The organism is Micrococcus sp. 2A (assembly GCF_039519235.1).
Taxonomy (GTDB): Bacteria; Actinomycetota; Actinomycetes; order Actinomycetales; family Micrococcaceae; genus Micrococcus.
In genome coordinates this window covers 960,106-1,017,776 of sequence record NZ_CP154351.1, presented here as the reverse complement: position 1 = coordinate 1,017,776, position 57,671 = coordinate 960,106, and the positions used below count along the sequence as shown (strand labels likewise).

Here is a 57,671-nt window from a genome sequence, read left to right as displayed (position 1 = left end):
ATGCGCCCAACCTACCCCGGGGGCCCGGCGGGGGCGAGGACCGCTCTCCGCCCCCGCCCGCGAGCCGGCCGGCCGGCCGGAAAGTACAGTGGCCGCCATGGACACCCCGGCCCCCCACCCGACTCCCGCCGCCGTCCCCGGACCATGGCGCCGCGCCGCCGAGGCCACCGGGCTGCTGCGCGGGGGCGTCCCCGCGCCCACCGTCTTCGAGACGGTGACGGCCCTCGCGGCCGAGCACGGTGCCGTGAACCTGGGGCAGGGCTTCCCCGACGCCGACGGCCCCGCGGACCTGCTGCGCCTGGCCGCGGACGCCGTCCTCGCGGGCCCGAACCAGTACGCGCCCGGCGGCGGGGACGCGGCGCTGCGCCGCGCCGTCGTCGAGCACCGGCGGGCGCACTGGGGCGTGACGGAGGACCCGGACGCCGAGCTGCTGGTCACCGCCGGGGTGACGGAGGCGATCGCCGCCACCGTGCTGGCCCTCGTCGGCCCCGGCGACGAGGTGGTGACGGTGGAGCCGTTCTACGACTCCCACGCCGCGACCGTCGCCCTGGCCGGCGCCCGCCACGTGACCGTGCCCGTGGAGCCGCCCGCGTTCCTGCCCGACCCTGCCCGGATCGCGGCGGCGCTGACCGACCGCACCCGGCTGCTCATCCTCAACACCCCGCACAATCCGACCGGCGCGGTGTACCCGCGCGCCCTGCTCGAGGAGATCGTGCGGCTGTGCCGGGAGCGCGGCGTGCTGATCCTCTCCGACGAGGTGTACGAGCACCTCGTGTTCGAGGGCGAGCACGTCTCCCTGCGCTCGATCCCCGGGGCCCGGGAGATCGCCCTGACGGCGTCCGGGGCCGGGAAGGCGTTCGCCGTGACCGGGTGGAAGGTGGGCTGGCTGGCCGGGCCCGCCGAGCTCGTGGCCGCCGTGCGCGCCGTGAAGCAGTACCTCACCTTCTCCACGGGCCCGGCCTACCAGGCGGCCATGGCCGCCTACCTGCCGCGGGGTGAGGCGCACCTCGTGGGGCAGCGGGAGCGGTACCGCGCCACGCGGGACACCCTCGTGGCGGGGCTGCGCGCCGTGGGCCTGGAGCCCGTGGTGCCGGACGCCGGCTACTTCGTGGTGGTGGACCTGGCCCCCTGGGGCGTGACGGACGCCTCGGCGGCCGTGCAGGACTGGGTGCGCGAGGCCGGCGTCGCGGGCATCCCGGTGTGCGCGCTGTGCCGGCCGACGGACGATCCGGCCGACGCCCACCTCGCCTCCTGGCTGCGGCTGGCGTTCTGCAAGTCCGAGGACGTGGTGGCCGAGGGCATGCGGCGCCTCGCCGAGGCCGCGCCGCGCCTGCGCCGGGGCTGACGCTCCCCTCTCCCGCGCGGCCTCGTGCCGTCGGGCCCCCGCCCGCCGAGCGGGGGCACGGGGCTCAGCGCTCGTCCTGCCACAGGTAGAGGGCGGTCTCGCCGTACGCGCGCACGTCGACCTCCTCGAGCGTGGCCGGGCGCCGCGGGGCCAGGTCGCGCGCGGAGCGCTCCAGCACGAGCAGCCCGCCGGGGCTGAGCCGCGCGGCGGCGGCGGCGAGGACGGCGTGGAACGCCTCCCCCGCCTCGGGATAGGGCGGGTCGGCGAGGATGAGGTCCACGGGCTCGCCTCCGTCCTCGAGGCCCTGCGCCCCGCCGACGGCGAGCACCTGTTCGACGGAGGAGGCACGCACGCTCACCACTGTCCTCCCGAGCGCCTCGTTGACCATCGCCGCATTGGCGCGGCACACCTCGGCGGCGCGGCGGTGCCGTTCCACGAGCACGACGCTCGCCGCGCCCCGGCTCGCCGCCTCGCACCCCAGCGAGCCGGAGCCGGCGTAGAGGTCGAGCACGCGGGTGCCGTCCGTCCAGTCCCGCGCGGAGAGCCAGGAGAAGAGGGCCTCCTTGGTGCGGTCCGTCGTGGGGCGGGTGCCCGTGCCGGGCACGGAGCGCAGGGGGCGGCCGGCGGCGGCGCCGGCGATGATGCGGGACACGGGGTCAGCCCTTCTCGAGGTAGTCGGCGGCGGTGAGGTGCTCGCCCTCCCAGCGGGTCACCTCGGCGGCCAGCGCCGGGTGCGCGGAGAGCCCCTCGCCGGCCGCCATGATGCGCGCCACGGCGTCCGCGGCCAGGCCGATGAGCGGGGCGTCCGCGATGACGTCCACGTGGCGCAGCCCGGAGGCCAGGCCGGACTGCTGCGCCCCGAGGACGTCGCCGACGCCGCGGTGGGCCAGGTCCTCCTGCGCGATCCGCAGACCGTCCTGGGTCTGCTCGAGCACCTCGAGGCGGCGCAGGGAGGCGTGCCCGTCCGGCAGGCGCGTGGCCAGGAGGCACACGGACGCGCCGGGGCCGCGGCCCACGCGGCCCCGCAGCTGGTGGAGGGTGGAGAGGCCGAAGTCGTCCGCGTCCAGCACGGCCATGACGGTGGCGTTGGGCACGTCCACGCCCACCTCCACGACGGTGGTGGCCACGAGCACGTCCGTCTCCCCGCGCGCGAACGCCTGCATCGCGGCGTCCTGCTCGGCCTGGTCCATTCGGCCGTGCACCACCCCGATCCGCGCCCCGCCCGGGCGGGCGGCCGCGAGCGCGGGCAGCGCCTCGAGCCGCGGGGCCATCTCCGTCACGTTCGCGTGGCCCGGGTCCGCGTCGTCCGGGTCGATCCGCGGGCACACCACGAAGGCCTGGTGCCCCGCGGCGACGTGCTCCGCGATCAGCTCCCACACGCGCCCGATCACGCGCGGGCCGTGCGCCATCCGCGCGACGTGCGTGGTGACCGGCTGGCGGCCGGAGGGCAGGCCCTCGAGGACGGTGAGGTCGAGGTCGCCGAAGACGGTCATGGCCACCGAGCGCGGGATGGGCGTGGCGGACATGACGAGCAGGTGCGTGCCCGGGTTGGCGCGGCGCAGGGCCTCGCGCTGGTCCACGCCGAAGCGGTGCTGCTCGTCCACCACGGCGAGCGCGAGCTCCGCGAACCCCACCGTGTCCGAGAGCAGGGCGTGCGTCCCGACGGCGATCCCCGCCTCCCCCGAGGCGAGCGCGAGCAGCGCCTCGCGCCGGGCGGCGACCCGCTGGGACCCGGTCACGAGGACGACGCCCGTGTGGGGACCCTCCCGGCCGTCGTCGAGGCCGAGGGTGCCGACGCCGCCGAGCCCGCGGGCGCCGTCGTCGGCCAGCGGGCCCATGAGGCGCAGCAGGGCGCGGTGGTGCTGGGCGGCGAGGACCTCCGTGGGGGCCACGAGTGCGGCCTGGCCGCCGGCGTCCACCACCTGGAGCATCGCGCGCAGGGCCACGAGGGTCTTGCCCGCGCCCACGTCGCCCTGGAGCAGGCGGCTCATCGGCCTCTCGCGGGCGAGCTCGGCGGAGAGCTCCTCCCCCACGCGCCGCTGGCCCGCGGTCAGCGTGAAGGGCAGGCGCGCGTCGAGGGCCTCCCGCAGCCCGCCGGCGCGGGGCGGGCGCGGGACCGCGGGGACGGCCCGCTCTCGGCTGCGGCGCCACGCCAGCGCGGCCTGCACCACGAGGGCCTCGCGCAGGGCGAGGGCCGTGCGGGCGGGGCCGGTGTCGGCCACGTCGTCCGGCGCGTGGAGGTCCCGGTAGGCCTGGGCGGTGCCGGGCAGGGGTGCGTCCAGGTCGAGGTCGGCGGCGGTCATCGCGCGGATCTCGGGCGTCAGGAGCTCCGGGATCCGGTCCAGGTCCACGGTCTCGAGGACCCGTTGGAGCGCCGAGCGGACCGTCCAGCTCGGCAGCTTGCCCGTGGAGCGGTAGATCGGCACGGGGCGCACGTCCACCTCGCCGGGCGCGACGTCGTCGTCCAGGAGCGCGAAGTCCGGGTTGTTGAGCGTGATCCGCCCGCGGTACTCGGTGGTCTTCCCCTGGAACATGGCGGTGACGCCGGGGGCCAGGCGGCGGCGCGCGTCGTGGCCGTTGAAGAAGGCCATGGACAGGCTCGCCCCGGGCACGCCGGCCACGGAGGGGTCCGCCACGGTCACGTCCACGATGAACCCGCCGCGGCTGCGCATCTGGCGGGTGCTCACGGACTCGACGACGGCCACCACGGTGACCTCGGAGTCCCACGGGAGCGCCGCGATCGGCGTCAGCTCCCCGCGCTCGACCCAGCGGCGCGGCGTGTGGTCCAGCAGCTCTCCGACGGTGCGGAGCCCGAGCTCCTTCTCGAGGCGCCCGGGCAGCGTGCCGGAGAGCACCTCGGTGAGGGGCAGGTCCGTGACGGCGACGTCAGCGGCCATGGCGCCCGTCGGCCTCGTGACGGTGCGCGTGGGCCGGCGCGCTCAGGTCTGTGACGGACAGGCCCGCGGGCTCGCCCGCCGCGCGCAGCACGTCCACGGCGTCCTCGGCGCGGGGCACGTGCACGTGGACGCGCCACGGCACCCGCCCCTGCTCGTCCAGCTCCCTGGACACGGGGGCGAGGATCAGCGAGTCCCCCACCGCGTCCAGGCGGCGGCGCAGCTCCGCGGCGTCCAGGGGGGTCAGCGCGAGGGTGCCCATGACCTCGGCGCCGGCCGCGTGCCCCGCGGGTGCGGCCACGGCCTCGCGGGACTCGTCCGCGTACCCGTGCAGAGCGGCGGCGAGCCCGGCGTCCACCTCGGTGCCGGTCACGGCCGAGCGCAGGGCCTCGAGCACCCACAGCAGGCCCACGGCGCCGGCGTCCACCACGTGGGCGTCCGCGAGCATGGGCAGGAGCGCCTCCGTCCCCTCCACCGCTCGCAGGCTGCCCGCCACCATCGCGGTGACGGCGTCCGCCAGCCGGGAGTCCTCCCCGGTGCCCGACGGCGCCTCGGCCGCCGAGCGCTCCAGGCTCTCGGCCGCCGCGGTGAGCACGGTGAGGATGGTGCCCTCCTGGGGCTCGGAGAGCGCGGCGCGCGCCGCCTCGTCCGCCGCGCCGAAGGCCGCGGCCAGGTCCGCCACGCGCACCTCCCGGCGGCCGCGCAGCGGCCCGGACGCGCCGGCCAGGGCGACGGCGAGGAGCGTCCCCGAGTTGCCGTGCGCCGCGTCCAGGGCGGCCCGGCCCACCCGCGCCATGACCGCCCCGACGTCAGCGGTCTCCGCCGACTCCGCGGCCGCGCGGGCGGCTCGCAGGGTCGCGAGCATGTTCGACCCCGTGTCAGCGTCCGGCACCGGGAAGACGTTCAGGGCGTTGAGGCGGGGCGCGGCACGGCCGACCAGGTCCTCGGCGAGGACCAGCCAGCGCTCCACGGACGTCGGCCCGCTCGGGGTGCTCACTGCCCGACGACCTCGCCGAGGCCGCCCGTGCGGATGCCCTTGCCGATCGCGCGGATGCCGGCCCAGTCGGGCCACACGACGGACTGGTTGTCCCCCGCCGTGCCGACGCCCAGCGTGGGCACGGTGCTCGTGACGATCGGGGCGTCCCGCGCGTCGCGCAGGGACCACGCGAGGGAGGCGAGGGCGCCCGAGTCCAGGGAGTCGTCCAGGGTCAGGTAGGGGGCGAAGCGCTCCACGGACTGCTGCACGCGGCCCGGGTCCGAGAGGGTGTCCATGGAGAGGAACTCGGCCATGATCGCCTTGACGAGGCGCTGCTGGTTCTCCACGCGGTCGTAGTCGCCGCGCGGCAGGGTGTAGCGCTCACGGGCGTAGACCAGGGCCTTCGCCCCGTCCATCTGCACCGTCCCCGCCGGGAAGTCCACGCCGCCGGTGGAGGTGAACGCGGTGGGGTTCTGCACGGTCACGCCGCCGAGGGCGTCCACGAGGCCCTGGAAGCCGGCCAGGTCCACCGCCACCACATGGTCCACGCGCGCCTGGAACATGTTCTCCACGGTGCTCACGGTCAACGGGATCCCGCCGAGCGAGTAGGCGGCGTTGACCTTGCGGTCGCCCTGGCCGGGGATCGGCACCCAGAGGTCGCGCATGACGGACATGACGTCCACGCGGCTGCGGTCGCCGGGCACGTGGACCCACATCATCGTGTCGGAGCGGCCGGTCTCGCCGCGGCCCTCCGCGCCGGCGTCCTCGCCCACGAGGAGGAAGTCGACGGCGGCGCCGTCCGCCTTCTCGTCCGCAGAGGGGGCCTCGGGGCCCTGGGCGGCGGCCTCGGCCATCGTCGGGTCCACGCCGGGCGGCGGGGCGGTGGGGGTCCACACGCCGGGAGCGGCGTTGCCGGCGGCCGCGCCCTTGCCGTCGTTCCCGCCGCTCCCGTCGCCGTCCGATCCCGCGCCGTCCTTCCCGGGCTCAGCCGGACGCAGCGACTCCGCGGGGAACGCGCCGCCGTCGAAGCGCTGGGTGTCCTCGTCCACCGAGCGGGCCAGACCGGAGAGGTACACGGCGGCGGTGATGCCGAGGGCCAGCAGGGCGGCCAGGAGGACGGCCAGGACGATGAGCAGCACGGGCCGGCGGCGGCGCGGCGCGCGGTGCGGGGTCTCGTCCGGTGCGGAGGCGGGGGCGCTGTTCACGGCGTGTACTCCTGCTGGGCGGGGGCGCCGGACGCGGCGCGCGGGTCGGCGGGTCGATCCCGTCCATGCTAGGCCACCGGGGCGACGCGACAGGGCCCGCCCCCTATCCTGGGAGGATGCCGTCCCGCGTCCCCGCTCCGGTCCGCCTGTCCGCCCTGCTGGCCGCCGTCGCCCTGGCCACCACCGCGTGCTCCGGCCGCACGGCCACCGTGGAGGCCGCCCCCGACGCCGCGGACCCCGCGTGCGCCCCCGCCATGGTCGCCATGCCGGACGAGCTGGCCGACCTCCCGTTGCGCCCCACGGACAGCCAGGCCACCGCCGTGTGGGGTGACCCGGCGGCCGTCGTGCTGCGCTGCGGCGTGCCCTCCCCCGGCCCCACCACGGACCCGTGCCTGCGCGTGGACGAGGTGGACTGGGTGGTGCGGGACGAGGACGCGAACTGGCGCCTCACCACGTACGGCCGCACGCCCGCCGTCGAGGTGCTCTTCGCGAAGGACCGGGCGAGCTCGGACTCGGTGATGACCGGCCTGTCCTCCGCCGTGGCCCGCATCCCCGCCGAGCGCGCGTGCGTGAACCTGGAGGACGCGACGCCCGTGGGCTGAGGCCGCCCGCCGCGCGGCGCGGCCCGGCTCAGTGCAGGCCGGTGCCGCGCTCGAGCGCGAGGTCCAGCAGCTCCGAGATGAGCTCGGCGTAGGGCAGGCCCGTGCGCTCCCACATCGCGGGGTACATGCTGATCGGGGTGAAGCCGGGCATCGTGTTGATCTCGTTGACGACCCAGCGCCCGTCCGGGGTGTGGAAGAAGTCGCAGCGGCCCAGGCCGGAGCCGTCCACGGCCTCGAAGGCGGTGACGGCGAGCTCGCGCAGGCGCGCGATCTGCTCCTCGGGCAGCTCGGCCGGGCAGGAGAGCTGCGCGGCCTCGCGGTCCTGGTACTTCGCCTCGAAGTCGTAGAACTGGTGGCCGGCCTCGGAGCCCTTCACCACGATCTCCCCGGGCAGGGAGGCGCGCGGGGCCTCCGTGCCGTGGCCGTCCAGGACGGCGCACTCGATCTCCCGGCCCAGGATGCCGGCCTCCACCACGACCTTGGGGTCGTAGCGGCGCGCCTCCTCGATCGCGGCGCGCAGGTCCTCGCCCTCGGCCACGCGGGTGATGCCGAACGAGGAGCCGCCGCGGGCGGGCTTGACGAAGAGCGGGTGCGCGAGGCGGCCGGCGCGCTCGAGCGCGGCCTCGGGGTCCCGCGCCCACTGGCGGTCCGTGATGGTCTCCCACGGCCCCACCTCGAGGCCGGCGGCCTGGAAGGCCACCTTCATGAAGTGCTTGTCCATGCCGACGGCGGAGGCGAGCACGCCGCAGCCCACGTAGGGCAGGCCCAGGGACTCGAACATGCCCTGCAGCGTCCCGTCCTCGCCGAACGGGCCGTGCAGCAGGGGGAACACCACGTCCACCGGCCCGAGGGAGGCGCCGTCCTCGGCCACGAGCTCGACGGCGCCGTCCGCGCGCGTGCGCACGCTCACCGGGCCCTGCGGCTCGGGGACCTCCGGGAGCTCGCCCGCGTCGAGGCGGAACCCCGCGACGTCCACCTCGCCGTGGGACCACAGGCCCGAGCGCGCGACGCCCACGGGCACCACGTCCCAGCGCGCGGGGTCCGCCGCGTGCAGCACACCGGCGGCGGTGACGCAGCTGATGGGGTGCTCGCTCGAGCGGCCGCCGAACAGCAGGAGCACGCGCGGGCGGCGGCCGGCGGGCCCGCCCGCGGCGGAGGCATCGTGGACGGTGGCGGCCGGGACGGCCTCGGGGGTGGCGGTCATGCGGTGCGTCCTTCCGACTTCAGGTCCCGGCCGAGCAGGAGGCCGGCCAGGTGGTGCACGTCCACGGAGCCGGCGACGACCCGGTCCATGGCCTCGCTGATGGGCATCTCCACGCCGTGCGCGCGGGCCACGTGGACGATCGCGGACACGGACTTCAGGCCCTCCGCGGTCTGCTTCATGGCGGCCACGGCCTCGTCCACGCCCATGCCGGTGCCGAGTAGACGGCCGGCGCTGCGGTTGCGCGAGAGCGGAGAGGCACACGTGGCCACGAGGTCGCCCAGGCCCGCGAGTCCGGCGAGGGTGCCGGCGTCGCCGCCCAGGCGCACGGCCAGGCGGGTGGTCTCGGCCAGGCCGCGCGTGATGATCGAGGCCTTCGAGTTGTCCCCCAGGCCCTGGCCGTCGCAGATGCCCACGGCGAGGGCGATCACGTTCTTCACGATCCCGCCGATCTCCACGCCCACGACGTCCGTGTTGGTGTAGGGGCGGAAGGTGCGGCCCGCGGTGAGCGCGGCCACGCGCTCGGCGGTCGCCGCCGACGTCGAGGCGACCACGGTGGCGGTGGGCTCCCCGCGCGCGATCTCGAGGGCCAGGTTGGGCCCGGAGACCACGGCGAAGCGGTCGGCGGCCAGACCCAGGACGTCGGCGCACACCTGGGAGGGGCGCGCATCCGTGCCGCGTTCGAGGCCCTTCACGAGCGAGACGACGACGGCGTCCGGCGCGATCGCGTCCGCCACGGACTCGAGGGTGGCGCGCACGCTCTGTGCGGGCACCGCGACCACCACGACGCCGGCGCCGGAGACGGCCTCGCGGGCGTCGCTGACGGCGCGCACGCACGCGGGCAGCTCGATCCCCGGCAGGTACTCCGGGTTGGCGTGGTCGCGGTTGACGGCCTCGGCCACCTCGGCGCGGCGCGACCAGACCACCACCTCGCGGGCGCGGGCCCCCTCGGGGCTCGTGCTGGTGCCCAGCACGCGGGCGAAGGCGGTGCCCCAGCTGCCGGCGCCCAGCACGGCGACGACGGCGGGGTCCCCGGCGGGGCGCGGGCCCTGTGGACTCGCGTGCGTCACGCTCGGGCCTCCCGGCGTCCGGTCTTCGGGTTCCACCGGCCCTCCGGGGCGGGCTCGCCGCGCAGCTGCGCCACGAGGTCCGTGACGGCGTCCATCATCCGATCGGTGCCGGTGCGCAGGACGGTGGCCGTGAGGGGGACGTCCCGGAGGTCGTCCAGGTCCACGGGCTCGCCCACGACCATGCGCGCGGTCTTGCGCGGGAAGGGCTTCAGGGCGTGGGTTGGGTACGGCAGCAGCTCCTGGATGCCCCACTGGCCCACGGGGACGAGCGGCGCGCCGGTCTGCAGGGCCAGGCGGACGGCGCCGGCGCGGGCCGCCATGGGCCAGCCGTCGGGGTCGCGGGTCACCGTGCCCTCGGGGTACACCACGATCACGCGGCCGGCGGCGAGGGCGGCCCGGGCCGCCTCGAGCGAGCGGCCGCCGTCGCGGGAGCGGTCCACGGGGATCATGCGGGTGGACTGGAGCATCTGCTTCAGGCCCGGGACCTTCCACAGCTCGGCCTTCGCCATGATGGTGGGCAGCAGGCCCTGGTTGTAGACCATGTGGGCCACGGAGAGCGGGTCGATCTCCGAGATGTGGTTCACCGCGAGGATCGCTCCGGTGCGCGGGATCCGGTCCGTGTGCTCCCAGCGCTGGCGCACGAGGGAGCGCATGAGCGGCCGGACGAGCGCGGCCGGGACCACGTAGCCCCGTCGCTCCGCCCGGGTGGGGGCGGCCGTCCCAGGGGTCGCGTTCGCGGGGCCCACGGACGTCATCGATCGGTCTCGGCCAGCTCGACGTCGGCGCCGAGCCCCTGGAGCTTGTCCATGAAGTGCTCGTAGCCGCGGTTGATGATCTCCAGGCCCGTGGCGGTGGAGGTGCCCTCGGCCGCGAGCGCGGCGATGAGGTGGGAGAAGCCGCCGCGCAGGTCAGGGATGTCGAAGTCCACGCCGTGCAGGGGCGTGGGGCCGGAGATCACGGCGGAGTGCAGGAAGTTGCGCTGGCCGAAGCGGCACGGCACGGAGCCCAGGCACTCGCGGTGCAGCTGGATGGAGGCGCCCATGCGCACGAGCGCGTCGGTGAAGCCGAAGCGGTTCTCGTACACGGTCTCGTGGACGATCGAGACGCCCGTGGCCTGGGTCAGAGCCACCACGAGCGGCTGCTGCCAGTCGGTCATGAAGCCGGGGTGCACGTCCGTCTCCAGCACGAGCGGGTTGAGGTCGCCGCCGGCGTGCCAGAAGCGGATGCCGTCGTCGGTGACGTCGAACTCGCCGCCGATCTTGCGGTACGTGTTGAGGAACGCCGTGAGGTCGCTCTGCGCGGCGCCGCGCACGAAGATGTCGCCGCGCGTCGCCAGGGCGGCGGAGGCCCACGAGGCGGACTCGTTGCGGTCCGGCAGGGCGACGTGGTTGTACCCGCGCATCTCGGCGACGCCCTCGATGCGGATGGTGCGGTCCGTCTGCACCGTGATGATCGCGCCCATCTTCTGGAGGACGTCGATGAGGTTGTGGATCTCCGGCTCCACCGCGGCGCCCTTGAGCTCGGTGATGCCCTCCGCCTTCACGGCGGTGAGCAGCACCTGCTCCGTCGCGCCCACGGAGGGGTAGGGCAGCTCGAGCTTCGCTCCGTGCAGCCCCTTGGGGGCGGAGATGGAGATGCCGCCCGGGCGCTTGTCCACCACCGCACCGAAGTTGCGCAGCACCTCGAGGTGGTAGTCGATCGGGCGGTCGCCGATCTTGCAGCCGCCCAGGTCGGGGATGAAGGCCTCGCCGATCGCGTGCATCAGCGGACCGCAGAAGAGGATCGGGATGCGCGAGTCGCCCGCGTGGGCGTCGATCTCCGCGGTGAGGGCGGACTTCACGCCGGCCGGATCCATGGTGATGGAGCCCGACTCCTTGTCCCAGTCCACGGTGACGCCGTGGATCTCGAGGAGGGAGCTGACCACGTCCACGTCCTTGATCTCCGGGACGCTGCGCAGCGTGGAGGGCGTGGTGCCCAGCAGAGCGGCCACCATGGCCTTCGGGACGAGGTTCTTGGCGCCGCGCACCGTGACCTCGCCCGTGAGCGGCTTTCCGCCGTGGATCGTCAGCAGCTTCGCCATTCTCGTGTCCTTCCTCAACGTGACGCTCGGGCCACGGTCTCGGCGACGCCCCGGGGGAAGCGGAGGCGTGCGGGTTCGGGCACCGGCCGCGCTGCACGCGCTCGGCCCCGGAATCGCACCCAGCATAGGTGCTGGGGGGGCCGCGGCCGCAACGCCCCGCCGCGCGGCGGACAGCTGGGCGCCTGTGCCGTCGGCCACGCCGACGCCGCCCCGGCGCGCGCGTCAGTCGGCGGCGGTGCGCGCGGGCAGCGTGGTGGGCTTCCAGGCGGGGCGGGCCGCCTCGTAGGCGTCGATCGCCTCCCGGTGGCCGAGGGTGGCGCCGATGTCGTCGATCCCCGCGAGCAGGCGACGCCGGGCGTCGTCGTCGATCTGGAAGGTGGTGCTGAATCCGCCGCACTCCACCGTGCGGCGCTCGAGGTCCACGGTCACGGCCGCTCCCGGCTCGTTCTCGAGCTCCTTCCAGATCCGCTCGATGTCCGCCTGCTCCACCTGGGCGGCCACGAGGCCCTGCTTGGCGGAGTTGCCGCGGAAGATGTCCGCGAAGCGCGGGGAGAGCACGGCCTTGAAGCCGTAGTCCTTGAGCGCCCACACGGCGTGCTCACGGGAGGAGCCCGTGCCGAAGTCCGCGCCGGTCACGAGCACCGAGCCGGCGCTGTAGGGCTCCGTGTTGAGGATGAACTCCGGGTCCTGGCGCCAGCCGGCGAACAGGGCGTCCTCGAAGCCCGTGCGCGAGATCCGCTTGAGGTACACGGCGGGGATGATCTGGTCCGTGTCCACATTGGAGGCGCGCAGCGGGACGCCGATGCCGGTGTGGGTGGTGAACTTCTCCATGGCTCAGGCCTCCTGGACGGTGAGGGCGGGCAGGTCGGACGGGCTCGCGAGGCGCCCGAGGACGGCGGTGGCGGCGGCCACCACGGGCGAGACCAGGTGGGTGCGCCCGCCCTTGCCCTGGCGGCCCTCGAAGTTGCGGTTCGAGGTGGAGGCGCAGCGCTCCCCCGGCGCGAGCTGGTCCGGGTTCATGCCCAGGCACATCGAGCAGCCGGCGAAGCGCCACTCGGCGCCGAAGTCCTGGATCACGCGGTCCAGACCCTCCTCCATGGCCTGCAGGCGCACCCGCGCGGAGCCGGGGACCACCATGACGCGCAGCCCCTCGGGCTTGGTGCGGCCCTTCACGATCTCCGCGAAGGTGCGCAGGTCCTCGATGCGGGAGTTGGTGCACGAGCCCATGAATACCGTGTCCACCGCCACGTCCTTCATGGGGGTGCCGGGCGCGAGGTCCATGTAGCGCAGCGCCTTGCGGGCCGCCTCCTGGGCGGCGGGGTCCGCGAAGTCCTCCGGCGCGGGGACGGCGTCGTTGAGGCTGATCCCCTGGCCGGGGTTGGTGCCCCACGTGACGAACGGCTCGAGCGTGTCCGCGTCCAGGACCACCTCGGCGTCGAACCGTGCGCCCTCGTCCGTGGCCAGCGTGCGCCAGTGCGCGACGGCGGCGTCCCAGTCCTCGCCGACCGGCGCGTGCGGACGCCCCTTCAGGTACTCGAACGTGGTGTCGTCCGGGGCCACCATGCCGGCGCGGGCGCCGGCCTCGATGGACATGTTGCAGATGGTCATGCGGCCCTCCATGGAGAGAGCACGGATGGCCTCGCCGCGGTACTCCAGCACGTAGCCCTGGCCGCCGCCCGTGCCGATCTTCGCGATGACGGCGAGGACGATGTCCTTGGCCGTGACGCCCGGGCGCAGGGTGCCGTCCACCGTGATCGCCATCGTCTTGAAGGGCTTGAGCGGCAGGGTCTGCGTGGCGAGGACGTGCTCCACCTCGGAGGTGCCGATGCCGAACGCGAGGGCGCCGAACGCGCCGTGCGTGGAGGTGTGGGAGTCGCCGCACACCACGGTCAGGCCGGGCTGGCTGAGGCCGAGCTGCGGGCCCACCACGTGCACGATCCCCTGCTCCACGTCCCCGAGGGAGTGGAGGCGGATGCCGAACTCGGCGGCGTTGGAGCGCAGCGTCTCGATCTGGAGGCGGGAGACGGGGTCGGCGATGGGCCGGTCGATCTCGCGGGTGGGGGTGTTGTGGTCCTCGGTCGCGATCGTCAGGTCCGGGCGATGCACGGGCCGACCGGCCAGGCGCAGCCCCTCGAACGCCTGGGGGCTCGTCACCTCGTGCAGCAGGTGGAGGTCGATGTACAGCAGGTCTGGCGCACGGGAGGCCCCCTCGCCCTCGCCGCGGACCACCACGTGCTCGTCCCAGACCTTCTCGGCCAGCGTGCGCGGATGCGTCGTGGGACCCATGGGTCGTCCTCCTCGTCGTGCCGCGGTCGCCTCGTCCTCCGCGGGCCCCCGCGGTGCGGCCCGGCGTCGTCGTCCCACTGTGCCGCCCCGCCCCCGGGGATCTCGACCCGCGAACCGCAACGTCTCACATTGCAAGACGCTATGATCGCGACATGACCCTCCCCGACTCTCCTGACCCCCGGGGCAACGACGCCCTGGGACCCGCGCTGCACCGCCACCCGAGCGGCGTGGGCGTGGTGGACAAGTCCGTGGCCATCCTGGACGCGCTCGAGTCCGGCCCGGCCACCCTCGCCCAGCTCGTGGCCGCCACGGGCATCGCCCGTCCCACACTGCACCGCCTCGCGGCGGCGCTCGCTCACCACCGCCTCGTGGGCAAGGACCTGCAGGGCCGCTACGTGCTCGGCTCCCGCCTGGCCGAGCTGGCCTCCGCCGCGGGCGAGGACCGGCTGACCACGGCCTCCGGTCCCGTCCTGCTCTGGCTGCGGGACGCCACGGGCGAGTCCGCGCAGGTGTTCCGCCGCCAGGCCGACTCGCGCGTGTGCGTGGCCTCGGCCGAGCGACCGTGGGGCCTGCGGGACACCATCCCGGTGGGCGCCCGCATGTCCATGAAGGCCGGATCCGCGGCACAGGTGCTGCTCGCCTGGGAGGACCACGAGCGTCTCGTCGAGGGCCTCGCCGGGGCCGTCTTCACCCCCACCGTGCTCGCGGCCGTGCGCCGCCGCGGCTGGGCGCAGTCGCTCGCCGAGCGGGAGCCCGGCGTCGCCTCCGTGTCCGCGCCGGTGCGCGGGCCGAGTGGCCGCGTGATCGCCGCCGTCTCCATCTCCGGCCCCCTCGAGCGCCTCTCCCGGCAGCCGGGGCGCGTGCACGCCGAGGCCGTCGTCGCCGCCGCCACACGCCTCACCGAGCTGATCCGCTCCGGCGAGGCCTGAGTCCGCGCCGCCGCGGCCGGTTCGTCCCGCGACCACCGCGGGAACACCCCGCGTCCGCGCCGCGTTCGGCGCGTGTTCACGCGTCCGGCTTAGCCTTGGGGCGTCCGTCGCCCGCCCGCCCCCGCCCGCCCCACCCGCAAGGAGTCCGAAGTGACGCAGCCGAGCACCTCCCCCGCGAGCCCCGTCGAGACCGGACGGGAGGACGGGGTCGGCCGGCCGGCGAGCCCGCGTCTGTCCGTGATCGGCACCGGCTATCTCGGCGCCACGCACGCGGCGTGCATGGCCGAGCTCGGCTTCGAGGTCCTGGGCGTGGACGTGGACCCGGCCAAGATCGAGCGGCTGGCCCGCGGCGAGGTGCCGTTCCACGAGCCCGGCCTGCCGGAGCTGCTGCGCACGCACGTGGAGTCCGGCCGCCTGCGGTTCACCACGGACGTCGAGGAGGCCGCGCGCTGGGCGGACGTGCACTTCATCGGCGTCGGCACCCCGCAGCAGGCGGGCTCGTCCGCCGCCGACCTCACCTATGTGGACGCCGCGGTGACCTCGCTCGCCCAGGCGATCGACCGGGACGCCCTGATCGTGGGCAAGTCCACCGTGCCCGTGGGCACCGCGCGGCGCCTGACCGGCCTCGTCGCCGAGGTGCGCGCCGCGGCCGGCCTGCCGGGCGACGTCGAGCTCGCCTGGAACCCCGAGTTCCTGCGCGAGGGCTTCGCCGTGCAGGACACGCTCACCCCGGACCGCCTCGTGATCGGCACCTCCGGTCCGCGCGCCGAGCCGATCCTGCGCCGCGTCTACGCGCGGCAGCTGGCCGCGGAGACGCCGTGGGTCTCCACGGACCTGGAGACCGCGGAGCTCGTCAAGGTCGCCGCGAACGCGTTCCTGGCCACGAAGATCTCCTTCATCAACGCGTTCTCCGAGATCACGGAGACCGTGGGCGGGGACATCCGCACGCTGGCGGATGCGATCGGCCACGACGCCCGCATCGGCCGCCGATTCCTGAACGCCGGCGTGGGCTTCGGCGGCGGCTGCCTGCCCAAGGACATCCGCGCGCTGCAGGCCCGCGTCTCCGAGCTCGGCCTGGACCGCACCATGCGCTTCCTCGCCGAGGTGGACGACATCAACCTGCGCCGCCGGGAGCGCGTGGTGGACCTGGCGGTGGAGATGCTCTCCACGGCCCACGGCCACGAGGCGGCGGCGGCCGGCCCGTACGGCGGCACGACGACGGGCTCGGGCGAGGAGGTCCTGAACGGCGCCCGGATCGCGGTGCTCGGCGTGACCTTCAAGCCGGACTCCGACGACGTGCGCGACTCCCCCGCACTCGACGTCGCCGCGCGCCTCTACTCGGCCGGCGCGGACGTGCGGGTGTACGACCCCGAGGGCAGCGCCAACGCGGCCGCCCGCTTCCCGCGCCTGGACTACGTCGGCTCGCTGGACGAGGCCGTGGAGGGCGCCGAGCTGACGCTCCTGCTGACCGAGTGGCAGGAGTTCCGGGAGATGGACCCGGAGGCCGTGGGCGGCAAGGTCGCCGACCGGCTGCTGATCGACGGCCGCAACGTGCTGGACACCGCCGCGTGGGAGGCCGCCGGCTGGGCCGTCACGGGGCTGGGCCACCGGTTCGACCCCGCGTCGGTCACCGCGCGGCGCTGAGGCCGCCGGCCATCGGCCCCGGCGCGCGACAGCCCGAGGCGCGTCAGCCGCCGAAGTGGTCCCAGCCTCGCTCGGGCAGGGGCCGATGGCCGGCCGGTGGTTCGGCGCCGGCCGGGAGCATCCGCCCGATCCGGGTGAAGCCCGCCGGCAGCGCGGTCTCCGGCCAGGCCAGGCCCACCACCCCGTAGTCCTCGCCGCCTGCGAGAACCAGGGCCTCCGGCGCGACGCCGGCCAGCGCGGCCACGGGCCCCAGCGGACGGGCGACCTCGGCCACCCAGGTGTCGGCCACCCACGGGGTCAGGGTCCGTGCCCGGCCGTCCTCGACCCGACCGCCCGAGGCCCCCGTGCCGCAGGCCCGCGCCATGCGGTGCGCGTCCCGGCCGATCCCGTCGGAGACGTCCATGAGCGTGAGCACCCCGGCGGCCAGCGCGGCCGGTCCCGCGGCGAGGGGCGGCCGCGGGCGCAGCTGCCCCCGGACGGCGCGCGCGATCTCGCGGGCGCCCGGCCGCTGCTCCGCGGGCAGGGCGTCCCAGCGGCGCTCGAGCTCGGCCCGCTCGGTCAGCAGGAGGCGCAGCCCGGCGGCAGCCCAGCCCGGTCCGCCGCCGACGAGTCCCCCGAGCACCTGGCAGTGGACCAGGTCCGCGCCCTCGGCGAGCAGGCGGTCCCGGTCCTCCGCGCGCCGCGGTCGGCGCTCCAGCACCCCCGCACCCGGATCCCCGAGCACCGTCACGGCGGCCTGGATCCGCTCCCCCGTGCCGAGGTCGCCGCCCGCGGCGCGGCACCCGCCGGCGCCGAGCCGGGCGATGGCGCCCGCGATCCCCCGCGCGAACCCGCGGACCCACGCGACGTCCGTGCCCTCCGGGAGCGTCAGCGCCGTGACGAGCGCGGAGGAGCTCGCCCCCATCGCGTTGATGTCGGAGAGGTTCTGCGCGGCGGCCTTCCAGCCGGCGTCGTAGCCCCGCGTGCGCACCCCGGCAGGCCACATCAGCAGGAAGTCCGTGCCCTCGCCCATGGCGTCCGTGGAGACCACCACGGCGCCGCGCGGGGCGGGGACGACGGCGGCGTCGTCCCCGGGCGGAACGGAGTCGGCCGGCCACAGCGCGGGGGCACTGGCAGGGGCAAGGGCCCCCTGGATGATCTCCAGGAGGCCCTCTTCGGACAGCTCGCCGACCGTGAGGCCGGCACCACCGGGACCCGTCACCGGCGCGCCCGTCCCCGGCCGCGGGCGGACGTGCCCGCCGCCGTCCCGATCGCGGACTGGAAGCGGTGGTAGCGCTCGATCTCGGCGGTCACGGGGTCCACCACGAGGCGGCGGCCCACCGCCGTCGTCGACTCCTCGAGGCGACGGCGGGCGCGGCGGCCGCGCGCCGCCGCGGTCCAGCGCGTGAGCGGGACCGCCAGGAGCGCCAGCAGCAGGCCGAGCGCGAGGCCGCCGACCAGCAGCAGCGTCGGGATCGGGAAGCCCTCCACGCTCGGCGCCGGCGGGAGCGCGAACTGCAGGTACACGGCGAGGGCCAGCAGGCCGAGCCAGCCTGCGCCGACCACCGCGGTCAGCAGCGCGAGCCACTGCAGCACGTTCAGGACGGGCCACCACCAGCTGCCCTGGGCGGCACCCAGGTCGGTGGCGGAGATCGCCTGGTCCACGGCGTCCGGGACGGCGTCGAGCTCTGCGCGGCCGGCACGGCGGATGGACGCGGCCCACGGCTCCGGCGCGCCCACGGACGCCTCCGTGACCACGGTGCGCACAGCGCCCTCGACGACGGCCCGCTGGGTCCCCGTGCGCGTGGGCAGCGAGGTGCGGTGCACCGCGGGGTCGCGTTCGATCTCGTCCCGGTCGCGGCGGGCGGAGGCCCGCTCGGGCATGAGGTGGAGGCGGCGCAGCGGATCGGCCCGGAAGGAGTGCATCCAGCGCAGCACCGGCCAGCTGGTCTGCTTGGCCGAGCGGAGGCGGTAGGAGCCCTCCACCGCGCGCACCACGGCCGGCACGCCGCCGGCCACCGCGAGGTCCTTGCCGAGGCGGTGCTCGAGCCCGTCCGTGACGCCGGCGGGATCGCCCGTGCCGGAGGCCGCGGAGAGGTCATCGGCCCGGGCGGCCACGTCGGCGCCCAGGCGCTCGACGGCGGCGCCCCGGGCCGCGACGATCGACGCGAGCTGGCGGCCGACCTCATCGAGCCCCTCGCCCGTGCGGGCGGAGACCGGCAGGACGCGCACGTCCGCGAGGCCGTGGCCCGTGAGCATGTGGCGCAGCGAGGCGAGCACGGTGTCCCGGTCCGCCACGGTGAGGCGGTCCACCTGGTTCAGCAGCACGAGCGTGACGGCGGCGTGCGAGCCCATCGTGGCGAGGAAGTCGCGGTGGATCACGGCGTCCGCGTACTTCTCCGGGTCCACGACCCACACGAGCACGTCCACGTGGCCCGCCAGCTTGGACGTGATCTCCCGGTTGTTCAGCTCCACCGAGTCGATGTCCGGCAGGTCGAGCAGGATGAGGCCCGTGGCGTCCGCGCCGTCCTTGTGGCCGATGCCGAGGAACCCGCTCCGGCCGCCGTCGAGCACGGGGGCCTCGTCCAGCAGGTGGCGGCGCGTGACGCCGAGCCAGTCGAGCAGGGCCGCGGCGCCGCCGCCCTCCCCCGTGCCGTCCGCGTCCGGGCCGCCGCCGAGGCCCTGGCCGTGGCGCACGCCCCACACCGCCGCGAGCGGCTCGGACGTGGTCGGGCGGGTGGCGGCCACGCGGGCGAGGTCACGCCCGGTCAGCGCGTTGAACAGGGACGACTTGCCGGAGCCGGTGGCCCCGAAGAAGCCGACCACGGTGTGCTCGGCGGACAGGGAGCGGCGCTCGCCCGCGGCGCGCACGGCGGCCTCGGCGGTGTCCACGGGCCCGTCCGGCAGGCGGTTCCGCCCCAGGTCGGCGGCCTCGCCGAGTGCGCTCAGGCGCTCGTCCAGGGTGGCGACGGCGCGGCTCATCGGGCGTCCTCCTCCGACTCGGCGACGAGGCGGCCCTCGACGACGTCGGCGGGAGGGGTCCTCCGCTCGGCCGGTGCGGCCGCGGTGAGGTCGACGCCGGGAAGGGCGGGCGCATCGCCCTCCTCACCGGGGTGGCCGTCGGGGCCGGCCTCCACGCCGCGACGCAGGGTCGGGACGAGGGCGCGCAGCGCCGCGGTGTCCGAGGGGTCGCGGTCCAGGGCGAGCAGCGGCAGGAAGCGGCCCGCGAGGACCTCCTCGAGCAGCGTCCGCACCCGGACCTCGAGGAGGTCGTTGGCGCGCTTGGCCATGCGGCGCACGGCGTCCTCGCCGAAGATCGACTCGAGCAGCTTCTGGCCCACCACGGCGGCGCCGCCGGCGATCCCGACCTCGATGCCGGCCAGCCCCGCGGTGGAGGCGAACGAGAGGACCATGAGGGACACGGCGGCCGCGTTGACGCCGAAGGCGGCCAGGCGAGCCCTGGTGCGGCGGCCGGCGCCCTCCTCCTCGATGAGCGACAGCACGTCCTGCTGCCACGTGCGGACCACGGCGGCGGCGCGCTCGGACACGTCCGCGGGCAGCGCGCCGAGGTCACGGCCGGCCACGAGGGCACGGCCCGCGGGCTCGGCCGCCCAGCGGCGCTCCACCTGCTCCGCGGCCGTGGCGACGGCCTCCACCATGACGGCGTGCAGCCCGGTCTCGAGCGCCGACTCGACCTCCTCGACCGGGGCCGGGCGGCCGCGCACGAGGGCGGTCACGCGGTCGCGGATGCGGCCGATCGCGCTCTCGACTCCGCGGAAGAACTCGCCGGTGCCCACGAAGTCCTGCCAGCGGGCCAGCACCTCCCCGCGCAGGAGCGTCCCGTCCGAGGTGGCGTGCTGGACGGTCTCCACGGCCTGCTCGGTGGCGTCCGTGACGGAGCGGGCCAGGCCGGCTGCGGCCACCTGTTGGTCCTCCTCGGCGCGGGCGAGGTCCTCCACCCGGTCCGCGAGCTGCGCGAGGACGCCGTCCACGGTGCGGCGGGCCACGGCGGAGCGGGTCTGGGCGTCGTGCGCGAGCTCCTCGAGCCACGCGCGGAGGCTGGCCACATGCTCCTGCGGGAGCAGGCCCGTCTCGTCGAAGCGCGTCTCCGGGATCACGTGGATGCGGGCGTCGGGCAGGCCGTGCTCGGTGAGCATGCGCTGGAGGTCGGGGGTGATGGACTCGGCGTCGCCCTCAGGCACGCGGCCCAGCACGACGGCGACCGTGATGTCGCGGGCGGCCGCCTGGTCGAGGAGCTGCCACGGGACGGCGTCGGCGTAGCGGTGCGCCGTCGTCGTGAAGATCCACAGGTCCGCGGCCTCGAGGAGCTGGCGGGCCAGGGCGCGGTTCTGGTCGGCCACGGAGTCGATGTCCGGGGCGTCCACCAGCGCGATGCCGGCGGGCAGGGAGGGCTCCGCGACGAGCGCGACCGTGTCCATCGCGTTCGAGTCCGGCTCCACGGGGCCGCCGGCCTCCGTGCGGTGCACGGTCACGCGGGCCAGGTCCGGCAGCACGCGGGGGCCGGTGAACCACGCGGCGTCGGCCGGGTTGTGCAGGAGCAGGGGCTGGCGTGTGGTGGGGCGCAGGGCCGAGGAGCGGGAGACCTGGTGCCCCACGAGGGCGTTGACCAGGGTCGACTTGCCCGCGCCGGTCGAGCCGCCGACGACGGCCAGCAGGGGGGCGTCGAGGGAGTCGAGGCGGGGAAGGACGTAGTCGTCGATCTGGTGGAGGGTGCGCTCGCGCTCGGCCCGGTCCGCCTGCGCGGACGGCGTCTCGAAGCCGAGGTCCAGGTCGGCGACGTGGTCGCGGACGCGGCGGACGGCGGTGTCGATGCCCGGCGTGGCGGTGCCCTGCGGCGGAGTGGGGGCGTTCTCGTCAGTGGGATGCACGCGTCCCATTCTCACACGAGGGGCCCGTCCGGGCCCGGAACAGGACGGGTGGGCACTGCCCCGGAGACGGCGCAAGCCCGGTCCAGATGGACCGGGCTTGCGTCACTCACGTGACCCCAGCGGGATTTGAACCCGCGTTACCGCCGTGAGAGGGCGGCGTACTAGGCCGCTATACGATGGGGCCGAGCTGCCCCCGGCATCGCTGCCGGAAGCGGGTGGAGAGTTCTGTGCGCCTGCCTCACCGAGCAGGTGGACGGCTCGCATGACCGTCCGTGCACCGCGTCCGTGGACGTGATGCGTGCGTGACCCCAGCGGGATTTGAACCCGCGTTACCGCCGTGAGAGGGCGGCGTACTAGGCCGCTATACGATGGGGCCGTGCGCGCCGACTGCTGTCAGCGCTCACTGAGTCGAAGACTCGCTGGGGTACCAGGACTCGAACCTAGAATGACGGTACCAGAAACCGTTGTGTTGCCAATTACACCATACCCCACTGCATGTCAAGCATCGCTTGCCATCAGTGCTATTCACAAGCTGGATGTCCCCGGACCTCTCCGGCAACGAGTAGGAACTCTACCCCATGCCCGGCGCCCACGCAACATCGGCGTCAGAGCCAGGTGAGCAGGCCGCCGATGGCGTCCATCCGCCAGCACTCCCGCTCCGCGTCCCAGCGCGGCGCGACGGGGGCGGCATCGGCCGCCGGGTCCTGATCGGGCTCGGGCGCCGTGGCGTCGCGCGGGACCTCCGCGTCGTCGGGCGCGAGCCAGACGGGGACCAGCCCGGCGCCGCGAGCCCCGGCGACGTCGCTGGACAGGCTGTCCCCCACCATGAGCGTGCGGGCCGGCTCGGTCCCCATCCGCGCGCACCCGGCGAGGAACGGCGCGGGGTCCGGCTTGGGGGCACCGGCCGTGTCCGAGCCGATGAGCACGCGCACCCAGTCCAGGCCGAGCGCGTCCGCCTTGCCCCGCTGGTACTCCTCCACGTTGTTCGTGACGATCCCCACCGCGCGGCCGGACGCGCGCACCGCGGCCAGCACGTCCGCCGTCGCAGGGAAGAGCGCCCAGTGCGCGCGGATCTCGTCCTCGTAGTCCGTGAGTCACAGCGCCTCGAGCGGCTCGGCCGCCTCCGCGGGCGCGCCCAGGCGCTCGAGCGCCGAACGAGCCCGGGCCAGCCGCTGCCCCGCGAAGGTCAGCTCGCCGGCGAGGTAGCGGTCGTAGTGGCCGTCGGCGTCCGTGGCGAACGCCTCGACGGCTGCCGCGAGCACCCCCGGGGCCACGCCGCCCACCCCGGCCCACTGGTGGCGCATGGTGGCGTGGAACGCGGCGTGCTGGGCCGTGCGCAGGTCCAGCAGCGTGTCGTCGAGGTCGAAGAGGACCCCGTCCCACGCGGGGGCCGACGGGCCGCCGGCCCCCGAGGCGCGGCTCACGCGTCCGTGGGCAGCGCGGCGTCGAGGCCCTGCTCCGCGGCGAAGCGGTCCAGGCGGGCCAGCGCGGAGTCGCGGCCGAGGATCTCGAGGGACTCGAACAGCGGCGGGGACACCTTGCGGCCGGTCGCGGCCACGCGCACGGGCCCGAAGGCCTGGCGCGGCTTGAGCTCGAGTCGCTCCACGAGGGCCTCGCGCAGCGCGGCCTCGATCCGCTCGGTGGTGAACTCATCCGCCGGCAGGGCGGCCAGCGCTTCGCGGGCCGCGGCGACGGCGGCGCGCAGGTCCGCGGGCATGCCCTTGAGGGCCCCGGCCTCCGTGGCGATGTCCCCGTCCTCCGTGAAGAGGAAGCGCAGCATCTCGACGGCCTCGCCGAGCAGCTGGACGCGCTCCTGCACGAGCGGCGCGGCGGCGGCGAGGATGCGCTGCTCGCGCTCCGTGGGCTGGGCGTCCACGAGGCCGGCGGCGTGCAGGTACGGCACCAGGCGTGCCTGGAAGTCGGCCGGCTCCAGCATGCGCACGTGGGTGCCGTTGATGGCGATCGCCTTCTTCTCGTCGAAGCGGGCGGGGTTGGCCAGGACCTTGTGCACGTCGAAGTTCTCGATGAACTGCTCGGGCGTGAAGATGTCCTCGTCCGCGGAGAGCGACCAGCCCAGCAGGGCCAGGTAGTTCAGCAGGCCCTCCGGGATGAAGCCGTTGTCCCGGTGCAGGAACAGGTTGGACTGAGGGTCGCGCTTGGAGAGCTTCTTGTTGCCCTCGCCCATCACGTACGGCAGGTGGCCGAACACCGGCATGTACTGGGCGACGCCGATCGCGTACAGGGCGCGGTAGAGCGCGATCTGCCGGGGGGTGGAGGAGAGCAGGTCCTCGCCGCGCAGCACGTGGGTGACGCCCATGAGCGCGTCGTCCACCGGGTTCACGAGCGTGTAGAGCGCCGAGCCGTCCGCGCGGACCACCACGAAGTCCGGCACGGAGCCGGCCTTGAAGGTGATCTCCCCGCGCACCAGGTCGGTGAAGGTGATGTCCGTGTCCGGCATGCGCAGGCGCCACACCGGCGTGCGGCCCTCGGTCTCGAAGGCGGCGACCTGGTCCTCGGTCAGGTCGCGGTCGACGCCGTCGTAGCCGAGCTTGGGGTCGCGCCCGGCGGCCCGGTGGCGCGCCTCGATCTCGTCCGGGGTGGAGTAGGAGGGGTAGATGTGGCCGCCGGCCTTGAGCTTCTCGATGACCTCGGCGTAGATCTCACCGCGCTGGGACTGGCGGTAGGGCTCGTGCGGGCCGCCCACCTCGACGCCCTCGTCCCAGTCGATGCCGAGCCAGCGCAGGGCCTCGAGCAGCTGCTGGTAGGACTCCTCGGAGTCGCGCTTCGCGTCCGTGTCCTCGATGCGGAAGACGAGCGTGCCGCCGGTGTGGCGGGCCCAGCCCCAGTTGAAGAGCGCCGTGCGGACCATCCCGACGTGCGGAGTTCCCGTGGGCGAGGGGCAGAAGCGCACGCGCACGGGAGTGTCGGCGTCCACCTGGGGGACGTCGGCGAAGATCGCGGGCGCGTTCTCGGGGGCGGTGGTGTTCTCGGACACGGGGGCGGTGGGCTCAGTCATGATGTCCCGAGTCTACGCGGGGCTCCCCCAGGCTCAGCGGCGGACGGGGGTGGCGAGCACGCCGATGCCCTCCACCTCGGCCTCGACGCGCTGGCCCTCGGCCACCGTGCCGACGCCGGCCGGGGTGCCGGTGAGGATCACGTCGCCCGGCAGGAGGGTGAAGATCTCCGAGGCGGCGGCCACCAGCTCGCGCACGCCGAAGACCATGTCCGTCGTCGTGCCGTCCTGGCGGGTCTCGCCGTCGAGCCGGGAGGTGATCCGCAGGCCGCCGGCGACCTCCACGTCCAGCTCCGTCTCGATCCACGGGCCGAGCGGGCAGGCGCCGTCGAAGCCCTTGGCGCGGGCCCACTGCAGGTCGGTCCGCTGGGCGTCGCGGGCGGTGAGGTCGTTGCCCACGGTGTACCCGAACACGACGTCGTCCACGCGGTTCAGCGGGACGTCCTTGCAGATGGTGCCGATGACGACGGCGAGCTCGGCCTCGTAGGACACCTCGTCCGACCAGGCGGGCAGGGTGACGGGCTCGTTCGGCCCGACCACCGAGGTGTTGGGCTTGAGGAAGAACTGCGGCGCGGTGGGCACGGCGTTGCCGAGCTCCTTCGCGTGGTCCGCCCAGTTGCGGCCGACGCCCACGACCTTGGAGCGCGGGATGATCGGCGCCACGAGCCGCACGTCCTCCAGCCTGTGGGTGGTGGAGGTGGGGCGGATCCCGTGGAAGAACGGGTCGCCCTGCAGGGCGGTGATGCTCAGCTCGGAGAGGTCGGCGTCCGCCGGGCCCTCCACGATGCCGTAGGTCGGTTCGGCCTGGTCCACGAAACGAGCGATGCGCATGGGGGCCAGCCTAGTGGGCGGGCGCTGCCCCTCAGCAGCAGCGGCTGCCCGGGTTCGCGTCCTGCTTCGCGTACTCGTCGCGCCAGAACTCGCGCTCGGTCATCGGGTCCACGTCCGGGTGGCGCGCCCGGTGGTGGGCCAGGTAGGCGTCGTACTTCCCCTCCCCCGTGAGCTGGCGCAGCCACCAGCGGGCCGAGGCCCACGCGCCGCGCCGGCCGCCGACGCCGGACGCAGCCTCCGCGGGGGAGGCGACGTCCGGCGTCGTGGCGTGCGGACCGGGCACGTCAGTGCCCCCGCACCGGCTGCTTCTCCGCCGGCAGGGCGTCCCACTGACGCTGGATCTCCTTCTCCTCGGCGGTGGCCGCGAGGCCGGCCGGGGCGAAGCGCGTCGAGGGCACGTACGGGTCCTCGTGGTTGGGCGCGTCCACACCGCGCAGCGCGCGCAGGGTGGCGAGCACGGACGTGGTGATCACGATCAGGGCGAGCACCAGGAACACCACCGAGAGCGTGCCCTGGATGGCCGTGTTGCGGACCACCGCGTCCATGGCCTCGGGCGTCTTGGCGGCGCCGAAGCTCGTCTTGCCGGCCGCGATCGCGTCCTGGAACGCACGGTGCTGCGCCCAGTAGCCGACCGCCGGCACCGGCGAGAAGATCTTCTGGAAGCTCGCCACGGTGGTCACCACCGTGATGAACGCGAGCGGCAGGGCCACGATCCACAGGCCCTTCCCGCGGGTGCGGCGCGCCACGATGGTGAGCACGACGGCGAGCGCGATCGCCGCCAGCAGCTGGTTGGCGATGCCGAACAGCGGGAACAGGGTGTTGATGCCGCCGAGCGGGTCGGTGACGCCCATGATCAGGACGGCGCCCCACGCGGCCACCATGATCGCGGTGCACACCCACGCGCCCACGCGCCAGGACGGATCCCGGAAGCGCGGGACGACGTTGCCCAGCGAGTCCTGGAGCATGAAGCGCGCCACGCGCGTGCCGGCGTCGACGGCGGTGAGGATGAACAGCGCCTCGAACATGATGGCGAAGTGGTACCAGAAGCCCATGAGGGCCTCGCCGCCGACCAGCTGGCCCATGATGAGGGAGAGCCCGACGGCGAGCGTCGGGGCGCCGCCGGTGCGGGAGACCACCGTCTCCTCGCCCACGAGGTTCGCGAGCGTGGTCAGGTGCTCCGGGGTGACGTCCACGCCGGCCAGGCCGAGGGACATGACCCAGGCCGCCGCGGACTCCGGGGTGCCGCCCGTGAGCGCGGCGGGGGCGTTCATGGCGAAGTACACGCCGCGGTCGATGGACACGGCCGCCACGAGCGCCATGATGGCCACGAAGGCCTCCATGAGCATGCCGCCGTAGCCGATGAAGCGGGTCTGACGCTCCTTCTCCACCATCTTCGGCGTGGTGCCGGAGGCGATGAGGGCGTGGAAGCCGGAGAGCGCGCCGCACGCGATGGTCACGAACAGGAACGGGAACAGCGAACCCGGCCAGACGGGGCCGGCGTTGCCCGAGGCGAACTCGGAGAACGCCGGCGCGGTGATGCGCGGCTGGACGATGACGATGGCGACAGCCAGGCCCGCGATGACGCCGATCTTCATGAAGGTGGAGAGGTAGTCGCGCGGGGCGAGCAGCAGCCACACGGGCAGCACGGCGGCGATGAACCCGTAGGCGATGATCGCCCAGGAGATCGTGACGCGGTCCAGGGTGAAGAGGGCCGCGCCCCACTCCGTGCCGGCCACCCAGCCGCCGCCGACGATGGCGGCCATGAGCAGGACGAAGCCGATGACCGAGACCTCGGTGATGCGGCCCGGGCGCAGGTAGCGCAGGTACAGGCCCATGAAGAGGGCGATCGGGATGGTCATGCCGACGGAGAAGACGCCCCACGGGGACTCTCCCAGGGAGTTGACGACGACGAGGGCCAGGATCGCGGTGATGATCACCATGATGAGCAGCGTGGCGATGATGGCAGCGGTGCCGCCGAACCGGCCGAGCTCCTCCCGGGCCATCTGGCCGAGGGAGCGGCCGCCGCGGCGCATGGAGAAGAACAGCACGAGGTAGTCCTGGACCGCGCCGGCGAGGATCACGCCCACGATGATCCAGATGGTGCCCGGCAGATAGCCCATCTGCGCGGCGAGCACCGGGCCGACGAGCGGGCCGGCGCCGGCGATGGCGGCGAAGTGGTGGCCGTAGAGCACGCGGCGGTCGGTGGCCACGTAGTCGCGGCCGTCGGCGCGGTACTCGGCCGGGGTGGCGCGGGTGTCGTCCGGGCGGACGATGAGGCGCTCCACGTACCGCGAGTAGAAGCGGTAGCCGATCAGGAACGTGGCCACGGACGCGAACACGAACCAGATGGCGTTGATGGACTCGCCGCGGTGCAGGGCGAGCATGGTCCAGGCGACGCCGCCGAGCAGGGCGAGCAGGGCCCAGACGGCGATGCTCACGGGGGTCCAGCGGGGGCGGTGCTCCGCCTCGACGGGCGGCAGCTGTGCCTGGCCTTCCTCGGGGTGGGGGGATGTCCCCTCGGCGGGGGCGGGGATGGAGGAGCGGTGCGAGCTCACGGAGACTCCTGATCGCGGGTGACGGATTCGACCCCGGGAGTGTCTCACGTCTCACCGCGGTGCCCGCGCGCCGGTCGCTCGGCGACGGCGGCGCCGGCGGTCGGGCCGCCGTCGGATCTGACGACGTGGACAGGGTCTGCGTCCTGGACGCAGACCCTGTCCATGCATGCAGACCCTGGTTCGGGCCTGCTCAGACCAGGCGGTGCAGCCAGCCGTGGCGGTCCTCGACCGTGCCGGTCTGGATGCCCTCGAGCTCGGCGCGGATCCTGAAGGTGACGTCGGCACCGCCGGCGGACTCGATGACGTCGTCCCCGTCGAGCAGGCGCCCGATGGGCGTGACCACCGCGGCCGTGCCGCACGCGAACACCTCCGTGATCTCCCCGGAGCGCACGCCCTCGGCCCACTCGGCCAGGGTGATGCGGCGCTCCTCCACGGTCAGGCCCATGTCACGACCCAGCTGGAGGATCGAGGAGCGGGTGACGCCCTCGAGGATGCTGCCGCTCAGCGCGGGGGTGACGAGGCGGCCGTCGGAGAACACGAAGAACACGTTCATGCCGCCGAGCTCCTCGATGGCGTCGTCGTTCGCGGAGTCGAGGAAGACCACCTGATCCGCGCCCTTCGACGCGGCCTGCAGCTGCGGGAGGAGGGACGCCGCGTAGTTGCCGCCGGTCTTCGCCGCGCCCATGCCGCCCTTGCCCGCGCGGGCGTACTCGCGGGAGACCCAGATGGTGACGGGCTTGACCTCGCCGCCGAAGTAGTTCCCGGCCGGCGAGGCGATCACCATGTAGCGCACCTCGCGCGCCGGCCGCACGCCGAGGAACGCCTCCGTGGCGATCATGAAGGGGCGCAGGTAGAGGGACTGGCCCTCGCCGTCCGGCACCCACCCCTGGTCCGCCTCCACGATGGCCTTCAGGGAGCCGAGGAAGATCTCCTCGGGCAGCTCGGGGAGGGCCAGGCGCACGGCGGAGCGGTTGAGGCGCGCGGCGTTGGCCTCGGGGCGGAACGTCCACACCGAGCCGTCACCGTGGCGGTAGGCCTTCAGGCCCTCGAAGATCTCCTGGCCGTAGTGCAGCACGGACGCCGACGGGTCGAGGGAGAGGGGGCCGTAGGGCTCCACGCGGGCGTCGTGCCACGCGCCGCCGTCCTCGCTCCACGTCCAGTCCACGGAGACCATGTGGTCCGTGAAGACCTTGCCGAAGCCGGGGTCCTGCAGGATCTCCACGCGCTCCTCGTCCGAGAGCGGGGAGAGGTGCGGCTGCCGGGTGAACACGGTCTCGGACACGAGGGATCCTCCATCGGGGTGGGGCGGGTGGGCGCGGGTCCATCGTAGACCCGTGGGGGCGGCGGTCTGTGGCGCGCGTCTCAGACGCGGCGGGCGACGTCGGCGCCCACCTCGGCGGTCGAGCCCCGATCGCCGTCGGCGCGGTCCTCGAGGTGCGCCCACACCGCAGTGCGCACGCGCCCCGCCGCGCCGGCCTCCCCGACGTGCTCGAGCAGCAGGGCGGCGGAGAGGGTCGCGGCGACCGGGTCCGCGACGCCCTGGCCGGCGATGTCCGGCGCGGAGCCGTGGACCGGCTCGAACATGGACGGTGCCGTGCCCTCCACGTTGATGTTGCCCGAGGCGGCAAGGCCGATCCCGCCCGTGATCGCGGCGGCGAGGTCCGTCAGGATGTCGCCGAAGAGGTTGTCCGTGACGATCACGTCGAAGCGGGAGGGGTCCGTCACCAGGAAGATCGTCGCGGCGTCCACGTGCATGTAGTCCCACGTGACCTCGGGGAAGTCGGCGGCCACCGCCTCCACGGTGCGGCGCCACAGGTGCCCGGCGTGCACCAGCACGTTGTGCTTGTGCACGAGGGTCAGGCGCTTGCGCTCCCCCGCGTCCGCGCGCTCGAAGGCGTCCCGCACCACGCGGCGCACGCCGTGGGCGGTGTTGACGGACACCTCGGTGGCGATCTCGTGCTCGGTGCCCTCGCGGATCACGCCGCCGTTGCCCACGTAGGGGCCCTCGGTGCCCTCGCGGACCACCGTGAAGTCGATGTCCCGGGGCTGCGTCAGCGGGCTCTTCGCACCCGGGGACAGGGTGGCGGGACGCAGGTTCACGCCGTGGTCCAGCGCGAAGCGCAGGCGCAGCAGCATCTGGCGCTCGATCAGCCCGGACGGAATGCGCGTGTCCCCGGGGGCGGCGCCCACTGCGCCGAAGAGGATCGCGTCGTGGCCGCGCAGGGCCTCGAGGGTCTCGTCGGTCAGGGTCTCGCCGGTCGCCAGCCAGTGCTCGGCGCCGAGCGCGTAGTCGGTCAGCCGGGCCTCGGGGCGGCCCTCAGCGGCGAGCGCCGCCTGCAGGACGGCCACGGCCTGCTCCGTCACCTCGGGGCCGATCCCGTCACCGCCGATCACGGCCAGGTCCAGGGCCGTCACGTCGGTGCTGCGCAGGGCGTCGGTGCGGGGCGTCTCGGTCATGCGCTCCAGGCTAGGACCGGGCCCCGCCCGGACCACATTGCGTGACGCGGCGTCTCACCTCGTGGACAGCAGGACGGCGACGGCGGCGCGCCGGCCGCGGGACCGGGGCGCCGCCGTCCGGGGCGGGTGAGGCGCCGCTCAGCCCTCGGCCGCCTCCTCGTGGCGCGGGAAGACGCCCTCGGGCTTCGGCAGGGGCGTTCCGGGGACCAGGTCGTCGCCGAACGCGGCGAATGAGCGGGCGCCGGTGCCCGAGGCGCCGGTGCGGCCGGCGTCGCCCTCGGCGGCCACGCCGAGCAGGTCCAGCAGGCGCGTGGCCGAGCCGGGCATGACGGGCTGCACGAGCAGCGCGACGCGGCGCACGGCCTGCAGCGTCACGTAGAGCACGGTGCGCATGCGCGGCTCGTCGGTCTTCTTCAGCACCCACGGGGCCTGGTCCGCGAAGTACGCGTTGACCTCGCCGAGCACGCGCCACGTCTCCTCGAGCGCCGCGTGGAAGTCCTGCTCCGCGTAGGCGGCGCGGGTCTTCTCCAGGAGCGCGTCCACCTGGGCGAGGATCGCGGCGTCCGCCTCGCTGAGCCCGCCCGGCCGGGGCACGGCGGCGTCGCAGTTCTTGGCCACCATGGAGAGCGAGCGCTGGGCCAGGTTGCCGAGGTTGTTGGCGAGGTCCGCGTTCTTGCGGCCCACCACGGCGTCGTGGCTGTACGAGCCGTCCGCGCCGAAGGGGAACTCGCGCAGCAGGAAGAAGCGCACGGCGTCGAGGCCGTACCGGGCGACCCAGTCGGCGGGCGCCACCACGTTGCCCAGCGACTTGGACATCTTCTCGCCGTTGTTGTTCAGGAACCCGTGGATCATGACGCGCTTCGGCAGCTCGATCCCGGCGGACATGAGGAAGGCGGGCCAGAACACGCAGTGGAAGCGGGAGATGTCCTTGCCGATGATGTGCACGTCGGCCGGCCAGTACCGCTCCACCGCGGCCGGGTCCGTCTCCGGCCAGCCGGCGCCCGTGAGGTAGTTCGCGAGCGCGTCCACCCACACGTACATGACGTGGTTCTTCCGGGACTGGGCATCCTCGGCGGACGGGTCGGCCGGTGCGGGCAGCGGGATGCCCCAGTCGAAGGACGTGCGGGAGATCGAGAGATCGGTCAGGCCGCCCTCCACGAACCGGATGACCTCGTTGAACCGGGAGGACGGCGCGGCGAAGCCGGGGTTCTCCCGGTACATCTGCAGGAGCGGCTCCTGGTACGTGGAGAGGCGGAAGAAGTAGGACTCCTCCTCCGTCCACGTCACCTCGGTGCCGGTCTCGGTCGCGCAGCGGGTGCCGTCCTCGCGGACCTCGGTCTCCTCCTCGGTGAAGAAGCGCTCGTCCCGCACGGAGTACCAGCCGGCGTAGCGGTCCAGGTAGATGTCCCCGTTGGCCTCCATGCGGCGCCAGATCTCCTGGGCGGCGGCGTGGTGGTCGGCGTCCGTGGTGCGGATGAACCGGTCGTAGGAGACGTCCAGGACCTCGTCGTCCATGCGCCGGAACGCACCGGAGTTGCGCGTGGCCAGCTCCAGGGGCGTGACGCCCTCACGCTCGGCGGTCTGCGCCATCTTCTGGCCGTGCTCGTCCGTGCCCGTGAGGAAGCGCACGTCGCGGCCGTCGAGCCGGGCGAAGCGCGCCATCGCGTCGGCGCCCACCATCTCGTAGGCGTGGCCGATGTGCGGCTCGCCGTTCGGGTAGTGGATCGCGGTGGTCAGGTAGTAGGGCACACGCTCGTCAGTCACGGTCAGCGAGTCTACCGGCGGGGCCCCCGGCCGTCCCGCTCCCCTCCACGACGTCGGCGCGCCACCTCGGGGAGGCGACGCGCCGACGTCGGCGGCGGGCCGGTCGATGCCGGCCGCGGGCTCACTCGGAGAGGTCGATCTCCGCGGCCCGCTCGGCGCCGATGGCCTGCGCGAGGGCGCCGACCGTTCCCGCCGCCATGCCGGCGTCGAGGGTCAGGACCGCGAGCGCGGTGCCCTCCGCATCGCGGGACACGTCCATGCCGGCGATGTTCACGCCCTGCTCCCCCAGCGCCTGGCCGAGGATGCCGACGACGCCCGGGCGGTCGGCGTAGCCGAACACGAGCAGGTGCTCAGCGAGGGGCACCTCGATCTCGTGGCCGTCCACGCCCACGAGCTTCTGCACCTGCTTCGGGCCGGTCAGGGTGCCGGTCACGGAGGTCTTCTCGCCCGTGGACGTCACGCCGCTCACGGTGATGGCGTTGCGGTAGGACTCCGCCACGGGGGTCGTGGTGAGGCGGCTCTCCACGCCGCGCTGCTCGGCCAGCACGGGGGCGTTCACGTAGGAGACCTGCTCGGAGACCACGTCGGTGAACACGCCCTTGAGGGCGGCGAGGCGGACGGCCTTCACGTCATGCTCGGCGATCTCGCCGGCCACCTCCACGTCCACCGACTCGAGAGAGGCCTCGCCGACGAGCGCGCGGAGCGTGCGGCCGAGCTTCTCGGCCAGGGGCAGGCCGGGTCGCACGTCCTCGTGGATGACGCCGCCGGCCACGTTCACCGCGTCGGGCACGAGCTCGCCGGCCAGGGCGAGGCGCACGGACTTGGCGACGGCGACGCCGGCCTTCTCCTGCGCCTCGGCGGTGGAGGCGCCCAGGTGGGGGGTGACGACGGCGGAGTCGTGCTGGAAGAACGCGAGGTCCGTGGCGGGCTCGGAGCTGAACACGTCGATGCCGGCGCCGGCGATCGCTCCGGAGTCCAGGGCGCGGGCGAGGGCGTCCTCGTCCACGAGGCCGCCGCGGGCCACGTTGATCACGTACGCGGTGTCCTTCATGCGCGCGAACTGCTCGTCCGCGATCATGCCGACCGTCTCCGGCGTCTTGGGCATGTGGATGGTGACGAAGTCGGACTGCTCGAGCAGGGCGTCCAGGTCCACGAGTCTCGCACCGAGCTGCTGGGCCCGGGCCGCGCTGATGTAGGGGTCGTACGCGAGGATCTCCATGCCGAAGGCCTTCATGCGCTCGGCCACGAGCGCGCCGATGCGGCCGAGGCCGATCACGCCGAGCTTCTTCTCGAACAGCTCCACACCCGCGTACTTGGAGCGCTTCCACTCCCCCGCCTTGAGGGCGCGGTTCGCCGGGGCGATGTTGCGCGCCACGGAGAGGATGTGGCCGCACGTCAGCTCGGCGGCCGAGACGATGTTGGAGGTCGGCGCGGTGACCACCATGACGCCCGCCGCGGTGGCGGCGGGGACGTCCACGTTGTCCAGGCCGACGCCGGCCCGCGCGATGACCTTCAGGTCCGTGGCCGCGGCGATGGCCTCGGCGTCCATCTGCGTGGCGGAGCGCACGAGGATCGCGTCCACGCCGGGCAGGTCCGCCAGCAGGCGGGCGCGGTCGGCGCCGTCGGTGTGGCGGATCTCGAAGTCGGGGCCGAGGGCCTCGACGGTGGCGGGCGAGAGTTCCTCGGCGATGAGGACGACGGGCTGGGCGGCGCTCACGGGCGGCTCCTTGTTCGGCGGTGGCACGGTGGGGCGACGTGGGCAGATGGTGCGCGGCCCGCGTCGCCGCCTCGAGCCTAGCCGCATGGATCTGTCATGGACCGCAGACGACGGCGGCGCCGCAGGGAGTCCCTTTCGACGCCGCAGGGAGTCCCTTTCGACGCCGCAGCCGAGTGGTCACGACACGCCGTCACGTCCGCGGTGCACGTGGCGTGTCGTGACCACTCGAGGGTCCGGACCGCGGCTCAGCGGGCCGCGGTGCCCTCGGTGTAGTCGTCGTCGGTGTCCTTGAGCCACGCGAACATCTGGCGCAGCTCACGGCCGGTCTTCTCGATCGGGTGGGCCTCGCCCTTCGCGCGGAGCTCACTGAACTCCGGGGCGCCGGCCTTCTGGTCCTCCATGAAGCGCTTCGCGAAGGCGCCGTCCTGGATGTCGGCCAGCACGGCCTTCATGTTCTCCTTCACGGAGGGGTCGATCACGCGCGGGCCGGAGACGTAGTCGCCGTACTCGGCCGTGTCCGAGACGGACCAGCGCTGCTTGGCGATGCCGCCCTCCACCATGAGGTCCACGATCAGCTTGAGCTCGTGCAGCACCTCGAAGTAGGCGATCTCGGGCTGGTAGCCGGCCTCCACCAGGGTCTCGAAGCCGTACTGCACCAGCTGGGACGCGCCGCCGCACAGCACGGCCTGCTCGCCGAAGAGGTCCGACTCGGTCTCCTCGGTGAAGGTGGTCTCGATGACGCCGGCGCGGGTGCCGCCGATCGCCTTCGCGTAGGACAGCGCCAGCGCGCGGGCCTCGCCGGAGGCGTCCTGCTCGACCGCGATGAGGGCGGGCACGCCGCGGCCGGCCTCGAACTCGCGGCGGACCACGTGGCCCGGGCCCTTGGGGGCCACGAGGGCGACGTCCACGCCCTTGGGGGCCTTGATGTAGCCGTAGCGGACGTTGAAGCCGTGCGCGAAGAACAGGGCGTCGCCGTCCTGGAGGTTCGGAGCGATGTGCTCGGCGTACACGTCGGCCTGCACCTGGTCCGGGGTGAGGATCATGATGAGGTCGGCTTCCGCGGCGGCGGTGGCCACGTCCACGACGCGCAGGCCCTCGGCCTCGGCCTTCGCACGGGACGTCGAGCCCTCGGCGAGGCCGATGCGGACGTCCACGCCCGAGTCGCGCAGGGACAGCGAGTGCGCGTGGCCCTGCGAGCCGTAGCCGATCACGGCCACGGTGCGGCCCTGGATGATCGAGAGGTCGGCGTCGTCGTCGTAGAACTTCGTGGCGGTCATTGCGGTCTCCTAGCGGTGAGGGGGATCAGAGGGTGTGCGGGCTCGGCGGCCGGCTCAGCGGGCCTGGGCCCGGTCGGTCATGGAGCGCGAGCCGCGGGACAGGGCCACGGTGCCGGAGCGGACGAGCTCGCGCACGCCGTACGGCTCCATGAGGTCCAGGAAGGCCTGGAGCTTCTCCCGGGTGCCGGTGGCCTCGAGGGTGAGCGAGTCGGGGGCCACGTCCACCACGTGGGCGCGGAAGAGGTCGGCGGCCTGCACCACCTGGCCGCGGGTGGCGGCGTCGGCGCGGACCTTGACCAGCAGGTGGTCGCGCTGCACCGAGGAGTCGTCGGCCAGCTCCACCACCTTGAGCACGTTGATCAGCTTGTTGAGCTGCTTCGTGACCTGCTCCAGCAGGTGGGCGTCCGCGTCCACCACGACGGTGATCCGGGAGACCCCGGGCACCTCGGTGACGCCCACGGCCAGCGAGTGGATGTTGAAGGCGCGGCGGGCGAACAGGCCGGCCACGCGGGTGAGCGTGCCCGGGACGTCCTCCACGAGCACGGACAGGGTGTGTCGTTCCACGGTCATCGCTCCTCAGTCCTCCTGGTCCCACTCGGGCGTCATCCCTCGGGCCACCTGGATCGCGTCGTTGCTCACGCCCGCGGGGACCATGGGCCACACCATCGCATCGCGGGAGACCACGAAGTCGACGACGACGGGGCGGTCGTCGACCTCCAGGGCCCGGCGGATGGTGTCGTCCAGGTCCTCGGTGCGCTCGCAGCGCAGCCCGACCGCGCCGTAGGCGTCCGCCAGCTTCACGAAGTCGGGCACGCGGGCCGTGCCGTGGCCCGTGTTGAGGTCCGTGTTGGAGTAGCGGCCGTCGTAGAACAGGGTCTGCCACTGGCGCACCATGCCGAGCGAGGAGTTGTTGATCACCGCCACCTTGATGGGGATCCGGTTGATCACGCAGGTGGCGAGCTCCTGGTTGGTCATCTGGAAGCAGCCGTCGCCGTCGATCGCCCAGACCACGCGGTCCGGGTCTCCGACCTTGGCGCCCATCGCGGCGGGCACGGAGAAGCCCATGGTCCCCAGGCCCGCGGAGTTCAGCCACTGCCGGGGGCGCTCGTACTGCACGAACTGACTGGACCACATCTGGTGCTGGCCCACGCCGGCCACGTACACGGCCTCGGGGCCGGAGAGCGCGGAGAGCCGCGAGATCACGTGCTGCGGGGCCATGAGCCCGTCCGCCGGATCGGTCCAGCCGAGCGGGTAGGTCTGTCGCAGCCGGTCCAGCACGGCCCACCACGGGGCGAGGTCCGGCAGCGGCGCCTGCTCGGCCGCCGCCCGCAGCGCCGCCGTGAGGTCCGGGATGACCTCCTTGACGGACCCCACGATCGGCACGTCCGCGAGGCGGTTCTTCGAGATCTCGGCGGGGTCCACGTCCACGTGGATCACGCGCGAGCCCGGAGCGAAGGACTCGAGGTGCCCGGTCACGCGGTCGTCGAAGCGGGCGCCGAGGGCGATGAGCAGGTCCGCCTGCTGGAGGGCGGCGACCGCCGGCACCGAGCCGTGCATCCCGGGCATGCCGAGGTGCTGGGGGTGGGAGTCCGGGAACACGCCGCGCGCCGTGAGCGTGGTGACCACGGGGGCGCCGGTGGCCTCGGCCAGCTCGCGCAGCTCCGCGGACGCCTCGCCGCGGGCCACGCCGCCGCCCACGTACAGCACGGGGCGCCGGGCCTCGGCGATGAGGCGGACGGCCTCCTTGACCTGGCGGGGATGGCCGCGCAGCACGGGTCGGTAGCCGGGCAGCTCCAGCCGCGGCGGCCAGGAGAACTCGAGCTCGCCCTGTTGGGCGTCCTTCGTGACGTCGATCAGCACGGGGCCCGGACGACCCGTGGTCGCGATGTGGAAGGCCTCCGCGAGCGCCAGCGGAATGTCCTCCGCGCGGGTGACGAGGCGCGAGTGCTTCGTGATGGGCATCGTGATGCCGACGATGTCCGCCTCCTGGAAGGCGTCCGAGCCGATGGCCGCGGAGGTGACCTGGCCCGTGATGAACACGACGGCCTGGGAGTCCATGTGCGCGTCGGCGATCGCGGTGACGAGGTTGGTGGCCCCCGGCCCCGACGTCGCGATGGCCACGCCGGGACGGCCCGTGGCGAGGTGGTAGCCCTGGGCCGCGTGGCCCGCGCCCTGCTCGTGGCGCACCAGGATGTGGCGGATGACGGAGGAGTCCATCAGCGGGTCGTACGTGGGGAGGATCGCTCCGCCGGGCAGCCCGAAGACGTCCGTGACCCCGAGCTCCTCGAGCGCGCGGATCAGGCCCTCGGACCCCGTCATGCGGGTGGACTCCACGCGATTCCCCGGGCCGGGGACGCGCGGCGCCGCGGACTCGGGGCGGGGGGTCGGGCTCATCAGTGCACCTCACTGCGCTCATCGCTGCTGGCGTCCGGCATGCGGGGCACGCCGGACGATGGTCCGGGTGATCCGTCGGGGTGGCTGGGGGTGTCCTGCCGTGCCGGGCGGATCGGAGTGCGGTCACGGCCTGAGCTGGGGCCGCCGACCGCCGGGTCGTTCGTCGGTGGCTCCAGTATGGGGACCCCTGCGTGGCGACCACCACTTGAGACATCCATGTCTCGCTATGTGAGACGTGGCCCACGCGGCGCCCCCCGGGCGTCCATGCCGCAGCACCCGCGCGCCCGCGCCCACCTCAGGCCTCAGGCCTCAGGCCTCCGGCCTCAGCCCAGGTACGCACCTTCGGCCGCGGAGTGCACGAGCTTGGCGTACTTGCCCAGCACCCCCGTGGTGAACTTCGGCGGGACGGGCGTCCAGTCCGCCCGGCGCGCCTCCAGCTCGGCCGCGTCCACCAGGATGTCGAGCGTCCGGCCCGCGATGTCCACGCGGATCCGGTCGCCGTCGCGCACCAGGGCGATCGGCCCGCCGTCGGCCGCCTCGGGCGCGATGTGCCCGATGCACAGGCCCGTGGTGCCGCCGGAGAAGCGCCCGTCGGTGAGGAGCAGGACGTCCTTGCCGAGGCCGGCGCCCTTGATCGCGCCGGTGATGGCGAGCATCTCCCGCATGCCCGGGCCGCCGCGCGGGCCCTCGTAGCGGATCACGACGACGTCGCCCGCGGCGATGGTGCCGTCCTCGAGGGCGTCCATGGCGGCGCGCTCGCGGTCGAACACGCGGGCGGTGCCCTCGAAGACGTCCGCGTCGAAGCCGGCGGACTTCACGACGGCGCCCTCCGGGGCGAGGCTGCCCCGCAGGACCGCGATGCCGCCGTTGGGGTGCATGGGCTCGTCCATGCGGCGGATGACGGTGCCGTCCACGGGGTCCGGCGCCAGGGCGGCGAGGTTCTCGGCAAGGGTCTTTCCCGTCACCGTGAGCGCATCGCCGTGGAGCAGCCCCTCGTCCAGCAGCGCCTTCATGACCACGGGCACGCCGCCCACGCGGTCCACGTCCGTCATCACGTAGCGGCCGAAGGGCTTGAGGTCGGCGATGTGCGGGACGCGGTCGCCCACGCGGTTGAAGTCGTCCAGGGTGAGGTCCACGCCGGCCTCCCGCGCGATCGCGAGGAGGTGCAGCACCGCGTTCGTGGAGCCGCCGAACGCCATGGTCACGGCGATGGCGTTCTCGAACGCCTCCTTCGTCATGATGTCCCGGGCGGTGATGCCGAGGCGCAGGAGTTGGACGACGGCGGCGCCGGAGCGGCGCGCGAAGTCGTCGCGGCGGCGGTCCGGCGAGGGCGGCGTGGCCGAGCCGGGCAGGGACATGCCGAGCGCCTCGCCGATCGAGGCCATCGTGTTGGCGGTGTACATGCCGCCGCACGCGCCCTCGGTGGGGACGATCGCCTTCTCGATGCGCAGCAGGTCCTCCTCGCTCATGAGGCCGCGGGCACACGCGCCGACCGCCTCGAACGCGTCGATGATCGTCACCTGCTTCTCGGTGCCGTCGGAGAGGCGCGCGTGGCCGGGCATCGTGGAGCCGGCGTAGACGAACACGCTGGCCAGGTCGAGGCGGGCCGCGGCCATGAGCATGCCGGGCAGGGACTTGTCGCAGCCGGCCAGGAGCACCGAGCCGTCGAGGCGCTCGGCCATCATGACCGTCTCCACGGAGTCGGCGATCACCTCGCGGGAGACGAGGGAGAAGTGCATGCCCTCGTGGCCCATCGAGATGCCGTCCGAGACGGAGACGGTGCCGAACTCGAGCGGATAGCCGCCGTCGGCGTGGACGCCCTCCTTGGCCGCCTGGGCGAGACGGTCCAGGGAGAGGTTGCACGGCGTGATCTCGTTCCAGGAGGACGCGATGCCGATCTGGGGCTTGGCGAAGTCGTCGTCGCCCAGGCCCACGGCGCGGAGCATGCCGCGCGAGGCGGCGCGCTCCATGCCGTCGGTGACGTCGCGCGAGCGCGGCTTCATGTCCGGGGCGGGCGTGGCGGGGGCGGTGCTGACGGGGGCTGCGGAGCCCTGGGCCTCGGTGTTCTCCATGGGCGCAGTCTAGGGACGGCGGGCCCGCCGGCCATGGGACGGGTCACGATGTGACACGACGCGGAGGGGTTCCGCTCGGACGCCTCACGTGGCGCCCTCCTGCCGCGACGCGTAGCGTGGGACACATGGACTCCCCCCACCTCATGCGCCGCCTCCGCGCCGCATTCGACGCGCGGGTGTTCAACCACGGCGATTACAACCTCGTGTACGGGCAGCCCTCCGGCTCCTCCACGCCCCTCGTGATCGGCTACCGCCACGTGCCTCTCGAGATGGTCCTCTGCCCTGTGGACCCGGCCACCGAGCCGGTGCTCCGCGCGCCGCAGGAGCCGGACCCCGTGACGGTGGGGCTGCACAACGTGGCGACCGTGGCGGACACGGGCTCCGGCTACCAGGTGGAGACCGTCACCGGCTTCCGCACGTGGTTCGACGTGTCCGAGCACGCGCGTGTCCCTGTGGGGGATCTCACCGAGGACGGTGTCGCAGATCTCGACCAGCGCGCGGACGCCGCGGATTTCCACGGATTCATGACCGCGTTCATGGACGAGCTGGACCGGCTGTATGCGGTCTCGGACCCGGCGGAGGCGGTCACGCCCGACCCAGGCTTGGACGGCGCCCCGAAGACCTGGTAGGGTTTCCACTCGTTGCACGGCGCGCCGGTGAGAATCGGAAGGCCGTACGGCGCCTGCACCTCTAGCTCAATTGGTAGAGCATCTGACTCTTAATCAGCAGGTTCCGGGTTCGAGTCCCGGGGGGTGCACCAGAAGGAGAGGGCCCCGTCATCGCCGCCGCGATGACGGGGCCTTCTCGTCTCCGCGGGTCGTCTCCGCGGACCGCTCGCCTCCGCGCGGGCGCCCCGCCTATCGTGGGCGGCATGACCGACGCTACCTCCTCCCGCCTCCAGCCCGGCGACGTCGCCCCGGCGTTCACCCTCCAGGACCAGGACGGGCGCCCCGTCTCCCTGCGCGACAGCGCGGGCAAGAGCACGATCGTCTACTTCTACCCGGCGGCCTCCACGCCCGGGTGCACCACCCAGGCGTGCGACTTCCGCGACAGCCTCGCCTCCCTCGCCGGCGCCGGCCACGTGGTCCTCGGCATCTCCCCCGACCCGATCGGCAAGATCATCCGCTTCGCGCAGAAGGAGCAGCTCACGTTCCCGCTCCTCTCGGACGAGGACCACGCCGTGGCGCAGGCCTACGGCGCGTGGGGGGAGAAGAAGAACTACGGGAAGGTCTACGAGGGCCTGATCCGCTCCACCGTCGTCGTCGGCCCCGACGGCCGGGTCGTCCACGCGCTGTACAACGTGAAGGCCACGGGCCACGTCGAGCGCCTGCGGCGCCTCCTGGGCGTCACCGACTGAGGGACCGGCCGGTAGGATCTGAGCTCGCCCCCGAGGAGCGGGGCAGGCGGGCGTGGCGGAATTGGCAGACGCGCTGGATTTAGGTTCCAGTGTCGAAGGACGTGGGGGTTCGAGTCCCCCCGCCCGCACAGCACTGACACGAGGAGACGGACATGGAGCTCAGCCGTCGCGGGTTCATGGGCCTCGGCCTGGCCTCGCTCGGCGTGGGCCTGAGCGGGTGCGCGCGGGAGGCCCCGGCCACGCCTGCCGCGTCCACCCCCACCGTCCCGTCCGCGGCGCCCGCAGCCCCCGCGGTCCCTCGGCCGTTCGTGGTGGGCGCGCCGGGCCGCCCGCTCACGCGTGACCCCGCGGGCGCCTGGGACGCGGAGACCTTCCGCCTCTCCCGCCAGGTGCTCGAGACGCTGCTCGGCGTGGACCCGGACACGGGGGCCCCGACCCCCCAGCTCGTGGAGTCCCACACGGTCTCGGACGACGGCCTCACCCACGAGTTCCGCCTCCTCGACGGCGTGGTCTTCGAGGACGGCGCACCGTGCGACGCCGCCGCCGTGGCCGCCAACGTCACGCGCTGGTCCACGCCGCCGACCCCCGTGGACGGGACCGTCGCGATGCCCTCCCCGTTCGTGTCCGCGTTCGGCGGACACGCGGGGACCGAGGAGACCGCCTTCGCGGGCGTCGAGACGCCCGACGAGCGGACCGTCCGACTGCGCCTGCGCTCCCGCCTCCACCACCTCCCCGCGGCGCTGAGCTCCCCGCCCTTCGCCATCTCCTCCCCCGGCTCGTGGGACCGGACGGTCCGGGTGGGGGACGCCGACGTCGTCACCCCCGCGGGCACCGGGGCCTTCCGCTGGGCCACGGCCGAGGAGGCCGCCGCGCACGCGGCGCGGGAGCCGGCGGCCGCGGACCCCGCCGACGTCACCCTGCTCATGCCCGCCGACCGCCACCGCGGGGACGCGCCCGCCACGGGGCCGGTGGCCGTGCACGCGTGGGGCCGGGCGAGCACCCGCCTGCGGGAGCTGCGCCGGGGCACCGCGGACGTGATCGACGTGGTGGCCCCCAGCCAGCTGCGCCCCCTCGTGGAGGCCGGCACGCAGGTCCTCCCCCGCGATCCCCTGGCCGTGCTCTACCTCGGGATGAACCTGGCCCATCCGCAGCTGCGCTCCCAGCATCTGCGCCAGGCCGTGGCCCACGCGGTGGACCGCGGGCGGCTGGCCTCCAGCGACGTCTTCCTCGAGGGCACCGCCCAGGCCCACGACCTCGTTCCGCCGGCCCTCGGCGTCGGCGACGAGGAGGCGGAGCACCACGACCTCGATCCGGACCGCGCCGAGCGTCTCCGGGAGATGTCCGGGTACGCGGGCGAGCCCCTCGAGTTCCTGTACCCCCTGGCCACGGGGCGCCCCTCCCTGCCCGAGCCCGAGCGCGTCTACGCGATGGTCGCCGCGGACCTGGGCGCGGTGGGGATCACGGTGACCCCCGTGCCGGTCCCGGACGACGAGGACTACCTGCGGGCCGTGGTCTCCCGGCCCGCCCGGGCGTTCCACCTCATGGGCCGCGGCGGCGCCTACCGCGACCCCCACGCGTTCCTCGAGCCGTTCGTCCGCTCGGGCCGGGCCGAGACCAACTACGTCAATCCCCGGGTGGCGCGCGACCTCGCGGCCGCCGCCGCGGAGCCCGACGACGACCGACGCCGCGAGCTGCACCGCGGCGTCGTGCGTGCGATGGCCCTGGACCTGCCCGCCCTGCCGCTCGTCTACCCCATCTCCGCGCTGGCCACGGGGCCCAGGGTGGCCTCGTACCCGACCTCCCCCCAGCTCGACGAGCCCTTCGCGCGCATCGGCGTCACGGACGCCTGACCCCCTCGGCCCACGCACCCGGAGCGGGGGCGTCCGGTAGTAGAGTGGGCCACCGCGGCATCGACCCGCGGCCCCCCGCAGAACCGAGGGACCCGCGGTGCCCCACCACCGTCGATCTGTCCCAGGAGTAGACCGTGTCCACCACCTCTTCCACCACCCACGACGTCGTGCTGATCGGCGGCGGCATCATGTCCGCCACCCTCGGCGTGATGCTCCAGAAGCTCGAGCCCACGTGGTCCATCGCCCTGTACGAGAACCTCGACCAGGCCGGTCTGGAGTCCTCCGACCCGTGGAACAACGCCGGCACGGGCCACGCGGCCCTGTGCGAGCTGAACTACTCCCCGATGGGCAAGGACGGCCGGGTGGACGTCTCCAAGGCCCTCGGCATCAACGAGCAGTTCATGCTGACCCGCCAGTTCTGGTCCGCCCTCGTGAAGGACGGCACGCTCAAGGACCCGAAGTCCTTCATCAACCCGCTGCCGCACATGTCCTTCGTGTGGGGCGACGACCACGCCGACTACCTGCGCAAGCGCTACGAGGCCATGTCCGCCGAGCCGCTCTTCGCGCAGATGGAGCACACCGAGGACCCGGCGACGATCGCCGAGTGGGCCCCTCTGCTCATGGAGGGCCGCCCCGCCGGCCCGCGCGTCGCCGCCTCCCGCGTGGCCGGCGGCACCGACGTCGACTTCGGCTCCCTCACCCGCCAGCTCGTGACGAGCATGGCCTCCCACGGTGCCGAGGTGCGCTTCGGCCACAAGGTGACCGGCCTGGAGCGCGGCACCGACGGCCGCTGGGAGGTGACGGTCAAGAACAAGGCCGCCGGCTCCACCGTCACGGACCGCGCCCGCTTCGTGTTCGTCGGCGCCGGCGGCGGTGCCCTGCACCTGCTGCAGAACTCGGGGATCCCCGAGGCCAAGGGCTTCGGCGGCTTCCCCGTGTCCGGCCAGTTCTTCCGCTGCACCGACGACGCCGTGGTGAACCGCCACATGGCCAAGGTGTACGGCCAGGCCGCGGTGGGCGCCCCGCCCATGTCTGTCCCCCACCTGGACACCCGCTTCGTCAACGGCAAGCGCTCCCTGCTGTTCGGCCCCTACGCCGGCTTCTCCACCAACTTCCTCAAGACCGGCTCCTACCTGGACCTGCCGCTCTCCATCCGCCCGCACAACCTGCCGGTGATGCTCGACGTGGCGAAGGACAACATCCCGCTCACGCAGTACCTCGTCTCCGAGGTGCTGAAGCCGCGCTCCAAGAAGGTGGACACGCTCCAGGAGTTCTACCCGGAGGCCGAGGGCTCCGACTGGGAGCTGATCACCGCCGGCCAGCGCGTGCAGGTGATGAAGAAGAAGGGCCGCTTCGGCGGCGTGCTGCAGTTCGGAACCGAGGTCGTCACCCACGCGGACGGCTCCCTCGGCGGCCTGCTGGGCGCGTCCCCGGGCGCCTCCACCGCGGCCCCCATCATGGTGAAGCTGCTCGAGCGCTGCTTCCCCGCCAAGATGGGCGCATGGGACTCCACCCTCAAGGAGCTCATCCCGTCGCTGGGCCACACCCTCAACGAGGAGCCGGAGCTGCTCCGCGAGGTCACCGAGGCCACCGCAGCCACCCTGCAGCTGGGCTGACCGACCATGGGAGCGCTCGCCCGGTTCTCACTGTCGCAGCGGGCGCTCGTGGCGCTCGTCACCGTGTTCGTCGCGGTGTTCGGCGTCATCTCCGCCGGTCAGCTCAAGCGGGAGCTCATCCCGTCCCTCGAGCTGCCCGTCATCTCGGTGTCCACCACCTACCCGGGCGCGAGCCCGGAGGTGGTGGACGCCACGGTGGGCGAGCCCCTCGAGACGGCCCTGCAGGCCGTCGAGGGGCTCGAGTCCTCCCAGTCCACGTCGCGCTCCTCCTTCAACGCCGTGCAGCTTCGCTTCGAGTACGGCACGGATCTCAACCGGGCGCGCTCCCAGGTGGACCGCGTGATCTCCAACCTCGGCGCCCAGCTGCCGGAGGAGACCGAGACCACCTCCTTCGCGGGGTCGGTCTCCGACTTCCCGGTGGTCTTCCTCGCGCTCTCCGGGGACGAGGACCTCAACGAGCTGCGCCGCCGGGCCGAGGACGTGGTGGCGCCCCGCCTGCAGAAGCTCGACGGCGTCCGCGGCGCCCAGGTGATCGGCGGCACCGAGGAGTACGTCTCCGTCGTGCCGGACCAGCAGGCCCTCGCCGCCGCCGGGATGACCACCCAGGACATCACCACGGCCCTGGAGGAGAACGCCGGCCTGTTCCCCATCGGCCAGGTCACGCAGGACGGGATCACCTATCCGGTCCAGGCCGGCTCCCCGGTCGAGTCCCTCGAGGAGCTCTCCCAGGTGACCGTCACCCCCGGCTCCGGGTCGGACTCCGGGTCCGCGGGCGAGGCCTCCGGCGCCGGGGGCGGCGGACCGCCCGCCCCGGGCACGACGACGCCCGATGAGGCCACCGCCCCCGGGACCGGCGCGGCGCCGGCCGCCCCCGCAGCCTCCTCCGAGGGCACCCCCCGGCCGCTGTCGGAGGTCGCCGAGGTGAGCCTCGCCGCCGAGGACCCCACCTCCGTGACCCGCACCGACGGCGCGGACACGCTCTCGCTCTCCGTCACGGCGATCCCGGACGCCGACCTCGTGGCCGTCTCCCAGGCGGTGCGCGACGCGATGCCGGAGCTCGAGTCCCTCCTGGGCGGCGGATCCCATCTCGAGGTCGTGTTCGACCAGGCGCCGTTCATCCAGCAGTCCATCGACAGCCTTCTCGTGGAGGGCATGCTGGGCCTGGCCTTCGCGGTCCTCGTGATCGCCGTCTTCCTCCTCTCGGCCCGCTCCACGCTCGTCACGGCCGTGTCCATCCCGCTCTCCCTGCTGGCCGCGCTGATCGGCGTGAGCGTGGCCGGCTACTCGCTGAACACCCTCACCCTCGGTGCGCTCACCATCTCGATCGGCCGCGTCGTGGACGACGCGATCGTCGTCGTCGAGAACATCCGGCGGCACCTGAGCCTGGGCGAGGACCGGCGCACCGCCATCCTCGAGGGCACGCGGGAGGTGGCCACCGCGGTCACCGCGTCCACCCTCGTCGCCGTGGCCGTGTTCCTGCCCATCGGGTTCGTGGGCGGCCTGGCCGGCGAGCTGTTCCGCCCCTTCGCGGTCACGACGACGATCGCCCTGCTCGCCTCCCTCCTGGTGGCGCTCACGATCATCCCGGTGCTGTGCTGGTGGTTCCTGCGCGCCCCGCGGCGTGCCGCGGACGCGCCGCGCCAGGCCGCCGACGCCCGTCCGACGGCGCACCGCTCGTGGCTCACGGACGCGTACCGCCCCGCACTGCGCTGGACCCAGCGGCACGCCAAGACCACCCTCGCGGCCGCCGTCGTGCTCCTGGCGGGCACCGCGGCGCTGCTGCCCCTGGTCCCCACCAACCTGCTCGGCGACTCCGGGCAGAACTCCTTCGTGGTCACCGCTCAGCAGAGGCGGGGCACCTCGCTGGAGGCCACCGCTGCGGCGGCCGAGAAGGTCGAGCAGTCCCTGATGGACACCGAGGGCGTGGAGACCGTGCAGTTCACGGCGGGTGGCCAGGGAAGCTTCTTCGGCGCCGGCGGTGCCGCGGACAGCGCCCAGTTCACGGTGGTCACGGACGAGGACGCGGACCAGGAGGCCCTGCAGGACACCGTGCGGCAGGGCCTGGCCGCGCTCGAGGGCGTGGGCGAGGTGTCCCTCTCGAGCCAGCAGGGCCCCGGCGGCTCGCAGGACATCGACGTGTCCGTGCGCGCGTCCTCGCCCGAGGCGCTCGACGAGGCCGCGAACACGGTGGCCGAGCGGCTGCGCGGCGTCGAGGGGGCGCGGGAGGTCAGCACGCCCGCCTCGGACACCCGCCCCACCTTCCAGGTGGACGTGGACACCCAGGCCGCCGCCGAGCGGGGCCTGACCGAGGAGGCCGTCTCGGGCCAGGTGGCCGGTGCGCTGCAGGCCCTGCCGGTGGGCGACGTGCGGTTCGGCTTCCAGGAGTACACGGTGCGGCTGGGCGACCCGGAGCCCGTGGAGACCCTCGACGAGCTGCGCGTTGTCCCGGTGCAGACCCCGCAGGGCCCCGTGCCGCTCGAGGAGCTCGCCGCGGTGTCCCAGCGCGAGGTGCCCGCGAGCGTCACCTCCTCCAATGGCGAGCGCACCGCCGTGGTGAGCGTGAAGCCGGAGGGGCAGGACCTCGGCGCGGTCTCCCGAGGCGTGGGCGAGGCCCTCGACGGCCTCGAGCTGCCCGAGGGGGTCACGGCCACCATCGGCGGAGCGGCCACCCAGCAGGAGCAGACGTTCCGGGACCTGGGGCTCGCGCTCCTGGCCGCGATCGCGGTGGTGTACGTGGTCCTGGTGGCCACGTTCAACTCGCTGCGCCAGCCGCTCGTGCTGCTCGTGTCCATCCCGTTCGCCGCCACGGGCGTCGTCCTGGCGCTGCTGGTCACGGGGACCGCGCTGGGCCTGCCCACCATGATCGGCGTGCTCATGCTCATCGGCATCGTGGTGACCAACGCGATCGTGCTGATCGACCTCATCAACCAGTACCGGCGGGACCACGCCATGCCGCTGGACGAGGCCATCGAGCTCGGCGCGCTCAACCGCGTGCGCCCCGTGGTGATGACGGCGCTGGCCACGGTGCTCGCCATGATGCCCACGGCGCTCGGGATCACCGGCCACGCGGGCTTCATGTCCCAGCCGCTCGCCGTGGCCGTGGTGGGCGGCCTGGTCTCCTCCACGCTGCTCACGCTCGTGCTGGTGCCGGTCCTCTACCGCATGATCGAGTCCCGGGGCGAGCGGCGCCGCGTGGCCGAGCTCGAGGAGCGCCGGGCGGCCGAGGCCGAGGAGCGGGAGCGGATCGACGCCGAGCGCCGTGCGGCGGAGGCAGAACGGGCCGCGGCCGGGCAGCGTGCCGGCCAGGCCGGGGTGCCGGGGGCCGACGGCTCGTCGGCAGTGGGGTCCTCGGCCGGGGCGGGCTCCTCGGCCTCCGGCGGCGGAGGTCGCCGTGGCCTGCCCTCCCGCCTCCGGGCGGGGCTGGCCGGGATGGCCGGACGGCGGCGCCGCCGGGCCTGAGACGCCACCGTGCCCGAGGCGCCGCGCGACGGCGCAGGACGAGGGGTCGACCGCTGCGCGGTCGGCTCCTCGCCCGTCGGGCGGCTCCCTCAGGTCCCTTCGTGGACGGCGAGGCTCGAGCCGCGGCGGTCCTTGCGGACCTCGAGGCGCACGCCGATCTCCTGCTTCATGCGGTCCACGTGGGAGACGAGCCCCACCGTGCGCCCGCCCGAGCGCAGGGAGTCCACGACGTCCAGCACGTCGTCGAGCGTCTCGGAGTCCAGCGAGCCGAAGCCCTCGTCCACGAAGAGCGTGTCCAGCTCGATGCCGCCGGACTCCGCCTGCACCGTGTCCGCGAGGCCCAAGGCCAGGGCCAGCGAGGCCATGAACGTCTCCCCGCCCGAGAGCGTGGAGGGGTGCCGCGTCTCGTCGACGTAGTGGTCACGGACCACGAGCTCCAGGCCCTTGTTGCCGCGGCCGCCCACGGCGTCCGAGTACTCGATGCTGTACCGGGCATCCGTCATGGCCAGCAGGCGCTCGGTCGCCGCCGCGGCGACCTCCTCGAGCCGGCCGGCCAGCACATAGCTGGTCAGCGGCATCTTGAGGCGGTTCTCCCCGCCCCCGCGCACGAGCGCGAGCAGCTGCGTGACCGTGCGGTGCTCCTCGATGAGCGCCGCGGAGCGGCCCAGCACGTCGGTCAGCGCCGCGGACTGACGGCGCACCGTCGCCACCAGGGTGTCCAGCCTGCCGACGGCGGTGGCCCGCTCCGCGCTGGCCGCCTCGGCGGCGGCGAGGCGTTCGGCCGCGGCGGCGCTCTCCTCCTGGGTCGGGGCGGCGGTGCCGGCCTCGGCGAGGGCACGGCCCTCGGCGACGAGCTCGGTGGTTCCGAGCTCGGCCAGGCGGGAGCCCTCCTCGTCCCACGCGCGCACCCGAGCGGTGAGGGCGCTCGCGTCGTCGTCGTCGAGCCGTGCCTGCGCCGCCGCCTCGGCACCGGTGAAGTCCTCCGCGGCGAGGGCGGCGGCGAGGGCCTCCGCGGTCTCCGCGCGCACGGCGGCGGCACGCGCCTGCGCCTCGGCCGCGTCGGCGAGGGCGCGCAGGGCACGGCGGGCACCGCCGACCTGGCCGCGCCGGACGTCCAGGTCCTCGGCGTCGGCCTGAGCGGCCTCGACCGCGGCCCGCAGCTCGAGGAGCCGCTCGGCGCGCCGCGCCGTGGCCTCCTCGAGGCGCTCGGCCTCGAGCGCGAGGGCGGCGTCCGCCGACTCCGCCGCGGTCTGCGCCGTCTCGAGCTTCGTCAGGGTCCGGCGGTCCGCGGCCAGGGCCTTGGCGACGGCGGCGAGGTCGGCCTGCTCGGCCTCGGCGGCACCCAGGGCCGCCTCGGCCTCCTCCACGCCGAGCCCGCCGGCGGCGTCCCGGGCCTCTCTCAGGGCGGACTCGGCCCGCTCCCGAGCAGCCTCGGCCTGGGCGGCCGCGGCGCCGGCACGGTCCCGTGCCTTCTCCGCGGCGGCGACGTCGGCCTCGGTCACCGTGGTCGCGGCCGCGGGCGCCGGACGCGGGTGCGCCGGCGACCCGCACACCGCGCACGGCTCCCCCTCGACGAGCTGCTCCGAGAGCTCGGACGCCGCCTGCTCGTAGCGCGAGCGCAGCAGCCCCACGTGCTTCTCCGCGGCCGCGCGCTCCCGCGCGACGAGCCTCTCGTGATCGGCGCGGGCCCTCTCGGCGGCGGCACGACGCTCCTCCGCCAGTCCGGCCGCGGCACGCCGCGTGCGGGCCTCCTCCGCCCGGCGGTCGACGGCCGCGCGGGCGCCGAGCCGGGCCCCACCCGACTCGACGGCCTCCCGCACGGCCACGATCGCCGTGGAACGCGCCTCTCGCTCGTGAGCCCCCGCCGCACGTTCCCCCTCGATCGCCTCGCGCCGGGCGCCGCCGGCGGCCTGCTCCTCCTCGAGCCTCGCCATCCGGGCGCGGTCCTTCACGGCGGCCTCGACGGCGTCCGCCGCGCGGTCCGCCCGCTGCAGCGCGGTGCGGGCGACCGACACCGTGGCACCGGCGACCTCGTCCTGCTCGCCCTCCCCGGACGCCTCGCCGAGCCACGAGGCGGCCAACGGCTCGGCGGCGACCCCGGCCGCCGCCGTGGCCGCGCGCTCGCCCTCGGCGTGCTCCGCGTGCTCGGCGCGCCGGGCACGCGCGGCCGCGGCGAGCACGCGGCCCGCCCGCTCATGGGCGAGCACCGCGGCACGGCCCTCCCCGGTCTCCCGCGCGGAGGCCTCGTGCACGGAGAGACGGTCCGTCCATCCGGCCGCGGCCGCGAGGGAGGCCGCCGTGCTCTCGAGCGCGCGCACGGCGGCGCGGGCGTCCCGCTCCGCCGTGTGGGCCGCGGTGAGTCCGGCTCCGGCCGCCTCCCGCGCTGCATCGGCCCGCCGCACGGCGAGGTCCAGGAGGCCCTCGTCCGTCTCGGGGTGCGGCTCGGGCGCGGGCCAGCCCTCGCCGAGCTCCTCGCGCATCGCGTCGCGCAGCTGGGCGCGCGCGGCGTCGGCGATCGCGGCGTCCGCGGCGACGGCTCCGTCCAGGCGGGAGGCCTCCCCCTTGAGATGCTCCTCGACGCCGTCGAAGCGCTGCGTGCCGAAGAGGCGGCGCAGCAGGGCCCGGCGGTCGTCCGACGTGGCGGTGAGGAACTGCGCGAACTGGCCCTGGGGCAGCAGGACGACCTGCATGAACTGATCGGCGTCCAGGTGCATGACGGAGGCGATCAGCTGGCCCACCTCGTCCGCGCGGGTCAGCGGGGCACCCCACTCCCCCTCCGCGTGCTCGCGCAGGGACACCGCGGCCTGCGTGGAGGTCAGGCCGTCACCCTTCTTCTTCTTCCGCAGGTGCTTCGGGGAGCGGAGCACCTCGAAGCGGCGGCCCTGCACCGAGAACTCCAGGAGCACCTCGGGCGTCACGGCCCCGGGCTCGCGCAGCGTGGTGACGAGGGACTCGGGCAAGCGGCCGCCCGGCACCGAGCCGTACAGGGCATAGCAGAGCGCGGCGAGGATGGTGGACTTGCCGGCGCCCGTGGGGCCGTCGAGCAGGAAGAGGCCCGCGGCGTTCAGCGCGGCGAAGTCGACGTCCTGGCGGTCCGCATAGGGGCCGAGCCCCTGCAGCCGCATCCGGTGGATCCTCATGCGCGCACCTCCGCGAGTCGCGACGCCTCGAGGGCGTCCTGGAGCAGGGCCGCCTCGGCCGGACTGGCCGCGCGCTCCCGCACGTGGTCCACGAACCCGGTGGTCAGCGCGAGGTCCGAGGGGGCCTGGCGGAGCGCGTCCGCGTAGGTGCGCTCGCGCGTCCTCCTCCCGCCCGCCGGCTCGTGCCGGAACACGAGGACGTGCGGGAAGCGCGTCTTGAGGCGCTCGAGGGCGCGCTCGGGCCGCTCGTCGTCGGTGACGGTCGCCTGCACCCAGCGGTCCTCGGCGTGGGCGAACTCGGCCGAGCCCAGCAGCGCGTCGAGGGGCCCGGCGATGACCGCCAGCCGGCGGCCGGCCTCCCAGTCCACGGCCTCGACGGCGCGCACGGCCCCACCCTCGACCGTGACCAGCCACGCCCCCTTGCGGTGGTTCGCCTCGGAGAAGGAGTAGGGCAGCGGGGAGCCGGAGTAGCGCACGTGATCGGCGAGGCGCTGCCGCCCGTGCAGGTGGCCCAGGGCGACGTAGTCCAGCCCCGCGAACACGGACACCGGCACCTGGCCGAGCGTCCCCACAAGGGCCTCAGGCGTCCCGCCCGGATGCTCGACGTGCTCACCCTCCCCGATGTCCCGCTCGCTCTCCGAGCCGTGCCCGCCCGCGGCGAACAGGTGCGCCATGACGACGCCCGCGACCGGGCTCGCGCTCTCGGCGCGCCTGGCCTCGAGGTCCTCCCGGATGCGACGGACGGCCTCGGTCATGACGGCCGTGTGGTTCGGCTCCACCTCCCACGCCTGGCCCTGATGGCGTGGCTCGAGGAACGGCACCCCATACACGGCCACCGTCTGCCCGGGCTCCCCCTCGCCGCGCGCGCCGTCGTCGTGCCTCTGCCGCAGCAGCACCGGGCGCGCCAGGTCCGCCGCGTCCGCGCGCACGTGGACCCCCGCGGCCTCCATGAGGCCGCCGCCGAAGCCGAGCCGCACCGCGGAGTCGTGGTTGCCGCTGGTCAGGACGACCTCGGCGCCCGCAGCCCGGATCTGCCTCAGCGCGCGATCGAGCAGCCGGACCGCGTCCGCCGGCGGGAGCGCGCGGTCGTAGACGTCCCCGGCCAGCAGGACGGCGTCCACCCGGTGCTCCCGGACGGTGTCCAGCAGGACGTCGAGGACCTGAGCCTGGGCGTCGAGCAGTCCGGTGCCGTGGAAGGAGCGCCCGAGGTGCCAGTCGGACGTGTGGAGGAGCTTCATGCGACCCACTCTAGGAAGACGCCGGACACGGGAGGAGCATCCGGTCCGCCTCGTACGATGAGCGCATGTCCGAGCAGACCTCTGAGCAGGCCCCCACGCCCGCCGCCGCGCCCGCCCTCCCCGCCGACGAGCACGCCCGCCGCGTCCTCGCCCTCCTCGCGGCCGGCGCGGCCGGAGACGCGCTCGGCGGCGTCGTCGAGTTCACGCCCGCGTCCGGCATCACGGCGCAGCTCGGCCCCTCCGGCGTGACGGACGCGGTCGCGCTCATGGCGCTGGACGGGGCCCGCTCCCTCCCGATCACGGATGACACCCAGATGACCCTCTACGTGCTCGACGGCCTCCTCGAGTGGATCGAGTGGCAGAACGCCGGCCAGGCCTCGGACGCGGCCGCGTGCGTGTGGCTCGCATGCCTGCGCTGGTACGCCACCCAGCGCGGCTCGCTCCCCGCGGGCGCCCCGCCGGTGCCCGGCCGGTGGATCGACGAGCACGAGGAGCTGCGCGTCCAGCAGGCCCCGGGCAACGCGTGCCTGTCGGGGCTGGCGGATCCCGGCATGGGCCTTCCCGGGGACCCCCACAACCCGGAGTCGAAGGGGTGCGGCACGGTGATGCGCTCGGCCCCGTACGGCATGGTCCCGGGGCTCGAGGACCACCACGTCGCCTCGTTCGCGCGCCAGGGCGCCGTGCTCACGCACGGCCACCCCACCGCGTGGGTCAGCGCCGCGACGCACGCGCTCGTGATCGCCGCCCTGCTGCGCGGCGCGACGCTCCCCGACGCCGTCGCGCACGCCCGCGCCTGGGTGGAGGACGCCGGCGAGGACGGCCTGGAGACCGCCGCCGCGCTCGAGGCCGCGGAGCGCCTCGCGCAGGCGGCCTCCCGCGACGACGGAGACCTGGGCGCGCCCGGTTCGCTGCCGCTCGCGCTCGGCGAGGGCTGGGTCGCCGAGGAGGCGTTGGCCATCGCGGTCTTCGCGGCCCTCGTGGCGGACCGGGTCGCGGACGGTCCGGAGGCGGCGCTCGCGCTCGCGTTGCGGATCGGCGTGAACCACGGCGGCGACTCGGACTCCACCGCCTCCCTCGCCGGCCAGCTGCTCGGGGCGCGCCACGGCCTGGCCGTCTTCGGTGCGGAGGCCGACGTCGACCCGGCCTCCGACGCCGCGGCCGCGTGCGTGCCCGCGTGGATCGCCGAGCGCGGCGTGGTGATCGAGGCCGCGCGCCGCTGGAGCGCCGCCACCACCTGAGCGTCCGGCCCTCCCCCACGGTCCGGTGCGCCGAGTCAGCGGGCGGGGCCGGGCCAGTTCTCGTCGAGCATCTGCAGGAACTCCGCCTCCGTCACGAGCGCGACAGGCTGGCCCGCCGCACGGCGGCGCAGGGCGTCCTTCGTCTTGCGGTGCGTGAGGGCGGGGGTGGCCGCCGCCGGGGTGCCGCCCAGCACGTCGGACGCCTCGAAGCCGTCGCCCACCACGAGCATGGTGGTCTGCGCCGAGACGCGACTGGCGGTCTGCGCGCCGAACGCGGCCGCCCGCTCCTTCGCGGCCTGACGGGACATCCCGATCCCGCCGGTGAACACCACCGTCTGGCCGAACAGCGGGTGGGAGGGGTCCGCGTCCGGGTTCGGCACGGGGTTGGCCCCCTCCTGCGGCCAGCGCATGAAGTCGGGCATCTCCCGTTCGTCCCGCAGGGGCACGAGCGCGTCGAACACGCCCGCCGTCAGGCGCGCCTGACGGGTCGCCCGGGACTCCTCACCGACGCCGTGCGGGCGCCCCTCGAGTCGGCCCACGGCGAGGCCGTGGTCGCGCACGAGCGCGTCGATGCGCCGGACGGACGGGGCCGCCGTCGTGCCCGTCTCCGATGCCTGCTCCGTGCCCGGCGACCGCCGGGCGACGTCGATGAGGATGGCCGCGCAGGCCTCGGCGTCCGCGAGCGCGTCGTGGTGGCGGCCCGGCGTGAACCCCGCCTCGCGCGCGGCCGAGGGCAGGGCGTAGGAGGGCAGGTCGTAGGCCCTGCGGGCCAGCATCAGGCTGCACGCGTAGTCCAGCGTGGGCACGTCGCGGCCCGAGACCTCGAGGGCGGACTCGATGACGCCGAGGTCGAACCGGGCGTTGTGGGCCACGAGCACGTCGGCGCCGACGAACGCCGCGAGGTCGTCGAAGACCTCCGCGAAGCGCGGGGCGCCGCCCACCTGGTCCGGGGTGATCCCGTGGATCCGCACGTTGCGCGGGTCGAAGCGGTCGAAGCCGGCCGGCGGTCGCACGAGCCACGAGGCCCGCTCCACCATGCGGCCGTCCCGCACGCGGACGAGGCCCACGGCGCACGGCGAGCCCCGGAAGCCGTTGGCCGTCTCGAAGTCGATCGCGGTGAAGTGCAGTCCCGCGTGCCCCGCCACGGGGACCCCCGGGCCGCCGCTCACGAGCGGGCGGCCAGGGCGTCCACCAGGTACGGCAGGAGCGCCCGGAACGCGTGGCCGCGGTGGCTGATCGCGTTCTTCTCGGCGGAGCTGAGCTGGGCCGTGGACTCGTCCCGGCCGGTGGGGCGCAGGATCGGGTCGTAGCCGAACCCGCCCTCCCCGACGGGCGCGCGCAGCAGGGTGCCGCGCAGGCGGCCGTGCTCCACGTGGGTGAAGTGGATGCTGTGCACGCCCCGCGCGTCCGGCGTGCTGGGCACCGCGAGCGCCGCGGCGCACACGAACTCGGCGCCGCGGTGCGCATCCGGGACGTCCGCCAGCTGCGCGAGCAGGAGCTCGAGGTTGGCCCGGTCCTCCCCGTGGGCCCCGGACCAGCGGGCGGAGAAGATGCCGGGCGCCCCGCCGAGCACGTCCACGGCGAGGCCGGAGTCGTCCGCCACGGCGATCAGGCCGGTGTGGGCCGCCACCGCGCGAGCCTTCTTGAGGGCGTTCTGCTCGAAGGTGACCCCGTCCTCCACGACGTCCGGGGCGCCCACGGCGCCCACGTCCACGACGGCGGCGTCCACGTCCAGGCCCGGCACGGCGCCGGCGAGCAGCTGGCGCAGCTCCCGGACCTTGCCGGCGTTGCGGGTGGCGAGCACCACGCGGGCGCCCTCGGGCACCCGGGTCGTCTCCCCTGCGCTCACGCGTCGGCCCCGGCGGCGTGCGCGGCGAGGGTCTGCGCCTGGATGCGGGCGAGCTCGGTGGTGCCCAGGAGCGCGAGGTCGAGGAGAGCGTCCAGCTCGGCGCGGTCGAAGGGAGCGCCCTCGGCGGTGCCCTGCACCTCGACGAAGGTCCCCGAGCCGGTGACCACCACGTTCATGTCCGTCTCGGCCTTGACGTCCTCCACGTAGGGCAGGTCCAGCATCGGCGTGCCGTCGATGATGCCCACGGACACGGCGGCCACGGAGTCCTTGAGGACCGTGGCGTCCTTGCGCAGGATCCCCTGGCGCTGCGCCCAGCCCACGGCCTCGGCGAGCGCCACGTAGGCGCCGGTGATGGCGGCGGTGCGGGTGCCGCCGTCGGCGTCCAGCACGTCGCAGTCCAGGACGATCGTGTTCTCCCCCAGGGCGTCCAGGTCGATCACGGCGCGCAGCGAGCGGCCGATCAGGCGGGAGATCTCATGGGTGCGCCCGCCGATCTTGCCCTTGATGGACTCGCGCTGGTTGCGCTCGGAGGTGGCGCGCGGGAGCATCGCGTACTCGGCGGTGACCCAGCCGGTGCCCTCGCCCTTGAGCCAGCGCGGCACACCCTCGGTGAAGGAGGCGGTGCAGAGCACGCGCGTGTCCCCGAACTCGATGAGGGCCGAGCCCTCGGCCTGCCGGGACCAGCCCCGCGTGATCGTGATGGGACGCAGCTCGTCGACGGCGCGGCCGTCCTGGCGGGAGTTCGGTGCGGGAACGCTCATGCCCCTCAGTCTAGGCGGGCCCTCAGACGCCGTAGCTCAGCCCGGAGACCGCGACGGCGAGCGGGCCCTCGTACGTTTCGCGTGCCTCGGCGGCGGCCCGCTGGGGGTCGTTCCACACGGGCAGGTGGGTCAGCAGGAGGCGGCGGGCACCCGCCTCGGTCGCCATCCGCCCGGCCCGGCGGCCGGTCAGGTGGACCCCGTCGATCCCGTCGTCTCGGCCCTCGTGGAAGGCCGCCTCGCACAGGAACATGTCCGCGTCCCGCGCGGCCTCCACCAGCCCCTCGCACGTGTCCGTGTCGCCCGAGTACGTGAGCACGCGGGTGACGACGGCGCCGGTGGCGTCCACCTCGTCGGCCTCCACGCGCAGGGCGTAGGCCTCGTCGATGGGGTGGCGTACCGGCACGGGGGTGATGCGGAACGGGCCGAAGGAGACGGTGCTCCCGGCCTGCCACACGCGGAAGTCGAAGTCCTCCCGCATGCCCGGATCCGGGTCCATCCCGTAGGCCTCGGCGAGCCGGTCGGCGGTGGCGGCCGGTCCGTAGACGGGCACGCGGCCCGCGGTCCAGCCCTCCGGGTTCCAGCGGATGGCCACGTGCAGGCCGCACAGGTCCATGCAGTGGTCCGGGTGCAGGTGGGAGAGCATGACCCCGTCGAGGTCCTCGAGGCCGATGTAGCGCTGGAGCACGCCGAGCGAGCCGTTGCCGAGGTCCAGCAGGATCCGCCACGTCCGCGGGGTCACGCCGTCCGCCGCCACGCCCTGGGCGGAGACCAGGTAGCACGAGGCCGGCGAGCCGGGGCCGGGGAAGGAGCCGGAGGCCCCGATGATGGTCAGCTTCACGGCGTGCCCCTTCGTTCGGAGTCCAGACGGGCGATCAGGTCGGGCGTCAGCTGCGCGAGAGCGGCCGTGGGGTAGCGCTCCCGCACCGTGTCCATGCGGGCCACGGACTCCACCTCGGGGCCGAGGAAGCGGCGGGCGAGCGCCTGGAAGTGCCGGGGGTCGCCCGTGGACATGAACCGGTGGGAGGCGGACTGGCCGGAGCCGGCCGCCGAGTGCGGGTGCTCGATGCCGTGGCGCACGAGCGCCCGGTACAGGTCCTTCGCGGTCTCCTCGGCGGAGGAGACGAGGGTGACGTCCTCCCCCATCACGAGGGACAGGGCCCCCGTCAGCAGGGGGTAGTGGGTGCAGCCGAGCACGAGCGTGTCCACCTCCGCCGCCTTGAGCGGGGCGACGTACTCCTCCGCGGTGGCCAGCAGCTCGGGGCCCGTGGTGATCCCGGCCTCCACGAACTCCACGAACCGCGGGCACGCCGCGCTCGTGACGCTCAGGTGCGGCGCCGCGGAGAAGGAGTCCTCGTAGGCGCGGGAGCCCACGGTGGCCTGCGTGCCGATCACGCCGATCCGCCCGTTGCGGGTGGCGGCCACCGCGCGGCGCACGGCCGGCTGGATGACCTCCACCACCGGGATGCCGAGCCGGCCCGTGTAGCGCTCCCGCGCGTCGCGCAGCACCGCGGCCGAGGCGGAGTTGCACGCGATGACGAGGGCCTTCACGCCCGCGTCCACCAGCTCGTCCATGATGCCGAGCGCGAGCGCGCGCACCTGCGCGATGGGCCGGGGGCCGTACGGGGAGTGGGCCGTGTCCCCCACGTAGAGGATGGACTCGTGGGGCAGCTGGTCCATGATCGCGCGCGCCACGGTCAGACCGCCCACGCCGGAGTCGAACACGCCGATCGGGGACGCGGCGTCCGCGTGGGGCCGGCTCATGCGTCCTCCCCGTCCGTGCCCTCGGCGGGCAGCTCGGTCAGCATCTCGTCCATGAGGGTCTCCAGGAGCCACGAGGTGAAGTTGTAGAGCAGCGCCATCGTGGACTCGACGTCCTCGGCGCGGCGCCAGTCGTCCACGGCGTGCACGCGCCGGGCGTCCTCCTCGGTGGCCACGCCCAGGCGCGTGGCGAGCACGAGGCGGACGTCGTTCAGGGCCCGCGCG

At 74.5% G+C, this 57,671-nt stretch carries 45 protein-coding genes, 5 tRNA genes and 1 pseudogene (2 of these 51 only partly in view); 12 read left to right on the top strand and 39 right to left on the bottom strand.

All coding sequences use genetic code 11. The features are described from left to right. Nucleotides 1–2: a 2-nt sliver of a pantetheine-phosphate adenylyltransferase gene (coaD, locus tag AAG742_RS04730; protein ID WP_343282365.1), read on the bottom strand. It extends 532 nt beyond the left edge of the window; a 2-nt sliver of its 534-nt coding sequence is all that appears in the window; only part of the start codon is in view: it crosses the left edge, with 2 bases visible at nucleotides 1–2; its stop codon lies beyond the left edge, outside the window. 95 nt (nucleotides 3–97) lie between these two features. Here coaD and AAG742_RS04725 point away from each other — a divergent pair, with 95 nt between their 5' ends. Continuing rightward, nucleotides 98–1,345, top strand: a complete 1,248-nt coding sequence (locus tag AAG742_RS04725; protein ID WP_343282364.1) for an aminotransferase class I/II-fold pyridoxal phosphate-dependent enzyme — start codon at nucleotides 98–100, stop codon at nucleotides 1,343–1,345. 64 nt (nucleotides 1,346–1,409) lie between these two features. On the opposite strand, the gene rsmD is transcribed toward AAG742_RS04725, so the two are convergent. The 4 genes from rsmD to AAG742_RS04705 are packed head-to-tail and all read right to left on the bottom strand — an operon-like array spanning nucleotide 1,410 to nucleotide 6,420. Next, nucleotides 1,410–1,997, bottom strand: a complete 588-nt coding sequence (gene rsmD, locus AAG742_RS04720) for a 16S rRNA (guanine(966)-N(2))-methyltransferase RsmD (protein ID WP_343282363.1) — start codon at nucleotides 1,995–1,997, stop codon at nucleotides 1,410–1,412. A 4-nt stretch (nucleotides 1,998–2,001) separates the two neighbouring features. Then, on the bottom strand, nucleotides 2,002–4,242 hold the full coding sequence (locus AAG742_RS04715; RefSeq protein ID WP_343282362.1) for an ATP-dependent DNA helicase RecG: 2,241 nt from the start codon (nucleotides 4,240–4,242) through the stop codon (nucleotides 2,002–2,004). Next, nucleotides 4,232–5,236: a DAK2 domain-containing protein gene (locus tag AAG742_RS04710; RefSeq protein ID WP_343282361.1), complete on the bottom strand. Its 1,005-nt coding sequence runs from the start codon at nucleotides 5,234–5,236 to the stop codon at nucleotides 4,232–4,234. The genes AAG742_RS04715 and AAG742_RS04710 overlap by 11 nt, the downstream gene beginning before the upstream one ends. Beyond that, on the bottom strand, nucleotides 5,233–6,420 hold the full coding sequence (locus AAG742_RS04705) for an LCP family protein (RefSeq protein WP_298713139.1): 1,188 nt from the start codon (nucleotides 6,418–6,420) through the stop codon (nucleotides 5,233–5,235). Before AAG742_RS04705 ends, AAG742_RS04710 begins: the two co-directional genes overlap by 4 nt. Before the next feature lie 116 nt (nucleotides 6,421–6,536). On the opposite strand from AAG742_RS04705, the gene AAG742_RS04700 reads away from it, so the two are divergent. Continuing rightward, a complete protein-coding gene (locus AAG742_RS04700) occupies nucleotides 6,537–7,022 on the top strand; it encodes a DUF3515 family protein (protein ID WP_298713136.1) in 486 nt (161 codons plus the stop codon). Between the two features lie 28 nt (nucleotides 7,023–7,050). Here AAG742_RS04700 and AAG742_RS04695 read toward each other — a convergent pair whose 3' ends face one another. The 6 genes from AAG742_RS04695 to leuC form a co-directional block, all read right to left on the bottom strand. Further along, complete coding sequence (locus AAG742_RS04695) at nucleotides 7,051–8,226, bottom strand: D-alanine--D-alanine ligase family protein (RefSeq protein WP_343282360.1); 1,176 nt, start codon at nucleotides 8,224–8,226, stop codon at nucleotides 7,051–7,053. Next, nucleotides 8,223–9,293 carry an NAD(P)H-dependent glycerol-3-phosphate dehydrogenase gene (locus AAG742_RS04690; protein WP_343282359.1) on the bottom strand — a complete coding sequence of 357 codons (1,071 nt, stop codon included), beginning with the start codon at nucleotides 9,291–9,293 and terminating at the stop codon, nucleotides 8,223–8,225. Before AAG742_RS04690 ends, AAG742_RS04695 begins: the two co-directional genes overlap by 4 nt. Continuing rightward, nucleotides 9,290–10,039 carry a lysophospholipid acyltransferase family protein gene (locus AAG742_RS04685; protein ID WP_298984634.1) on the bottom strand — a complete coding sequence of 250 codons (750 nt, stop codon included), beginning with the start codon at nucleotides 10,037–10,039 and terminating at the stop codon, nucleotides 9,290–9,292. Before AAG742_RS04685 ends, AAG742_RS04690 begins: the two co-directional genes overlap by 4 nt. 5 nt (nucleotides 10,040–10,044) lie before the next feature. Then, nucleotides 10,045–11,373 (bottom strand): UDP-N-acetylglucosamine 1-carboxyvinyltransferase, encoded by a 1,329-nt coding sequence (murA, locus tag AAG742_RS04680; RefSeq protein WP_343282358.1) that lies wholly within the window; start codon nucleotides 11,371–11,373, stop codon nucleotides 10,045–10,047. 222 nt (nucleotides 11,374–11,595) lie between these two features. Beyond that, nucleotides 11,596–12,204: a 3-isopropylmalate dehydratase small subunit gene (gene leuD, locus AAG742_RS04675; protein ID WP_298713124.1), complete on the bottom strand. Its 609-nt coding sequence runs from the start codon at nucleotides 12,202–12,204 to the stop codon at nucleotides 11,596–11,598. Nucleotides 12,205–12,207: 3 nt separating this feature from the next. Then, nucleotides 12,208–13,659: a 3-isopropylmalate dehydratase large subunit gene (gene leuC, locus AAG742_RS04670; protein ID WP_298713122.1), complete on the bottom strand. Its 1,452-nt coding sequence runs from the start codon at nucleotides 13,657–13,659 to the stop codon at nucleotides 12,208–12,210. A 152-nt stretch (nucleotides 13,660–13,811) separates the two neighbouring features. On the opposite strand from leuC, the gene AAG742_RS04665 reads away from it, so the two are divergent. Continuing rightward, nucleotides 13,812–14,588, top strand: a complete 777-nt coding sequence (locus AAG742_RS04665) for an IclR family transcriptional regulator (RefSeq protein ID WP_248115117.1) — start codon at nucleotides 13,812–13,814, stop codon at nucleotides 14,586–14,588. Between the two features lie 237 nt (nucleotides 14,589–14,825). Then, nucleotides 14,826–16,232, top strand: coding sequence for a UDP-glucose/GDP-mannose dehydrogenase family protein (locus tag AAG742_RS04660; protein WP_298984905.1), 1,407 nt, complete (start codon nucleotides 14,826–14,828; stop codon nucleotides 16,230–16,232). Nucleotides 16,233–16,275: 43 nt separating this feature from the next. Here the strand turns inward: AAG742_RS04660 and AAG742_RS04655 are convergent, their stop codons facing one another. From AAG742_RS04655 to ilvD, 20 genes and pseudogenes are all read right to left on the bottom strand, one after another. Next, nucleotides 16,276–17,433, bottom strand: coding sequence for an AIR synthase related protein (locus AAG742_RS04655; protein WP_298713118.1), 1,158 nt, complete (start codon nucleotides 17,431–17,433; stop codon nucleotides 16,276–16,278). Further along, nucleotides 17,430–19,193, bottom strand: a complete 1,764-nt coding sequence (locus tag AAG742_RS04650; RefSeq protein ID WP_343282357.1) for a GTPase — start codon at nucleotides 19,191–19,193, stop codon at nucleotides 17,430–17,432. The genes AAG742_RS04655 and AAG742_RS04650 overlap by 4 nt, the downstream gene beginning before the upstream one ends. Continuing rightward, entirely contained in the window at nucleotides 19,190–21,100 is a 1,911-nt protein-coding gene (locus AAG742_RS04645; RefSeq protein WP_343282356.1) for a dynamin family protein, read from the bottom strand. Before AAG742_RS04645 ends, AAG742_RS04650 begins: the two co-directional genes overlap by 4 nt. 111 nt (nucleotides 21,101–21,211) lie before the next feature. Beyond that, nucleotides 21,212–21,284: transfer RNA gene (locus tag AAG742_RS04640), tRNA-Glu, on the bottom strand. A 119-nt stretch (nucleotides 21,285–21,403) separates the two neighbouring features. Next, a tRNA-Glu gene (locus AAG742_RS04635) sits at nucleotides 21,404–21,476 on the bottom strand. Nucleotides 21,477–21,519: 43 nt separating this feature from the next. After that, nucleotides 21,520–21,591: transfer RNA gene (locus tag AAG742_RS04630), tRNA-Gln, on the bottom strand. 114 nt (nucleotides 21,592–21,705) lie between these two features. After that, a pseudogene (locus tag AAG742_RS04625) lies at nucleotides 21,706–22,176 on the bottom strand (HAD family hydrolase); the annotation flags it as partial. Between the two features lie 18 nt (nucleotides 22,177–22,194). Then, nucleotides 22,195–22,524, bottom strand: a complete 330-nt coding sequence (locus tag AAG742_RS04620) for a hypothetical protein (protein WP_343282355.1) — start codon at nucleotides 22,522–22,524, stop codon at nucleotides 22,195–22,197. Continuing rightward, on the bottom strand, nucleotides 22,521–24,116 hold the full coding sequence (gene gltX, locus AAG742_RS04615) for a glutamate--tRNA ligase (protein ID WP_248115122.1): 1,596 nt from the start codon (nucleotides 24,114–24,116) through the stop codon (nucleotides 22,521–22,523). Before gltX ends, AAG742_RS04620 begins: the two co-directional genes overlap by 4 nt. 33 nt (nucleotides 24,117–24,149) lie before the next feature. Beyond that, nucleotides 24,150–24,944 carry a fumarylacetoacetate hydrolase family protein gene (locus AAG742_RS04610; protein WP_343282354.1) on the bottom strand — a complete coding sequence of 265 codons (795 nt, stop codon included), beginning with the start codon at nucleotides 24,942–24,944 and terminating at the stop codon, nucleotides 24,150–24,152. A gap of 31 nt (nucleotides 24,945–24,975) precedes the next feature. After that, entirely contained in the window at nucleotides 24,976–25,227 is a 252-nt protein-coding gene (locus tag AAG742_RS04605; RefSeq protein WP_248115124.1) for a YbdD/YjiX family protein, read from the bottom strand. 1 nt (nucleotide 25,228) lies between these two features. Continuing rightward, the gene (locus tag AAG742_RS04600; RefSeq protein ID WP_298713476.1) at nucleotides 25,229–27,424 is read right to left on the bottom strand and encodes a carbon starvation CstA family protein; all 2,196 of its coding nucleotides are present in this window, start codon (nucleotides 27,422–27,424) and stop codon (nucleotides 25,229–25,231) included. A 265-nt stretch (nucleotides 27,425–27,689) separates the two neighbouring features. After that, nucleotides 27,690–28,781, bottom strand: coding sequence for a branched-chain amino acid aminotransferase (locus AAG742_RS04595; RefSeq protein WP_343282353.1), 1,092 nt, complete (start codon nucleotides 28,779–28,781; stop codon nucleotides 27,690–27,692). Nucleotides 28,782–28,861: 80 nt separating this feature from the next. Then, nucleotides 28,862–29,956 carry a 3-isopropylmalate dehydrogenase gene (locus AAG742_RS04590; protein WP_343282352.1) on the bottom strand — a complete coding sequence of 365 codons (1,095 nt, stop codon included), beginning with the start codon at nucleotides 29,954–29,956 and terminating at the stop codon, nucleotides 28,862–28,864. A gap of 138 nt (nucleotides 29,957–30,094) precedes the next feature. Then, nucleotides 30,095–31,720, bottom strand: coding sequence for a methionine--tRNA ligase (gene metG / locus AAG742_RS04585; protein WP_343282351.1), 1,626 nt, complete (start codon nucleotides 31,718–31,720; stop codon nucleotides 30,095–30,097). A 121-nt stretch (nucleotides 31,721–31,841) separates the two neighbouring features. Then, complete coding sequence (gene serA / locus AAG742_RS04580; protein ID WP_343282350.1) at nucleotides 31,842–33,437, bottom strand: phosphoglycerate dehydrogenase; 1,596 nt, start codon at nucleotides 33,435–33,437, stop codon at nucleotides 31,842–31,844. A gap of 245 nt (nucleotides 33,438–33,682) precedes the next feature. Next, nucleotides 33,683–34,714 carry a ketol-acid reductoisomerase gene (gene ilvC / locus AAG742_RS04575; protein ID WP_343282349.1) on the bottom strand — a complete coding sequence of 344 codons (1,032 nt, stop codon included), beginning with the start codon at nucleotides 34,712–34,714 and terminating at the stop codon, nucleotides 33,683–33,685. Nucleotides 34,715–34,768: 54 nt separating this feature from the next. Further along, on the bottom strand, nucleotides 34,769–35,278 hold the full coding sequence (ilvN, locus tag AAG742_RS04570) for an acetolactate synthase small subunit (RefSeq protein ID WP_248115130.1): 510 nt from the start codon (nucleotides 35,276–35,278) through the stop codon (nucleotides 34,769–34,771). Between the two features lie 12 nt (nucleotides 35,279–35,290). Next, complete coding sequence (locus AAG742_RS04565) at nucleotides 35,291–37,108, bottom strand: acetolactate synthase large subunit (protein ID WP_343282348.1); 1,818 nt, start codon at nucleotides 37,106–37,108, stop codon at nucleotides 35,291–35,293. A 323-nt stretch (nucleotides 37,109–37,431) separates the two neighbouring features. Continuing rightward, complete coding sequence (ilvD, locus tag AAG742_RS04560) at nucleotides 37,432–39,111, bottom strand: dihydroxy-acid dehydratase (protein WP_298713473.1); 1,680 nt, start codon at nucleotides 39,109–39,111, stop codon at nucleotides 37,432–37,434. Between the two features lie 194 nt (nucleotides 39,112–39,305). Between ilvD and AAG742_RS04555 the strand changes: the two genes are divergently transcribed. From AAG742_RS04555 to AAG742_RS04525, 7 genes are all read left to right on the top strand, one after another. After that, nucleotides 39,306–39,809, top strand: a complete 504-nt coding sequence (locus tag AAG742_RS04555) for a hypothetical protein (protein WP_298713087.1) — start codon at nucleotides 39,306–39,308, stop codon at nucleotides 39,807–39,809. A gap of 55 nt (nucleotides 39,810–39,864) precedes the next feature. After that, nucleotides 39,865–39,940, top strand: a tRNA-Lys gene (locus AAG742_RS04550). A 111-nt stretch (nucleotides 39,941–40,051) separates the two neighbouring features. Further along, nucleotides 40,052–40,537 (top strand): thioredoxin-dependent thiol peroxidase, encoded by a 486-nt coding sequence (gene bcp, locus AAG742_RS04545; RefSeq protein ID WP_248115133.1) that lies wholly within the window; start codon nucleotides 40,052–40,054, stop codon nucleotides 40,535–40,537. A gap of 46 nt (nucleotides 40,538–40,583) precedes the next feature. Beyond that, nucleotides 40,584–40,665, top strand: a tRNA-Leu gene (locus tag AAG742_RS04540). A gap of 24 nt (nucleotides 40,666–40,689) precedes the next feature. Next, entirely contained in the window at nucleotides 40,690–42,387 is a 1,698-nt protein-coding gene (locus AAG742_RS04535) for an ABC transporter substrate-binding protein (RefSeq protein WP_298713084.1), read from the top strand. Nucleotides 42,388–42,521: 134 nt separating this feature from the next. Next, the gene (locus AAG742_RS04530) at nucleotides 42,522–44,003 is read left to right on the top strand and encodes a malate:quinone oxidoreductase (protein ID WP_298713081.1); all 1,482 of its coding nucleotides are present in this window, start codon (nucleotides 42,522–42,524) and stop codon (nucleotides 44,001–44,003) included. A 6-nt stretch (nucleotides 44,004–44,009) separates the two neighbouring features. Further along, nucleotides 44,010–47,462, top strand: coding sequence for an efflux RND transporter permease subunit (locus AAG742_RS04525; RefSeq protein WP_298713078.1), 3,453 nt, complete (start codon nucleotides 44,010–44,012; stop codon nucleotides 47,460–47,462). An 89-nt stretch (nucleotides 47,463–47,551) separates the two neighbouring features. Here the strand turns inward: AAG742_RS04525 and AAG742_RS04520 are convergent, their stop codons facing one another. Together AAG742_RS04520 and AAG742_RS04515 are read right to left on the bottom strand one after the other, a co-directional pair. Next, complete coding sequence (locus AAG742_RS04520; protein ID WP_298713075.1) at nucleotides 47,552–50,602, bottom strand: SMC family ATPase; 3,051 nt, start codon at nucleotides 50,600–50,602, stop codon at nucleotides 47,552–47,554. After that, nucleotides 50,599–51,840: an exonuclease SbcCD subunit D gene (locus AAG742_RS04515; protein ID WP_298713072.1), complete on the bottom strand. Its 1,242-nt coding sequence runs from the start codon at nucleotides 51,838–51,840 to the stop codon at nucleotides 50,599–50,601. Before AAG742_RS04515 ends, AAG742_RS04520 begins: the two co-directional genes overlap by 4 nt. 65 nt (nucleotides 51,841–51,905) lie before the next feature. Between AAG742_RS04515 and AAG742_RS04510 the strand changes: the two genes are divergently transcribed. Next, nucleotides 51,906–53,078 (top strand): ADP-ribosylglycohydrolase family protein, encoded by a 1,173-nt coding sequence (locus AAG742_RS04510; RefSeq protein WP_298713069.1) that lies wholly within the window; start codon nucleotides 51,906–51,908, stop codon nucleotides 53,076–53,078. A gap of 35 nt (nucleotides 53,079–53,113) precedes the next feature. Here AAG742_RS04510 and AAG742_RS04505 read toward each other — a convergent pair whose 3' ends face one another. The 6 genes in view from AAG742_RS04505 to AAG742_RS04480 are tightly spaced (at most 22 nt apart) and all read right to left on the bottom strand, a layout consistent with a single transcriptional unit that may run on beyond the window. Next, nucleotides 53,114–54,223 (bottom strand): exonuclease domain-containing protein, encoded by a 1,110-nt coding sequence (locus tag AAG742_RS04505; RefSeq protein ID WP_343282347.1) that lies wholly within the window; start codon nucleotides 54,221–54,223, stop codon nucleotides 53,114–53,116. 20 nt (nucleotides 54,224–54,243) lie between these two features. Then, on the bottom strand, nucleotides 54,244–54,927 hold the full coding sequence (locus AAG742_RS04500; protein ID WP_298713015.1) for a non-canonical purine NTP pyrophosphatase: 684 nt from the start codon (nucleotides 54,925–54,927) through the stop codon (nucleotides 54,244–54,246). Next, nucleotides 54,924–55,688 carry a ribonuclease PH gene (rph, locus tag AAG742_RS04495; RefSeq protein WP_248115141.1) on the bottom strand — a complete coding sequence of 255 codons (765 nt, stop codon included), beginning with the start codon at nucleotides 55,686–55,688 and terminating at the stop codon, nucleotides 54,924–54,926. The genes AAG742_RS04500 and rph overlap by 4 nt, the downstream gene beginning before the upstream one ends. A 22-nt stretch (nucleotides 55,689–55,710) precedes the next feature. Beyond that, nucleotides 55,711–56,526, bottom strand: coding sequence for an MBL fold metallo-hydrolase (locus AAG742_RS04490; protein WP_248115142.1), 816 nt, complete (start codon nucleotides 56,524–56,526; stop codon nucleotides 55,711–55,713). Beyond that, the gene (gene murI, locus AAG742_RS04485) at nucleotides 56,523–57,449 is read right to left on the bottom strand and encodes a glutamate racemase (RefSeq protein ID WP_248115143.1); all 927 of its coding nucleotides are present in this window, start codon (nucleotides 57,447–57,449) and stop codon (nucleotides 56,523–56,525) included. Before murI ends, AAG742_RS04490 begins: the two co-directional genes overlap by 4 nt. After that, nucleotides 57,446–57,671 carry the 3' end of a DUF2017 family protein gene (locus AAG742_RS04480; RefSeq protein ID WP_248115144.1) on the bottom strand. The gene runs 530 nt beyond the window's last position, so 226 of the gene's 756 nt are visible here — the last part of the coding sequence; its start codon lies off the right edge, out of view; it ends in the stop codon at nucleotides 57,446–57,448. Before AAG742_RS04480 ends, murI begins: the two co-directional genes overlap by 4 nt.

Coding starts and splice junctions, on each gene's coding strand:
- AAG742_RS04725 (WP_343282364.1), top strand. CDS start 98: ATGGACACCCCGGCCCCCCACCCGACTCCCGCCGCCGTCCCCGGACCA.
- AAG742_RS04715 (WP_343282362.1), bottom strand. CDS start 4,242: ATGGCCGCTGACGTCGCCGTCACGGACCTGCCCCTCACCGAGGTGCTC.
- AAG742_RS04700 (WP_298713136.1), top strand. CDS start 6,537: ATGCCGTCCCGCGTCCCCGCTCCGGTCCGCCTGTCCGCCCTGCTGGCC.
- AAG742_RS04695 (WP_343282360.1), bottom strand. CDS start 8,226: ATGACCGCCACCCCCGAGGCCGTCCCGGCCGCCACCGTCCACGATGCC.
- murA (WP_343282358.1), bottom strand. CDS start 11,373: ATGGCGAAGCTGCTGACGATCCACGGCGGAAAGCCGCTCACGGGCGAG.
- leuD (WP_298713124.1), bottom strand. CDS start 12,204: ATGGAGAAGTTCACCACCCACACCGGCATCGGCGTCCCGCTGCGCGCC.
- leuC (WP_298713122.1), bottom strand. CDS start 13,659: ATGGGTCCCACGACGCATCCGCGCACGCTGGCCGAGAAGGTCTGGGAC.
- AAG742_RS04665 (WP_248115117.1), top strand. CDS start 13,812: ATGACCCTCCCCGACTCTCCTGACCCCCGGGGCAACGACGCCCTGGGA.
- AAG742_RS04650 (WP_343282357.1), bottom strand. CDS start 19,193: ATGAGCCGCGCCGTCGCCACCCTGGACGAGCGCCTGAGCGCACTCGGC.
- gltX (WP_248115122.1), bottom strand. CDS start 24,116: ATGACTGAGCCCACCGCCCCCGTGTCCGAGAACACCACCGCCCCCGAG.
- AAG742_RS04610 (WP_343282354.1), bottom strand. CDS start 24,944: ATGCGCATCGCTCGTTTCGTGGACCAGGCCGAACCGACCTACGGCATC.
- AAG742_RS04590 (WP_343282352.1), bottom strand. CDS start 29,956: ATGACCGAGACGCCCCGCACCGACGCCCTGCGCAGCACCGACGTGACG.
- ilvC (WP_343282349.1), bottom strand. CDS start 34,714: ATGACCGCCACGAAGTTCTACGACGACGACGCCGACCTCTCGATCATC.
- AAG742_RS04565 (WP_343282348.1), bottom strand. CDS start 37,108: ATGAGCCCGACCCCCCGCCCCGAGTCCGCGGCGCCGCGCGTCCCCGGC.
- ilvD (WP_298713473.1), bottom strand. CDS start 39,111: ATGAAGCCGCGCTCGCGCGACGTCACCGACGGCATGGAGCGCGCCGCC.
- AAG742_RS04555 (WP_298713087.1), top strand. CDS start 39,306: ATGGACTCCCCCCACCTCATGCGCCGCCTCCGCGCCGCATTCGACGCG.
- bcp (WP_248115133.1), top strand. CDS start 40,052: ATGACCGACGCTACCTCCTCCCGCCTCCAGCCCGGCGACGTCGCCCCG.
- AAG742_RS04535 (WP_298713084.1), top strand. CDS start 40,690: ATGGAGCTCAGCCGTCGCGGGTTCATGGGCCTCGGCCTGGCCTCGCTC.
- AAG742_RS04525 (WP_298713078.1), top strand. CDS start 44,010: ATGGGAGCGCTCGCCCGGTTCTCACTGTCGCAGCGGGCGCTCGTGGCG.
- AAG742_RS04520 (WP_298713075.1), bottom strand. CDS start 50,602: ATGAGGATCCACCGGATGCGGCTGCAGGGGCTCGGCCCCTATGCGGAC.
- AAG742_RS04515 (WP_298713072.1), bottom strand. CDS start 51,840: ATGAAGCTCCTCCACACGTCCGACTGGCACCTCGGGCGCTCCTTCCAC.
- AAG742_RS04510 (WP_298713069.1), top strand. CDS start 51,906: ATGTCCGAGCAGACCTCTGAGCAGGCCCCCACGCCCGCCGCCGCGCCC.
- rph (WP_248115141.1), bottom strand. CDS start 55,688: ATGAGCGTTCCCGCACCGAACTCCCGCCAGGACGGCCGCGCCGTCGAC.
- murI (WP_248115143.1), bottom strand. CDS start 57,449: ATGAGCCGGCCCCACGCGGACGCCGCGTCCCCGATCGGCGTGTTCGAC.